Source organism: Calidifontimicrobium sp. SYSU G02091 (genome assembly GCF_022631395.1).
GTDB classification, from domain to species: domain Bacteria; phylum Pseudomonadota; class Gammaproteobacteria; order Burkholderiales; family Burkholderiaceae_C; genus Calidifontimicrobium; species Calidifontimicrobium sediminis.
In genome coordinates this window covers 1-54,237 of record NZ_JALBGB010000024.1, presented here as the reverse complement: position 1 = coordinate 54,237, position 54,237 = coordinate 1, and the positions used below count along the sequence as shown (strand labels likewise).

The following is a 54,237-nucleotide window of genomic DNA, read 5'->3' as shown; positions in this document are numbered from 1 at the left end:
CTGTCGGGCATCACGATCGAGCCCAACGGCATCATCATGGCGCGCTACAGCAACGGCCAGAGCCAGCCGGCGGGCCAGATCGAGCTGGCCTCGTTCCGCAACCCGCAGGGACTGCAGCCGATGGGCAACAACGTCTGGGCGCGCACCTACACGTCGGGCGACCCGATCGTCGGCGTGCCCGGCGAGGGCAACATGGGCGTGCTGCAGGCCGGTGCGCTCGAGGAATCGAACGTCGACCTCACGGCCGAGCTGGTCAAGATGATCACCGCGCAGCGCATGTACCAGGCCAACGCGCAGACCATCAAGACGATGGACCAGGCGATGCAGTCGATCGTCAACCTGCGCTGACGGCCCCGTGCCACGCTGACGCCGACGGGAGCGCACGATGGACCGCATGATCTACCTCGCGATGTCGGGTGCGAAGGCGACGATGCAGCGCCAGGAGGTGCTCGCGCACAACCTGGCCAACGTGTCGACGACGGGCTTTCGCGCCGAGCTCGCGGCGTTCCGCGCCGTGCCGGTGCGCGGCGACGGGGCGTCGACGCGCGTGTACGCGCTCGAATCGACGGTGGGCTACAACCCCGACCCCGGCGCGGTGCAGCCCACCGGGCGGCCGCTCGACATCGCGATGAAGGGCAACGCGTGGCTCGCGGTGCAGGCGCTCGACGGCACCGAGGCCTACACGCGCGCCGGCGCGCTCGACCTCGACGCCGAGGGCAACCTCGTGACCAAGAACGGCCACCCCGTCATCGGCGACGGCGGCCCGATCACGGTGCCGGCGGGCACGCGCGTCGCGATCGCGCCCGACGGCACCGTCAGCGCGAGCCGCGACGACGGCACCAGTGCCGTCGTCGGGCGGCTCAAGCTCGTGACGCCGGAGGCGCCGCTGCAGCGCGGCACCGACGGGCTGTTCCGCGCCGCCGACGGCGAACTGCCGGCCGACGCCAACGCGCGCGTGCAGGACGGCGCGCTCGAGGGCAGCAACGTCAGCGCCGTCGAGACGATGGTCGCGATGATCACCGCGGCGCGCCAGTTCGAGCACCAGATGAAGATGCTGCAGACCGCCGAGCGCCAGGAGCAGCAGGCGATGCGGCTGCTGACGCCCAACGGCATGTGAGCCGCCCGGACTCGCGACGTCGAGGCGCCCCGCGGGGCGCCTTTTTCGTGTCCGGGGCTTGCCGGAAATGGGCGGTTGGCTAAAATATTGACAACTAAAGCAATTCGGTGCGCGTTGCGGCGCGCCGATCGCGCGGGAGACCGGCATGAAGATCGTCTGCATCGGCGGCGGCCCCGCCGGCCTGTACTTCGGGCTGCTGATGAAGCGGCGCCACCCGGCGCACGAGATCGTCGTCGTCGAGCGCAACCGGCCCTACGACACCTTCGGCTGGGGCGTCGTGTTCTCCGATGCGACGATGGAACACATGCGCCGCTGGGACCCCGAGACGGCGCGCGAGATCCAGCAGGCGTTCAACCACTGGGACGACATCGAGCTGCACTTCAAGGGCCGCGTGATCCGCTGCGGCGGCCACGGCTTCGTCGGCATCGGCCGCAAGAAGCTGCTCAACATCCTGCAGGCGCGCTGCGAGCAGCTCGGTGTGGAGCTGCGCTTCGAAAGCGAGGTCGACTCCGACGCCGACTTCCCCGACGCCGACCTGATCGTCGCCAGCGACGGCATCAACTCGAAGATCCGCACGAAGTACGCCGACGTCTTCCGGCCCGACATCGTCACGCGCCCCAACCGCTACATCTGGCTCGGCACGAACCGCCTGTACGACGCGTTCACGTTCCTGTTCGAGAAGACCGAGCACGGCTGGTTCCAGGCGCACATCTACAAGTTCGACGAGGCCACGAGCACTTTCATCGTCGAGTGCCCGGAGGACGTGTGGAAGGCGCACGGCCTGGACCGTGCCGACCCGCAGCAGTCGATCGCCTTCTGCGAGCAGCTGTTCGCCGCCAACCTGCAGGGCCACCGGCTGATGAGCAACGCGCGCCACCTGCGCGGCAGCGCGTGGCTGAACTTCCAGCGCGTCAAGTGCGAGAAATGGTGGCACCACAACGGCCGCCAGCCGGTCGTGCTGATGGGCGACGCGGTGCACACGGCGCACTTCGCGATCGGCTCGGGCACCAAGCTCGCGATCGAGGACGCGATCGAGCTGACGGCACAGTTCGACGCCGCCGGCCACGACGCCGCGCGCATCCCCGAGGTGCTCGAGCGCTATCAGGCACTGCGCGAGGTCGACGTGCTGCGGCTGCAGAACGCGGCGTGGAACGCGATGGAGTGGTTCGAGGTGGTCGGCCGGCGCTACGCCGACACGCTGCCGCCCGAGCAGTTCATGTACTCGATGCTCACGCGCAGCCAGCGCATCAGCCACGAGAACCTGCGCCTGCGCGACGCGCGCTGGCTCGAGGGCTTCGAGCGCTGGTTCGCCCGCAGCGCCGGCGTCGAGGTGCCCGAGGGCACCCGCCCGCCGCCGCCGATGTTCACGCCGTACACGGTGCGCGGCGTCACGCTGAAGAACCGCGTCGTCGTCAGCCCGATGGCGCAGTACTCGGCGGTCGACGGCGTGCCCGGCGACTTCCACCTCGTGCACCTGGGCGCGCGTGCGCTCGGCGGCGCCGGCCTCGTGTTCGCCGAGATGACGTGCGTCAGCCCCGAGGGCCGCATCACGCCCGGCTGCCCAGGGCTGTACACCGCCGAGCAGGTGCGCGCGTGGAAGCGCATCGCCGACTTCATCCACACGCACACCGACGCGAAGTTCGGCATCCAGATCGGCCACAGCGGTGCCAAGGGGTCGACGCGCGTGCCGTGGGACGGCCCCGGGATGGACCACCCGCTGGCGGCGGGCAACTGGGAGATCGTCTCGGCGTCGCCGCAGCAGTACCTCGAAGGCGTCAGCCAGATCAGCCGTGGCATGACGCGCGCCGACATGGACCGTGTCACGGCGCAGTTCGTGCGCGCCGCCGAAGGCGCGGCCGAGGCGGGTGCCGACTGGCTCGAGCTGCACTGCGCGCACGGCTACCTGCTGTCGAGCTTCATCTCGCCGCTGACCAACCACCGCGACGACGAGTACGGCGGCAGCCTCGCCAACCGGCTGCGCTACCCGCTCGAGGTGTTCCGCGCCGTGCGCGCGGTGTGGCCGCAGCACCTGCCGATCTCGGTGCGCATCTCGGCGCACGACTGGGTGCCCGGTGGCATCACGCCCGACGACGCGGTCGAGATCGCGCGGGCGTTCAAGGCCGCCGGCGCCGACATGATCGACTGCTCGAGCGGGCAGGTCAGCGCGAAGCAGAAGCCGGTGTACGGGCGCATGTACCAGACGCCGTTCGCCGACCGCATCCGCAACGAGGCCGGCATCGCGACGATCGCGGTCGGCGCGATCAGCGAGGCCGACCACGTCAACAGCATCGTCGCCGCCGGCCGCGCCGACCTGTGCGCCGTCGCGCGCCCGCACCTGGCCAACCCGGCGTGGACGCTGACCGAAGCCGCCAAGATCGGCTGGACCGGCGTCGCGTGGCCCAAGCCCTACCTCTCCGGCAAGGGGCAGATGGAAAGCCTGTTCGCGCGCGAGAAGGCGCAGGCCGCCGCGCCGGCCTTCAGGGAGCCGGCATGACGAGGCGCACCACCGCGCTGCGCCTGGCCGACGACCGCCTCGGCGCCGAGGCGCGCGCCGCCCACGACGACCACGTCGCGCTGCGGCTGTGGCTGCGGCTGCTCGCGTGCAGCAACGACATCGAGCGCGAGATCCGCCGGCGGCTGCGTGCGCGCTTCGGCATCACGCTGGCGCGCTTCGACTACCTCGCGCAGCTGTACCGCCACCCGCAGGGCCTGCGGATGAACGCGCTGTCGAAGTACCTGATGGTTACCGGCGGCAACGTCACCGGGCTGACCGACGAACTCGAGAAGGACGGCTGGGTGCGGCGCGAGAGCGACCCCGACGACCGCCGCTCGTGGCGTGTCGCGCTGACGCCCGAGGGCGCGCGCTCGTTCGAGGCGATGGCGCGCGAACACGAGGGCTGGGTCGTCGAGCTGCTCGCGCCGCTCGACGACCGCGCCCAGCACCAGTTGCTCGACCTGCTGGGCCGGCTGCGGCTCGGCCTGCACCGCGAGGAGTCCACGCATGACTGACCGCAAGCCGCTCGACCCGGCGCTGGCCGCCGGCAACCGCCGCCCGCTCGGCGACTGGCGCGCGACGCACTTCGAATGGACGGTGGCCGAGCGCGTCGGCACGATCACGCTGAACCGGCCCGAGCGCAAGAACCCGCTGACGTTCGACAGCTACGCCGAGCTGCGCGACCTGTTCGTGCGGCTGCGCCACGCGAACGACGTGCACGCCGTCGTGATCACCGGCGCCGGCGACAACTTCTGCTCCGGCGGCGATGTGCACGAGATCATCGGGCCGCTGATCGGCCTGCCGGCGCCCGAGCTGCTGATGTTCACCCGCATGACCGGCGACGTCGTCAAGGCGATGCGCCACTGCCCGCAGCCGATCGTCGCTGCCGTCGACGGCGTGTGCGCCGGCGCCGGCGCGATCCTCGCGATGGCCGCCGACATCCGCTTCGGCACGCCGCGCAGCAAGACGGCGTTCCTGTTCAACCGCGTCGGGCTGGCCGGCTGCGACATGGGCGCGTGCGCACTGCTGCCGCGCATCGTCGGCCACGGCCGCGCGAGCGAGCTGCTCTACACCGGCCGATCGCTGCCCGGCGACGAGGCCTACCACTGGGGCTTCTTCAACCGCCTGTGCGCGCCGGAAGACCTGCTGCGCGACGCGCACGCGCTGGCGCACGAACTCGCGCACGGCCCCACCTTCGCCAACGGCATCACGAAGACGATGCTGCACCAGGAGTGGGACATGGGCATCGACGCCGCGATCGAGGCCGAGGCGCAGGCGCAGGCGATCTGCATGCTGACCGAGGACTTCGGCCGCGCGTACCGCGCGTTCGCGGCGAAGCAGAAACCCGTCTTCCAGGGCGACTGACGATGAGCCTGCACGACGACCTCGCCTGGCCGTTCTTCGACGAGCGCCACCGCGCGCTCGCGCGCGAGCTCGACGCCTGGTGCGCTGCGCACCTGCACGTCGACCACGGCGCCGACGTCGACGCGACGTGCCGCGCGCTCGTGCGCGCGCTGGGTGAGGCCGGCTGGCTGCGCCACGCGGTGGCGGGCACCGCGCATGGCGGGGCGGGCGAGGCGATCGACACGCGCGCGATCTGCCTGATCCGCGACACGCTGGCGCGCCACGATGGGCTGGCCGATTTCGCGTTCGCGATGCAGGGGCTCGGCTCCGGCGCGATTTCGCTGGCCGGCACGCCCGCGCAGCGCGCCGCCGTGCTGCCGCGGGTGGCGCGCGGGGAGGCGATCGCCGCGTTCGCGCTGTCGGAGCCCGACGCCGGCAGCGACGTCGCGGCGATGCGGTGCGCCGCGCGCGTCGAGGGCGACGTCGCGATCCTCGACGGCGAGAAGACGTGGATCAGCAACGGCGGCATCGCCGACGTCTACGTCGTCTTCGTGCGCACCGGCGAGGCGCCGGGCGCGCGCGGCATCAGCGCGTTCATCGTCGAGGCCGGCACGCCGGGCTTCGAGATCGCCGAGCGCATCGACGTCATCGCGCCGCACCCGCTCGCGCGGCTGCGCTTCGCCGGCTGCCGCGTGCCGCTCGCGAACCGCATCGGTGCAGCGGGCGAGGGCTTCAAGATCGCGATGCGCACGCTCGACGTGTTTCGCACGTCGGTCGCGGCCGCCGCACTCGGCTTCGCGCGCCGCGCGCTCGACGAGGGCCTGCAGCGCGCGACGACGCGCCGGATGTTCGGCCAGACGCTGGCCGACTTCCAGCTCACGCAGGCCAAGCTCGCGCAGATGGCGACGACGATCGACAGCGCGTCGCTGCTGACCTACCGCGCCGCGTGGCAGCGCGACCAGGGCCGCGGCGTCACGAAGGAAGCGGCGATGGCCAAGATGGCCGCCACCGAGGGCGCGCAGCAGGTGATCGACGCGGCGCTGCAGATGTGGGGTGGCCTCGGCGTCACGCGCGGGCAGACGGTCGAGCGGCTGTACCGCGAGATCCGTGCGCTGCGCATCTACGAGGGCGCGACCGAGGTGCAGCAGCTGATCATCGCGCGCGAGCTGTTGAAAGCCCGGGGCACCGCGCCAAAATCGGCCGCATGAGCAAGGCGTTCACGAAGGAAGTCGACGCGCCCGCCGACGAGGACGACGACGTCGGCCTGCCGCCGCTGCCTGCTGGTGGCAAGAACTACATCACGCCGCAGGGCTACGCGGCGCTGCGCGCCGAGCTGCTGCACCTGCTCGACGTCGAGCGGCCCAAGGTCGTCGAGGCTGTGGCCTGGGCGGCGAGCAACGGCGACCGCAGCGAGAACGGCGACTACCTGTACGGCAAGAAGCGGCTGCGCGAGATCGACCGCCGCATCCGCTTCCTGACCAAGCGGCTCGACATCGCCGAAGTCGCCGACCCGTCTCTGCACCACGGCAGCGACCAGATCTTCTTCGGCGCGACGGTGACCTACGCGACCGCGAAGGGCGACGAGCGCACGATCACGATCAAGGGCATCGACGAAGCCGACAGCCTGAAGGGCGAGGTCAGCTGGATCGCGCCGATCGCACGCGCGCTGCTGAAGGCGCGCGAGGGCGATGAGGTGCAGCTCGTCACGCCGCGCGGGGTCGAGACGATCGAGGTGCTGCGCGTCGAGTACCCGCCGCCGGCGCGCTGAGCCGCGCTCAGGGCTTGATGCGCTGCGCGCGCAGCACCGACGGTGCGCGCTTGAGCGCGCGCAGCACGTCGGCCAGGTGCAGGCGGTCGCGCACCGCGAGCAGCAGCTTGAGTTCGACGGTCTCGCCGGCTTTCTCGTCACCCATCGCGATGTGCGTGATGTCGGCCTCGGCGCCGCTGATCGCGGCGGCCACGCGCGCGAGCACGCCCTTGCCGTTCTCGACCAGCACCTGCACGCCGGTCTCGAACGGCCGCGTCGGCTCTTCGGCCCACTCGACGGGCAGCCAGCGTTCGCTGTCGCGCTCCTTCAGGCGGCGCGCGACACCGCACTCGGCGGTGTGCACCGTCAGCCCCTCGCCGCGGCCGAGGTAACCGACGATCGCATCGCCCGGGATCGGCCGGCAGCAGGTGGCCATCTGCACCGACGCGCCCTCGCTGCCGTCGATCGTCACCAGGCCCTGCGTCGGCGCGTTGTCGTCGCTGGCATAGCGGCCCAGCGTCAGCGTCACGGCGTCGGGGCGCGCGCCGCGCTCGGCGAGCAGCTGCGCGACGCGCTTGGCGACGATGGTCGCGATCTTGCGCCCCTGGCCGATGTCGGTCATCAGCTCGGCGCGGTGGCGGTTGCCTGCCCAGCGCGCGACCTGCTGCCACAGCGCGGCGGCGTCCTCGTCGGCGGGGTCGGCCGACGGCATCGGCAGGCCCTCGGCGCGCAGCGCCTGCGCGAGCAGCTTCTCGCCCAGCGCGCGCGCCTCTTCCGCCTCCATCGTCTTCAGGTGGTGGCGGATCTTGCTGCGCGCGCGGCCGGTGCGCACGAAGTTCAGCCACGCCGGATTCGGCTTCGCGTTGGGCGCCGTGACGATCTCGACGACGTCGCCGCTCTTCAGTTCGGTGCGCAGCGCGACCGCCTCGCCATTGACCTTGGCCGCCACCGTGTGGTGGCCGACGTCGGAGTGGATCGCATACGCGAAGTCCACCGGCGTGGCGCCGCGCGGCAGCGCGAGGATCTTGCTCTTGGGCGTGAAGACGTAGACCGCGTCGGGGTAGAGGTCGACCTTGACGTGCTCGAGGAACTCGGCCGCATCGCGCGTCTCGTCCTGGATGTCGAGCAGGCTCTGCAGCCAGATCGTGCCCAGCCGCTGCGCTTCCTTCGGGTCGCGCACGTCCTTGGCCTTGTACATCCAGTGCGCGGCGATGCCGGCCTCGGCCACCGCGTGCATCGCCTCGGTGCGGATCTGGAACTCGATCGCGGTGCCGAGCGGGCTGACCAGCGTCGTGTGCAGCGACTGGTAGCCGTTGGCCTTCGGGATCGCGATGTAGTCCTTGAAGCGGCCCGGCACCGGCTTGTAGAGCTGGTGCAGCACGCCCAGCGCGGTGTAGCACTCGAGCACGTCGCCGACGACGATGCGAAAGCCGAAGATGTCGTTGACCTGCGCGAAGCTGGTGTGCTTCTCGCGCATCTTGCGGTAGATCGAGTAGATCGTCTTCTCGCGTCCGGCGATCTGCACCTTCATGCGCGCGGCGGCGAAGGTACGCTCGACGTCCTTGTGCACGCGCTCGACGAGGTCGCGCCGGTAGCCGCGCGAGCGCTGCACAGCCTTCGACAGCACCGCGTGCCGCCACGGGTGCAGGTGCTCGAACGACAGCTCCTGCAGCTCGCGGTAGGTCTGGTTCAGACCCAGACGGTGCGCGATCGGCGCGTAGATCTCGAGCGTCTCGCGCGCGATGCGCCCGCGCTTGGCCGGCGCCATCGCGGCCATCGTGCGCATGTTGTGCAGCCGGTCGGCGAGCTTGACGAGGATCACGCGCACGTCGCGCGCCATCGCCAGCAGCATCTTGCGGAACGACTCGGCCTGCGACTCCTCGCGCGTGTTGAACTGCAGCTTGTCGAGCTTGGTCAGTCCGTCGACGAGGTCGGCAGTGGCGGCGCCGAAGCGCTCGATCAGCTCGGCCTTGCCGACGCCGCAGTCCTCCATCGCGTCGTGCATCAGCGCGGCCATGATGGCCTGCGCGTCGAGCTTCCAGTCGGCGCACAGCCCGGCCACCGCGAGCGGGTGCGTGATGTAGGGCTCGCCGCTGGCGCGGAACTGCCCCAGGTGCGCCTCGTCGGCGAATTTGTACGCCTCGCGCACCTGCTTCAGCTCGGCTTTCGAGAGGTAGCCGAGCTTGTCGGCCAGCGCGGCGAAGGTCGCCGCGGTCGACGCGGCGGCGGGCTCCTGCGGCTTGCCGAGCGCGAGGCGAGGCAGCCCCGTCAGCGCGGAGGGCAGCAGCTCGGCGGCCAGCGACCGGATCCCCATACCCCAATTTAGCAGGCTGCGGCCGCGCGCGCCTCGCGCGGGTGCCCGGCGGGGCGCACAGCGCCGCGCGAGAACGACGAAGGGCGCCCGCAGGCGCCCTTCGTCGTGGGGTCGGACGCGCGGCGGCTCAGATCGGCACGCGGCGCAGCATCTCGAGGCCGACCTCGCCGGCGGCGATCTCGCGCAGCGCCGTCACGCCGGGCTTGTTCTTCGTCTCGATCTTCGGCGCATGACCCTGGCTGAGCATGCGCGCGCGGTACGTGGCGGCGAGCACCAGCTGGAAGCGGTTCGGGATCTTCTGCAGGCAGTCTTCGACGGTGATGCGGGCCATGGCGGTGCGACGGGGTCAGATCAGGTCGAGTGCGGCGAACACCTGCGACTTGTTGCGCTTCTGTGCCGCGTACTTGAGGCGCTGCGAGTGCACGACCGTCTTGAGGTCGAACAGCGCCGTTTCGAACAAGGCATTGATTATCACATAGTCGAAGTGCCGCGCCTGCGCCACCTCGGTGCGCGCGTTGGCCATGCGCTGCTCGATGACGTCGGGGCCGTCCTCGCCGCGGCGCAGCAGGCGCTGGCGCAGCTCGTCCCAGCTCGGCGGCAGGATGAAGATCAGCACCGCGTGCGCGAACAGCTGCTTGATCTGCAGCGCACCCTGCCAGTCGATCTCGAGGATCACGTCATCGCCGGCCTTCAGCCGCTGCTGCAGCTCGACGCGCGACGTGCCGTACAGGTTGCCGTGCACCTGCGCCCACTCGAAGAACTCGCCGCGCTCGACCATGTCGCGGAACGTCGCCTCGTCGACGAAGTGGTACTCGCGCCCGTCGCGTTCCTGGCCGCGCGGTGCGCGCGTCGTGTGCGACACCGACACCGACAGGTGCGCGTCGAGCTCGAGCAGCGCCTTCACGAGGCTCGACTTGCCGGCGCCGCTGGGTGCGGCGACGACGAACAGGTTGCCCGGGGTCTCGCTCGGGGAGGGGTCCATCGCCGTCACTCCAGGTTCTGCACCTGCTCGCGCATCTGCTCGATCGCGACCTTCATCTCGACCGCGATCGCGGTCAGCTCGAGGGCGGCCGACTTCGAGCCGAGCGTGTTCGCTTCGCGCTGCAGCTCCTGGATCAGGAAGTCCAGCCGCTTGCCGACCTCGCCGCCCTTGGCGAGCAGGCGCTCGATCTCGTCGAGGTGCGCACGCAGCCGCGCGAGCTCCTCGGCGACGTCGATGCGCAGCGCGTACGCCGCCGCCTCGTTGAGCGCGCGCTCGCGCAGGGCCTGCTCGCCGATGCTGGCGGCCGCGCCGGTGGCCTGCAGCGCCTCGTGCCAGCGCTCGACGAAGCGCTGCTGCTGGCGCTGCACGACGGCGGGCACCAGCGGCTCGGCCTGTGCCGCGAGTTCGCGCAGCCGCGCGACGCGTTCGGCGAGCACCGCGGCCAGACGCGCGCCTTCGCGCTCGCGCGCGGCGCGCAGCGACGCGATCGCGCGGTCGGCCGCGTCGAGCACGGCGTCGTCGGCGCGCACGGTGGCGCTGGCGCTGCGGCACCACTGCAGGGCCTCGTGCGTCGACAGCGGCGCGGCCTTCGGCAGCCACGACTGCACCTGCGACTCGAGCTGCGACAGGCGGTGCAGTTGATCGGCGGTGGGCTGCGGCCACGCGTCGGCGTCGTCGCGCGCGCTGCTGAGCCGCAGTTCGATCTTGCCGCGGCGGAACGCGCCGGCCAGGCGCTCGCGCAGCGCCGCCTCGAGCCCGCGCCATTCGTCGGGCAGGCGGAACGAGAGGTCGAGAAAGCGGCTGTTGACCGACCGCAATTCGACCGTCAGCGCCGCCGCCGTGGGCCCAGAATCGGCCCCGGAAACGGCCCTTGTCGCGGCACTGGCGTAGCCGGTCATGCTGTAGACTGACATCGCGCTATCGCCTTGCAAAACTCGATTATGTCAAAGCCCAAACCCGCCCCGTTGCCCGCAGGCACCGTGGTCGGCGGCTACCAGATCGTCAAGAAGCTGGCGGCCGGTGGTTTTGGCGTGGTCTACCTCGCCGAGGACGAGAGCGGCCACCTGGTGGCGATCAAGGAGTACCTGCCCGCGTCGCTGGCCGAACGCGACCCCGGCGAACTGGTGCCGCGCGTCAAGCCCGACAAGCTGCCGCTGTACCGCCTGGGTCTGAAGAGCTTCTTCGAGGAAGGGCGCTCGCTCGCGCAGATCAGCCACCCGAGCGTCGTCTCGGTGCTGAACTTCTTCCGCGAGAACGAGACCGTCTACATGGTGATGAACTACCTGCAGGGCGACACGCTGCAGGACTTCATCGTCACCGCGCGCGACTTGAAGCGCGACAAGGTGTTCCGCGAGAGCACGATCCGCAGCCTGTTCGACGAGATCCTGCGCGGGCTGCGCATCGTGCACCAGCACAAGATGCTGCACCTGGACATCAAGCCGGCGAACATCTTCATCACCAACGACAACAAGGCGGTGATGCTCGACTTCGGCGCCGCGCGCGAGGTGCTGAGCAAGGAGGGCAACTTCATCCGCCCGATGTACACGCCCGGCTTCGCCGCGCCCGAGATGTACAAGCGCGACGGCGCGCTGGGGCCGTGGACCGACATCTACGCGATCGGCGCGTGCATCTACGCGTGCATGCAGGGCTACCCGCCGAACGACGCGCCGCAGCGGCTCGAGAAGGACCGCCTCGCGCTGAGCCTGTCGCGGCTGCGCAATGTCTACTCCGACAACCTGATCGAGGTCACCGAGTGGTGCATGTCGCTCGACTCGCTGTCGCGCCCGCAGAGCGTGTTCGCGCTGCAGAAGGAGCTCGCGCGCGAGACCGAGCGCCGCTACACCAAGCTGAGCTTTTCCGAGCGGCTGAAGCTGCAGCTCGAGAACCTCAAGTCGGGCGCCAAGCCTTGATGCGCGCGGACCTCGCCGCCACCGCCTGACGCCGATGCGCTTCGCCGTCTACCAGGTCAGCCGCAAGGGCGGACGCGAGAAGAACGAAGACCGCATGGGCTACTGCTACACGCGCGAGTCGGGCCTGTTCGCGCTCGCCGACGGCATGGGCGGTCACCCCGAGGGCGAGGTCGCCTCGCAGCTCGCGCTGCAGACGCTGGCCGCGCGCTTCCAGCACGACGCCAAGCCGCGCCTGGCCGACCCGCAGCTGTTCCTGCGCGAAGGCATCCTCGCCGCGCACCGCGAGCTGCTGCGCTACGCGCAGCGGCGCGCGCTGCCCGACACGCCGCGCACGACGGTCGTCGCCTGCGTGCTGCAGGACGGCGCGCTGTGGTGGGCGCACTGCGGCGACTCGAGGCTGTACGTCGTGCGCGACGGCGCGCTCGTGGCGCGCACGCGCGACCACTCCTACGCCGAGCTGCACGAGGCGCTGACGCTGTCGACGACGGTCACGCCGTTCGGGCGCAACGTGCTGTTCACGTGCCTGGGCAGCCCGAGCGAGCCGATGGTCGACGCCGCCGGGCCGCTGCGCCTGCACGGCGGCGACCGCATCCTGCTGTGCTCCGACGGCCTGTGGGGCAATGTCGCCGACGCCGAGATCGCGGCGCAGCTCGGCCGCGGCACGATCTCGCACTCGGTGCCCGACCTCGTCGAGGCCGCACTGCGCGAAGGCGGTGCGAAGTGCGACAACGTCACCGCGATCGCCGTCGAGTGGGAGGGCGGCGACGACGCCGACGCGGTGTCGACGCAGGCGCTCGGCGAGGACCTGTTCGCGTCGAGCATCCAGACCGCGGCGCTCGGCGACGCGGCGGCCGACGATCTCGACGACGCCGAGATCGAGCGTTCGATCCAGGAGATCAACGAGGCGATCCGGCGCTCGGCCGAGAAGCGACACTGAGGCCGGCGGCCTGGGCCGCCGGTGTTCCCGTTCCCGAGAGGTTTTCGATGAGCTTCATGCGCACCCACGGGCGTGCCGCCGACGCGCTGCGTCCGGTCTCGCTGCAGCGGCACTACACGCGCCACGCCGAGGGTTCGGTGCTGGTGTCGTTCGGCGACACCCGGGTGCTGTGCACCGCGTCGGTCGACGAGAAGGTGCCGCCGCACAAGCGCGGCAGCGGCGAGGGCTGGGTCACCGCCGAGTACGGCATGCTGCCGCGCAGCACGCACACGCGCAGCGACCGCGAGGCCGCGCGCGGCAAGCAAAGTGGCCGCACGCAGGAGATCCAGCGCCTGATCGGGCGCTCGCTGCGCGCCGTCTTCGACCTCGCCGCACTCGGCGAGCGCAGCATCATCGTCGACTGCGACGTGATCCAGGCCGACGGCGGCACGCGCACCGCGGCGATCACCGGCGCCTTCGTCGCCGCGCACGACGCCGTCACGTGGCTGCAGCGCGAAGGCCGCATCGAGCGCTCGCCGATCCGCGACCACGTCGCCGCGGTGTCGGTGGGCATCGTCGAGGGCACGCCGCTGCTCGACCTCGAGTACGTCGAGGACGTCGCCTGCGACACCGACATGAACGTCGTGATGACCGGCAGCGGCGGCTTCGTCGAGGTGCAGGGCACCGCCGAGGGCGTGCCGTTCACGCGCGCCGAGATGGACCGCATGCTCGCGCTCGCCGCGCACGGCATTGCCGAGCTGGTCGCGCGGCAGCGCGCCGCGCTGGCCGGCTGACGGGGGCACGATGCGGCTGGTGCTGGCGTCGAACAACGCGAAGAAGCTCGCCGAGCTGCGCGCGCTGTTCGCCGACCTGCCGCTCGAGCTGGTCGCGCAGGGCGCGCTCGGCATCGCCGAGGCCGACGAGCCGCACGCGACCTTCGTCGAGAACGCGCTGGCCAAGGCCAGGCACGCGGCGCGTGCCGCCGGCGGCGCCGCGATCGCCGACGACTCGGGGCTGTGCGTCGACGCGCTCGGCGGTGCGCCGGGCGTCGTCTCGGCGCACTATGCGCCGGTGGCGCTGCCGCCGGGCGACCGCGAGGCGCAGCGCCGCGTGCAGGACGAGGCCAACAACGCGCGCCTGCTGCGCGAGCTCGACGGCGTGCCCGACCGGCGCGCGCGCTTCGTCAGCACGCTGGTCGCGCTACGCCACGCCGACGACCCCGAGCCGCTCGTCGCGTTCGGCCGCTGGGACGGCGTCGTGCTCGACGCACCGCGCGGCGCCGGCGGCTTCGGCTACGACCCGCTGCTGTACATCCCCGAGCTCGGCGCCACGGTGGCCGAACTCGACGCGGCGACGAAGAACCGCGCGAGCCACCGCGCCCGCGCCGCGGCTGCGATGCGCGAGCTGCTGCGCCAGGCCTGGCACCTTGGCTGAGCAGGTCGTTCGGCTGCGCCGCCGCGGCGACGTCGCGCTCGCCGCGCTGCCGCCGCTGACGCTGTACGTGCACCTGCCGTGGTGCCTGAAGAAGTGCCCCTACTGCGACTTCAATTCGCACGAGCTGACCCCCAGGCTCGCTGCGCTCCCTGCCGGGCGCCAGAGTCGCCCGGCCTTCGGGCCGTCCGGGTCCGCGCAGGCGGACCCGGAGCCGCGGCCCTCTGTCCCCCGTGGGGGCTCGCCGCGGACCGGGAAACCCGGATCCGCGTCGGTCTCGCTGGGCGAATCTCTCTTCGATGCGTATGTCGATGCACTCGTCGCCGACCTCGAGGCGTCGCTGCCGCTGGTGTGGGGCCGGCGCGTCGTCAGCGTGTTCGTCGGCGGCGGCACGCCGAGCCTGTTCCCGCCGGGGGCGATCGACCGCCTGCTCGCCGCGGTGCGCGCGCGACTGCCGCTCGAGCCGGGCTGCGAGGTCACGCTCGAGGCCAACCCGGGCACCTTCGAGCGCGAGCGCTTCCGCGCGTACCGAGACGCCGGCGTCACGCGGCTGTCGATCGGGGTGCAGAGCTTCGACGACGCGCTGCTCGCGCGCATCGGCCGCGTGCACGACGCGCGCCAGGCGATCGCCGCCGCCGAGGAGGCGGCGCGCACGTTCGACACCTTCAACCTCGACCTGATGTACGCGCTGCCGGGGCAGACGCCGGCGATGCTCGAGCGCGACCTCGCGCAGGCGCTCGCGTTCGCGCCGCCGCACCTGTCGGTCTACCACCTGACGCTCGAGCCGAACACGCGGTTCGCGACGCGCCCGCCCGAGGGCCTGCCCGACGACGACACGGCCAGCGAGATGCTCGACGCGATCGTCGCGCGCACCACTGCGGCCGGCCTCGAGCGCTACGAGGTGTCGGCCTTCGCGCGGCCCGGCCACCGCTGCGTGCACAACCTCAACTACTGGCGCTTCGGCGACTACCTGGGGCTCGGCGCCGGCGCGCACGGCAAGCTCAGCTTCCCCGACCGCATCGTGCGCCAGGTGCGCTGGCGCGACCCGGCGACGTACCTGCAGCGCGCGCGCGAGGGCCGCGCGGTGTCGAACGAGCACGCCGTCGGCGCCGACGAGCTGCCGTTCGAGTTCGTGCTCAACGCGCTGCGGCTGCGCGAGGGGTTCACGCTCTCGTTGTTCGCCGAGCGCACCGGCCTCGCGCCGTCGGTGATCGACGACGCGCTGCAGGCGGCGGCCGCGCGCGGGCTGCTCGAGCGCGACGGCGACGCGGTGCGCGCGACGCCGCTGGGCTTCGACTTCCTTTCGGACCTGCAGGCGATGTTCCTGCCCGCGGCGTCGGGAGAGCGGCTCAAACCCGGTTGAGCGCCATCCCGGCGGTCGCGCGCAGCCGCTCGATCAGGCGCGGCGCGATCTGCGCGAGCGGCAGCACCTCGTTGGCGGCGCCGGCGGCGATCGCCTCGCGCGGCATGCCGAAGACGACGCAGCTCGCCTCGTCCTGGCAGATGTTCCACGCGCCGGCGTCGCGCATCGCGCGCATCGCCTTCGCGCCGTCGCCACCCATGCCGGTGAGCATCACGCCGAACGCGTTGGGGCCGACGACGCGCGCCGCCGACTCGAACAGCACCTCGACCGACGGCTTGTGGCGGTTGACCGGCTCGCCGTCGCGCACGCGCGCGACGTAGTTCGCACCCGAGCGCTCGACCGACAGGTGCAGCCCGCCGGGGGCGATGTAGGCGTGGCCGGGCAGCACGCGCTCGCCGTCGGTGGCTTCCTTGACGCGGATGCGGCACAACCCGTCCAGACGCGCCGCGTAGCTGCGCGTGAAGCCCGGCGGCATGTGCTGCGTGATGACCACCGCCGGGAAGTCGGGCGGCAGCTGCACCAGCACTTCCTTCGTCGCCTCGGTGCCGCCGGTGGACGCGCCGATGAAGACGATCTTCTCGGTCGACAGCCGCCCCATGGCCTTGACTGGCACCGCGCTGCCCGGCGCGGCAGCGCCGTGCGCAGGACGCTCGGGCGGCGGCGGCGCGCGGCGCACCTGCGCGCGCGCGGCGGTGCGGATCTTGTCGGTGATGTCGTGCGCGAGCTGCTGCAGCCCGTCGGCGATGCCGATCTTCGGCTTGGCGACGAAGTCGATCGCGCCGAGCTCGAGCGCGCGCAGCGTCGTCTCGGCGCCGCGTTCGGTCAGCGTCGAGACCATCACGACCGGCATCGGGCGCAGCCGCATCAGGCGCGCGAGGAAGTCGAGCCCGTCCATGCGCGGCATCTCGACGTCGAGCGTGATCACGTCCGGATTCAGGGTGCGGATCGTCTCGCGTGCGGCCAGCGGGTCGGCGGCCGTGCCGACGCACGTCATGTCGGGTTCGCGGTTGATGATCTCGGCCAGCAGCGAGCGCACCAGTGCCGAGTCGTCGACCACCACCACGCGGATCTTGGCCATCGTCGCGGTCCCTCAGAACAGGTCCACCGAGCCGGCGCCCGAGGCCGGCGGCACGACGCGCTGCGCGGCCAGGCGCTCCTCGCGCACGACGGCGTCGGCGCTGGCCGGCGCCAGGCGCTTGACCATCGCCTTGCCGCTGGCCGGCAGGAAGCACACCTTGCGCGGGTAGACGTCCATCACGTCCTTGCTGACGACGGCGATGCGCTCCGTCTTCAGGTAGTCGAGCACGAACTGCGTGTTGCGCTCGCCGACGTTGAGGCTCGTCATGCCGCTGATCACCGCGCCGCCGCCGAAGACCTTGGCCTCCATCGTCGCGCGCGTGGCGCCGCGCTTGACGAGTTCGTTGATCAGCAGCTCCATCGCGTACGAGCCGTAGCGCCCGCTGGCGTCGCCGCCGCTGCCGACGTCGGGCAGCATGAAGTGGTTCATGCCGCCGATGCGGCGCTCGCGGTCCCACAGGCATGCGGCGATGCACGAGCCCAGCGTCGTCATGATCAGCACGTCGTCGTCGTGGACGAAGAACTCGCCGGGCAGCACCTTGACGGCAGCGTTGCCGAAGAACGCGTCGTGATAGAAGAACGAGGCCTCACCCGGGCGCCGCGGCCGTGCGCGCAGCTGCTCGAGGCGCCGCTGCGCGAGCGTGGGGACCGATCCGGCGGCGGGGGCGGGGCGGGCGATCGCCGTGCTCATCGTGCGCCTCAGACGCGTTCGTAGACCGTCTTGCCGCGCAGCCGGAACAGGTCGCGCGACTCGTTGAAGTTCTCGGAGTGGCCGACGAACAGCAGCCCGCCGGGCCTGATCACGCCGTGCATGCGCTCGAGCACGCGCCGCTGCGTCGGCGCGTCGAAATAGATCATCACGTTGCGGCAGAACACGAGGTCGAACGGCTCGCCGAGCGACCACACCGGCTCCATCAGGTTGAAGCGCCGCCACTGGATCGTGCGCGCGAGCTCGGGCTTGACGCGGATGCGCCCGCTGTTGGGGCCGGTGCCACGCAGGAAGTGGCGCTTCAGGCGTTCGGGCGTGAGGCCGCGCGCACCCTCGTCGTAGACGCCGCGCTGCGCGGTCGCGAGCACGCGCGTGTCGATGTCGCTGGCCAGGATCGTCGCGCGCGCGCCGCCCAGCGTCTCGGCGGCGACCATCGCGATCGAGTACGGCTCCTCGCCGGTGGACGCCGCGCTGCACCAGATCCGCCACGGGTGCTGTGGCCGAGCTCGCAGCTCGTCGGCGAGGACGTCGAAGTGGTACGCCTCGCGGAAGAACGAGGTCAGGTTCGTCGTCAGGCAGTTGATGAACTCCTGCCACTCGGCGTCGCCCGCGGCGCCGGTGTGCTGCTCGAGCCAGCCGAGGTAGCTCGAGAAGCTCGGGTGGCCGGTCTCGCGCAGCCGCCTCGACAGCCGGCTGTAGACCATCGCCTGCTTGCCGGCGTGCAGGCTGATGCCCGCGCGCTGGTGGATCAGGCGCCGCACGCGTTCGAAGTCGTTCGCGCTGAACGCGAATTCGGCGTCGAGGCGGTCGACGAGGGACGGAGTCTGCATCGGGAGCGTGGTCGTCGGTGGCTGCCGGTGGCAGCCCGTGTTGCGGCGGCAGTGTGCCGGCGGCGCGGCGCGGGTGAGCGGGCGAACAGCGCGGCCTTCGCCCGGCTGATCGGGCCGGCGGGCAGTGCGCGCTGGCTACACTGCCGGCTGATCCCACCGCCTGCTGCCTGCACTGCTGCGCTTGGATGCTCCCGACGCCCGCCGCGCCGACGCCGCCCTGAGCGAGGTCACGGCGGCGCTCGACCTGCGCGCAGCGCTGCAGCTGGTCGCGCAGTCGGGGCGCACGCTGCCCGAGCCGCGCGGCGCCGCGCCGTGGCTGCAGGCGCTGATCGACGCCCTGTGCGAGCTGTCGAGCCGCGATCCGCTGACCGGACTCGCGAACCGGCGCCAGTTCGAGCTGGCGCTGGCGCAGGAGCTGGGCCGCGTCGCACGCTCGGGCGACCCGTCGCTGCTGCTGACGCTGGACATCGACCACTTCAAGCGCATCAACGACACGCACGGCCACGCGGCCGGCGACGCCGTGCTGAAGGCGGTCGCGGCGCGGCTGCTCGAGTGCGTGCGGCCGATGGACACCGTCGCGCGTGTGGGCGGCGAGGAGTTCGCGATCGTGCTGCCGCACTGCTCGCCGAGCTTCGGCCCGACGGTGGCCGAGCGCATCCGCCGGCGCATCGAGGCGCAGCGCATCGCGCTGCCCGACGGCCGCGAGATCAGCGTGACCGTCAGCCTCGGCGGCGCGTTCGCGCCGCCGTGGGTGCGCTCGACGCCGGCGCTGTGGCTCGAGCGCGCCGACCAGCAGCTCTACCGCGCGAAGGCCGAAGGGCGCAACCGCGCGTGCTTCGAGCCGGTGACGCAGGTCGAGGTCAGCGCCGAGGAACGGGGGCTGCTGTTCAGCGCCCCGATGCCGTTGCAGGACTTGGAATGACCGACCCGAACGCAGTCGCCCGCCGCGCCGTCGTCACCGCGATCACCAGCGGCAAGGGCGGCGTGGGCAAGACTTTCGTCAGTGCCAACCTCGCCGCGTCGCTCGCGGCCGCCGGCGAGCGCGTGCTGGTGCTCGACGCCGACCTTGGGCTGGCCAACCTCGACGTCGTGCTCAACCTCGCGCCCAGGGTCACGCTGCACGACGTGATCGCCGGGCGCGCGGCGCTCGACGACGCGCTCGTCGACGCGCCGGGCGGCTTCACGGTGCTGCCTGCCGGCTCGGGGCTGGTCGAGTACTCGCGGCTGACCGCCGACGTGCGCGACCGCCTGCGCCAGGTCGTCGACGAACTGCGCCCGCGTTACGACCGCGTGCTGCTCGACACCGGCGCCGGGATCTCCGACGTCGTGCTCTACACGGTGTCGCTGGCCGACGAGGTGCTCGTCGTCGCGACGCCCGAGCCGACGTCGCTGACCGACGCCTACGCGACGATCAAGGTGCTGGCGACGACGCAAGGGCGGCACCACGTGCGGCTCGTCGTCAACCAGGCCACGGGCGCGGGCGACGGGCGGCGCGTGTGCGCGCAGCTGCAGCGCGTCGTCGCGCGCTACGTCGATCCGGCGGTCGGGCAGGCGGTGCACATCGAATTGGTCGGCGAGGTGCCCGACGACGCGTCGGTGCGCGAAGCGGTGCTGCGGCGCGAGCTGCTCGTCGAGGTGTTTCCGGGCTGCGCGGCCGCGCAGGCGCTTGCTGCGGCGGCAGCGAGAATGCGCGCATGACGCTGCCGACCGACGACACCCCGGCCACCGAAGGCGCGACCGCGTTCGACCTCGTCGGCGGCGAGCCGGGCGTGCGCGCGCTCGTCGACCGCTTCTACGACCTGATGGACCTCGAGCCGGCGTATGCCGGCATCCGCAGGCTGCACCCGACGACGCTCGACGACTCGCGCGACAAGCTGTTCTGGTTCCTGTGCGGCTGGCTCGGCGGGCCGAACCACTACGTCGAGCGCTTCGGCCACCCGCGGCTGCGCGCGCGGCACCTGCCGTACCCGATCGGCATCGCCGAGCGCGACCAGTGGCTGGCGTGCATGCAGCAGGCGATGCGCGAGCAGGGTCTGCCCGACGCGCTGTCGCAGCGCCTGACGGCGGCGTTCTTCAACACCGCGGACTGGATGCGCAACCGCGGCGGCTGAGCGCCGCGGGCGCGCGCGCTCAGCCGGCGCTGGATGCGCTGGCGGCGCTCTTGCGCGGCGCCTTGCGCGCCACCGTCTTGGCCGCCGCCGTCTTGCGGGCCGCTTGGGCCGGCGCCTTGGCCGCTGTCTTGCGCACTGCCGGCTTCGCCGCGCCGGCCGCTGGTGCCTTGCGCATCGCGGCGACTTGCGCGCTGAGCGTGTCGATGCGCTTGATCAGCGCGTCGACGTCGCGGCTCGACGGCACGCCGAGCCGGTGCAGCGCCTTCGCGACACGTTCCTCGAAGATCGCCTCGAGCTTGTCCCACTTCTGGCCGGCCTTGGCGGTGACGCCGTCGGCCATCGCCGTCATCTTGCCGGCGACCTCGCTGATGCGCTCCTCGGCCACCGCCTGCGTCTTGCGCTGCAGGCTCAGCCCTTCCTTGACCAGCGTCTCGAAGACCTTGCCGCCTTCGGCCTGCGCCTTCGAGAACGCGCCCATGCCGGCGAGCCAGATCTGCTGCGCCGAGTCCTTGACCGCGGCGGCGAGCTGGCTGTCGAGCAGGCCGGCGGACGAGGCGGCTTTCTGCTTCTGGGCCATCTTCTGGAGCTTTTTGACCATCTGGAGCTTCCTCTCGGGGTGCGTTCGACAGGGGTGGCGGCACACCCCGGCACCGCCTCGGACCGCAAAAGTGTAGGAGGCCGACGTCGAGCGCGCAGCCGAATTCTCTAGGGCCGTGTCTCTACGCGGCACGCGCGGCGTGCGGGCAAACGCGCAGCGAGGCGCCGGCGCGGCCACACCAGAATAGCCTCGCGGCGCCCCACCGATCACTGCGGCGCAGGAGGACCCCCACGATGCATTACTTCGTCACCGGTGCGACCGGTTTCATCGGCAAGCGGCTGGTCAAGACGCTGCTCGCGCGGCGCGGCGCCGTCGTGCACTTCCTGCTGCGGCGCGAGTCGGAAGGCAAGGTCGCCGACCTGCTGGCGTATTGGGGGGTGGGCAAGACGCGGGCGATCCCGGTCTACGGCGACCTGACGGCCAAGCGGCTCGGGGTCGGCGCCGACGACCTGAAGGCGCTCAAGGGCCAGATCGACCACGTGTACCACCTGGCCGCCGTGTACGACCTCGAGGCCGACGCCGACAGCCAGATCGCCGTCAACGTCGAGGGCACGCGCGCGGCGGTCGAGTTCGCGAAGGCGATCGACGCGGGTCACTTCCACCACGTCTCGTCGATCGCCGCCGCCGGGCTGTACGAGGGCGTGTTCCGCGAGGACATGTTCGACGAGGCCGAGAACCTCGACCACCCGTACTTCATGACCAAGCACGAGAGCGAGAAGATCGTGCGCCGCGAGTGCAAGGTGCCGTGGACCGTGTACCGGCCGGCGGCGGTGGTCGGCGACTCCCGGACGGGCGAGATGGACAAGATCGACGGCCCGTACTACTTCTTCAAGCTGATCCAGCGCATGCGGCAGATCCTGCCGCCGTGGTTCCCGTCGGTGGGCCTCGAGGGCGGGCGCATCAACCTCGTGCCGGTGGACTTCGTCGTCGCCGCGCTCGACCACATCAGCCACCAGAAGCGGCCGAGCGGCCAGTGCTTCCACCTCGTCGACCCGCAGGGCTACCGCGTCGGCGACATCCTCGACGTGTTCAGCCGCGCCGCGCACGCGCCGAAGATGAACGTGTTCGTCAACGCCGCGCTGTTCGGCTTCATCCCGAAGAGCGTGCGCAAGGGGCTGATGGCGCTCGCGCCGGTGCGGCGCATCCGCGACGCGGTGATGAAGGACCTCGGCCTGCCCGAGGACGTGCTGATGCTCGTCAACTACCCGACGCGCTTCGACCGCCGCGAGACCGACAAGGCGCTCGCCGGCAGCGGCATCGAGTGCCCGAAGCTGCACGACTACGCGTGGCGGCTGTGGGACTACTGGGAGCGCCATCTCGACCCCGACCTGTTCATCGACCGCTCACTGAAGGGCGCAGTGGGCGGCAAGGTCGTGCTCGTGACCGGCGGCAGCTCGGGCATCGGGCTGGCGGCGGCGAAGAAGTTCGCCGAGGCCGGCGCGTTGACGATCATCGCCGCGCGCGGCGAAGACAAGCTCGCCGAGGCCGTCAAGGAGATCGTCACCCACGCGAAGGACAAGGGCACCGCCGACCCGAAGGTGTTCAGCTACCGCGTCGACATCGCCAACGAGGCCGACTGCAACGCGTTCGTCAAGACGCTCGAGGAGGTGCATGGCGGCGTCGACTTCCTCATCAACAACGCCGGGCGTTCGATCCGCCGCGCGATCGAGTCGAGCTACGACCGCTTCCACGACTTCCAGCGCACGATGGACCTGAACTACTTCGGCTGCCTGCGCGTGACGATGGGGCTGCTGCCGGGGATGGTCAGAAAGCGCAAGGGCCACGTCGTCAACATCAGCTCGATCGGCGTGCTGACCAACGCGCCGCGCTTCAGCGCCTACGTCGCGAGCAAGGCCGCGCTCGACGCGTGGACGCGCTGCGCGGCCAGCGAGTTCGCCGACGTCGGCGTCACGTTCACGACGATCAACATGCCGCTGGTGCGCACGCCGATGATCGCGCCGACGAAGATCTACAACAACGTGCCGACGCTGAGCCCCGAGCAGGCGGCCGAGATGATCGTCCGCGCTTGCATCGAGAAGCCGGTGCGCATCGCGACGCGGCTGGGCATCACCGGCGAGCTGCTGCACGCCGTCGCGCCGCGCATCGCGCAGATCATCATGAACACGACGTTCCGCATGTTCCCCGACAGCGAAGCCGCCGCCGGCGGCAAGGGCGACAAGCCGAAGCTGTCGCCCGAGGCGATCGCGCTGCAGCAGATGATGCAGGGCATCCACTTCTGACGCGGCGGCGGCCGACCGCGCCGCCTTGGGGCGGCGCCGCGACGCGCGCCGGTCGAAGGCGACCCACGCGTCAGTGCGGCCCGCGGCAGCGGTGGACCTCGACCGTGACGTGGGTCAGCCCCGCGATCGCCTCGAGCCGCTGACGGTAGGCGAGCGCGTCGAGCGGGCGGTCGGCGACGACCGAGGCGGCGACGCACCAGGCCCGCGGGCCGACCTGCCACACGTGCAGGTCCGACAGCGTCGCATCCCCGTCGGCCTCGATCGTCGCGCGCACGCGCTGGCGCAGCGCCTCGTCGGCGGTGGCGTCGACGAGCGCGCGCGAGGCCTGCGCGAGCACGCCCGCCGCCCAGCGCGCGATCAGTACGGCCGCGACGAGCGCGACCAGCGGATCCAGCCAGCCGATGCCGAACCACTTGCCGGCGGCCAGCGCGACGATCGCGAGCAGTGACGTGACGGCGTCGGCGACGACGTGCAGGTACGCGGCGCGGAAGTTGAGGTCGTGGTGCCCGTGGGTGTGCCGGTGCCCGTGTGCGTGGGCATGGTCGTGGCCGTGATGGTGGGCGACGGCATCGCCGTCGGCACGGCCGCGCTCGAGCAGCCAGACGCTGGCGACGTTGACGACGAGGCCGATCACGGCGACGACCATCGCCTCGTCGTAGGCGATCGGGCGCGGTGCGCGCAGCACCGCCACCGCGTCGACGAGCAGCCACAGCGACACGGCGACCAGCAGCAGGCCGCTGGTGTAGGCAGCGAGCATCTCGATCTTCCAGCCGCCGAACGCGTAGGCCGCGTTCGACGCCGCGCGGCGCGCGAGCAGCGCGGCCATCGCCGCCCCGCCGAGCGCCGCGGCGTGCGTGCCCATGTGCCAGCCGTCGGCCCACAGCGCGAGCGAGCCGCTCCACCAGCCCGCCGCGATCTCGACCACCATCGTCGCCAGCGTCAGCGCCGTGACCGCCCACAGCGCCCGCCCGCGCGCCGCCGAGCCGGCGTCGACGAAGGCGTGGTCGTGGCGGAACGGGGCCAGGTCGTGGACGTGCATCGCGACGATGTTACGCACTGGACAGCCGGGGACATCGCGGCGTGGCTACAGTGATGGCATGCCTCGCCGGCCCACGATCGCGCTCGACGCCGACGGCGTCCTCGTCGACTTTCACCACGGCTACGCCGAGGCGTGGCGGCGCGCGTTCGGCGCGCGGCCGGCCGAGCGCGACCCGCTCGCGTACTGGCCGATGGACCGCTGGGCCGTCGAGCGCCTCGAGGGCGCGGCGCGCCGGCACTTCTGGCGCTACTTCGACGAGGAGTTCTGGCTGCACCTGCCGGCGCTGCCCGGCGCCGTCGAGGCCTGCCACCGGCTGCACGACGCGGGCTTCGACCTCGTGTGCGTGTCGGCGCTCGACGCCGCGTGGCAGAGCGCGCGGCTGCGCAACCTGCGCGCGCTGGGTTTCCCGATCGAGCGCGTGATCGCCACCGGCCACCACGCCGGCGAGCGCAGCCCGAAGGCCGACGCGATCGCCGAGCTGATGCCCGAGGCCTTCGTCGACGACTACCTGCCGTACCTGCGCGGCGTGCCCGATGCCGTGCACCGCGCGCTGGTGCTGCGTGCGCCCAACGGCAGCCCGAACGAAGGGCCCGAGCTCGTGCTCGCACACACGACGCACGACGACCTCACCGACTTCGTCGACCACTGGCTCGCGCGCGACGCACGGTGAGCTGGCGCCGGGCGGGCGCCGTTCAAGGCGCCTTCGAGATCGCGGTGACGGTGTAGTTGCCGTCGATCTTCGCGGCGTCGAACTTGACCCTGTCGCCGACGGCGACGCGGTCGAGCATCGCCGGGTCCTGCACGCGGAACACCATCGTCATCGGCGGCATCTCGAGGCTCTTGATCTCGCCGTGCTTGAGCGTGATCTTGCCCTGTGCCTTGTCGATCTTGCGCACTTCGCCGTCGGCGCTTTGGGCGACGGCGGCGGTGGCGGCCAGTGCCAGTGCGGCAGCGGCGATGCGGATCTTCGTCATGGTCGTCTCCGTGGCTTCAACGATAGCGGGCCCAGACGCGGCTCGTGCCGTCGCGCAGCACGAGCAGCACGTCGTAGGGGTCGCGGCGGTCACCGTACTCGGGCCCGTCCATGCCCGGCGAGCCCACCGGCATGCCCGGCACTGCGATGCCGATCGCGTCGGGCTTGTCGGCCAGCAGCCGGCGGATGTCGCGCGGCGGCACGTGTCCTTCGACGACGTAGCCGCCGATCAGCGCCGTGTGGCACGAGCCGTACTTCAGCGGCAGCCCCAGGCGCGCGCGCATCGCGGTGTTGCCGATGTCGTGCGCCTGCACGCGAAAGCCCTCGCGCTGCAGGATCGCGATCCAGTCGTTGCAGCAGCCGCAGCTCGGCGACTTCCACACCTGCAGCACCGGCAGCGGCGTGGCCGCCCGGCCGAGCGCGGGCACCGCCGCGGCAGCCAGCGCGGCGGCGGTGCGCAGCCAGCGGCGGCGCGACAAACGGTCCTGGCTCATCGTGTCACTCCTTGACGGTGATCGCCGCGCGCATCCCGGCGTCCCAGTGGCCGGCGACGAGGCAGCCGGCGAGGAACTCGCCCGGCTCGGTGAAGCGCCAGGTCAGGCGCTGCGTCTTGCCCGGCGGCACGTGTGCCATGTAGGGCGCGTCGTGCTCCATGTCGGGATGCTTCTTCATCGCCTCGGCGTGGGCGACGAGCTCGGCCTCGGTGCCGATCACGAACTCGTGCATCACCTTGCCGGCATTGTGGACGACGAAGGTCACCGTGTCGCCGCGCTTGAACTCGAAGCGCGCCGGCTCGAAGCGCATCGTGTCGCGCATCGTCACGCGGATCGTGCGCGTCGCGTGCTTCGGGTCGCCCTGCATGCCCCACGCATGGCGCTCGGTCGAGATCGGCGCATTCGCGGGCTTGGCGGCGTGCGGCTCGTTGCCGTGCGCGAGCGCCGCGAGTGGATGCGCGAAAGGCAGCGCGAGCGCCAGGCTCAGCAGGATCGTCTTCAAGGTCGGTGTCCTCCATGCGGCTTGACGGCGCGCCACGGCGCGCCGCGGTGGTCGTGCACCTCGGAGCCGTCGGTGTTCGACGTCGGCGCGCGGTGCGGGTTCACCGACACGCCGGTCCACTCGTACGCGACGGTACCCGGCGGGTGCCGGTACCAGCCCGGGTCGCGGTAGTCGTCGCGCGCGAGGCCCTCGCGCACCTTGATGACGGTAAACATGCCGCCCATCTCGAGCGGGCCGAACGGCCCGCGGCCGGTCATCATCGGCAGCGTGTTGTCGGGCAGCGGCATCTCCATCTCGCCCATGTCGGCCATGCCGCGCTCGCCCATCACCATGTAGTCGGGCACCAGCTGCTGGATCTTGTGCACGACGTCGCGGTGGTCGACGCCGATCATCGTCGGCACGGCGTGGCCCATCGCGTTCATCGTGTGGTGGCTCTTGTGGCAGTGGAAGGCCCAGTCGCCCGGCTCGGTGGCGACGAACTCGATCGCGCGCATCTGGCCCACCGCGATGTCGGCCGTGACCTCGGGCCAGCGCGATGCCGGGTTGGTCCAGCCGCCGTCGGTGCCGGCGACGACGAACTCGTGGCCGTGCATGTGGATCGGGTGGTTGGTCATCGTCAGGTTGCCGACGCGGATGCGCACGCGGTCGCCCAGCCGCACCGGCAGGCTGTCGATCCCGGGGAACACGCGCGAGTTCCAGCACCACAGGTTGAAGTCGAGCATCGTCATGACTTTCGGCGTCGCGCTGCCCGGCTCGATGTCGAACGCGTTGAGCAGGAAGCAAAAGTCGCGGTCGACCTCGGTGTAGCCGGGGGTGCGCTTCGGGTCTGTCGGGTGCGTGACCCACAAGCCCATCATGCCCATCGCCATCTGCACCATCTCGTCGGCGTGCGGGTGGTACATGAAGGTGCCGCTGCGCCGCGCCTCGAACTCGTAGACGAAGGTCTTGCCCGGCGGGATCTGCGGCTGCGTCAGGCCGCCGACGCCATCCATGCCGCTGGGCAGCCGCTGGCCGTGCCAGTGCACCGCGGTGTGCTCGGGCAGGCGGTTGGTCACGAACAGGCGCACCTTGTCGCCCTCGACGACTTCGATCGTCGGCCCGGGCGAGGAGCCGTTGTAGCCCCACAGCTGCGCCGTCATGCTCGGGGCGAGCTCGCGCAGCACCGGCTCGGCGACGAGATGGAATTCCTTCCAGCCGGCGTTCATGCGCCACGGCAGCGTCCAGCCGTTGAGCGTCACCACCGGGCGGTACGGACGCCCGCTCGCGGGCTGCAGCGGCGGCGCCATCGTGTTCGCCGGCGGCGCGACGGGCGCTTCGGGCACGGCGGCCAACGCGGCGCGGCCGACCGCGGCGGCGGCGACGGCGGCGCCGCCGAGGAAGAGTCGGCGCGTCGTCATCAGTGGTCTCCTTTCGCGGCGGCCTTCGCGGCCGCGGGGCCGGCGAGCGCGGCACCGGCCGCCGGCGCGCCGACGATCGCGGCGTCGAGCGCCGTGTGCGCGAGCCAGAAGTCGCGCTGCGCCTCGATCGCGCCGATCACGGCGTGCACCTGCGCGCGCGCATCGGCGAGCAGCTCGAACACGCCGACGAGCATGCCGTTGTACTTCAGCAGCATCTCGTCGGTGACGGTGCGCGCCAGCGGCACGACCTCGTCGCGGTAGTGCCGGGCGAGGTCGTGCGCGGTGCGGTAGGCGACGTAGCGCTCGCGCAGCACCGACGTCGCGTCGGCGCGCGCCTGCTCGAAGCGCGCGCGCGCCGCGAGCACCTGCGCCGAGGCCGCCTCGCGGCGCGCGCGGCCGGTGTCGAACACCGGCAGCGGCAGGTGGATCTCGAAGCCGCGGCCCTTCTCGCCGCCGCCCGCTTCGCGCACCGCGGCCAGCTCGACGTGCCACGGCGCGGCGGCGGCCAGCGGCTGCCCGCGTTCGGCGGCGGCGAGCTCGAGGCGCGCGACGCGCAGGTCGAGTCGGTCCTCCACGGCACGGCGGCTGACGTCGTCGGCCGTGCGCGGCTCGGCGGGCAGGTCGGGCAGCCGCTCGGGCAGCGCGAGGCGCTCGGCCTCGTCGGCGTCGAGGCCGAGCAGGCGCACCAGCGCCTCGCGCTCGGCGGTCGATGCGGCCAGCGCGCGCGCCAGCTGCGCCGTCGCGTCGGCGAGGAAGGCCTGCTCGCGCGCACGCTGCAGGCGGCTGAAGTTGCCCACCGCCTGCATCCGGCGCGCGAGCTCGGCGCTGGCCTCGGCGGCGTCGCGCACCTGGCGGTGGTAGGCCACGAGCTGCTGCGCCGCGACCGCCCGCACCCACTGCTGGCGCACCACGGCCGTGTGCGCGAGCACGTCGCGCGCGAGTTGCCACTGCCGGCCCTGCACCGTGCGCTGGGCGGCATCGCGCCGCGCCGGCAGCGTCAGCAGTTCGGTCAACCCGATGCCCAGCGTGCGCGTCAGGTCGACCTCGCCGCCGGTGACGATGCGTTCGAACGCGAAGAACGGGTTCGGCGCCGCCGCGGCCTGCACTGCCGCGGCCTGCGCCTGCCACGCGTCGGCGAGCAGCGCCTGCATCGCCGGGCTCGCCTCGAGCGCGAGCCGCACGGCGGCGGCTTCGTCGAGCGGCGCCGCGAGCAGGTGCGAGCGCAGCGCGCGACGCCCGTCGTGTGCAGCGTCGGTGGTCGCCAGCACCGGCGCGATGCCGTCGACGCGCAGCGACTGATCGCGCGCGACACCGGTCGCGTCGTCGGCCGGCACGCTCGCGCAGCCGGCGAGCACGCCGGCGGTGGCGAGCAGCAGCGTCAGCGCCGGCCTCATCGCGCGGCCTCCGCGCCGCCCTGGTCGTGACGGTGGGTGGGCGTCGCCACGCCACCGGCCGGCGGCGGCGGGTCCCCGGCGCGCCCGCGCAGGTGGCCGGCGTGGCCGCGCAGCGCGCCGACGAGCGCATTGGCCTGCACCCAGCCGACGGCCTGCGGGTCAGCCGGGTCGGTGGGCGAGGGCGCTGCGCGGAACGCCGAGGTGTAGTGCAGTCGTGGCGGCGGCAGCGTGAGGCCGGCGTCGGCCGCCGGCGCGGCACCGGCCGGCACGGCGGCCAGCGCGGTGGCGAGTCCGCAGGCGGCGGCCGCGGCGCTGGCGGTCGCGCGCCGCAGGGAAGAGCGAAGCAGGATCATCGTCGTCGAGGCTGGATCGATCACCGTCGCGCGGCGACCGGCGCACGCGCGTCGTCGAGGTGCGCGCAGAAGGCGCGCGCACGGGGTGGCGCCCTGCCGCGGCAGGGGCGCGGGGTGTTCAGCCTCGGGGAGGGCGGTACAGCGGCGCGGGGTCGACCTGCGGCGCCGGCGCAGGTGCCGCCGACGGCAGCGACTGTGCAGGGCCCGACCCGGGGTCGAACACGGGCGCCGCGATGACCGCGGCGCTGCCGTGACACAGGTCGCACAGCGTGCAGGCGACCCCGTCGGCGTCGTGCGGCGCATCCGCGAGACGCTCTGCCGCCGCGTCGGCCGGCGTGGTGAGGTCGTCCGCGTGAGCGTGGCACGGCGGCGCGGCATCGGCGTGCGCCGGCACGCCGGCCACGTCCGGCAGGTGCATCACGGCAGCGGCCCACGCGCGCAGCGGCAGCAAGGCGACCAGCAGCCACCACAGCACGACGAACCGGCGAGCCGACCCCGACCTCATGGCCGCCAGCTTAGCGCAAGGCCGACGGCCCCGTGGCGCGCGCCGAGATGCGCCGTGCCGCCGCAGGGGCCGCGCAGGGCCTTTTCTACAATCGCGGGCTCCATGCCCACCCGGCCCGTGCGCCGGCCGCCGCGATGACCATCCCGCACCCCCCCGATGAGCACCGGCTCGACCATGTCTCTGCGCGCGACAAGGCCGAGATCCTCGCGCAGGCGCTGCCGTACATCCGCAAGTTCCACGGCAAGACGATCGTCGTCAAGTACGGCGGCAACGCGATGACCGACCCGGCGCTGCAGCAGGACTTCGCCGAGGACGTCGTGCTGCTCAAGCTCGTCGGGCTGAACCCCGTCGTCGTGCACGGTGGCGGGCCGCAGATCGACGAGGCGCTCGCGCGCGTCGGCAAGAAGGGCACCTTCGTGCAGGGCATGCGCGTGACCGACGCCGAGACGATGGAAGTCGTCGAGTGGGTGCTCGCCGGCCAGGTGCAGCAGGACATCGTCGGCCTGATCAACGCCGCCGGCGGCAAGGCGGTGGGTCTGACCGGGCGCGACGGCGGGCTGATCCGCGCGCGCAAGCTCAAGATGGTCGACCTGAAGGACCCGACGATCGAGCACGACGTCGGCCAGGTCGGCGAGATCGAGTCGATCGACCCGAGCGTCGTCAAGGCGCTGCAGGACGACCAGTTCATCCCGGTGATCTCGCCGCTGGGCTTCGGCAAGGACAACGAGAGCTACAACATCAACGCCGACGTCGTCGCCGGCAAGCTCGCCGAGGTGCTCAAGGCCGAGAAGCTGATCATGCTGACGAACACGCCCGGCGTGCTCGACAAGAACGGCAAGCTGCTGACCAACCTCAGCGCGCGCGAGATCGACGCGCTGTTCGCCGACGGCACGATCTCGGGCGGCATGCTGCCGAAGATCGGCAGCGCCCTCGACGCGGCGCGCAACGGCGTCAACGCGGTGCACATCATCGACGGGCGCGTGCCGCACGCGATGCTGCTCGAGGTGCTGACCGATTCGGCCTACGGCACGATGATCCGCAGCCATTGAGCGGCCCCGTCCCGAAGCACCTTCGGCGCTCCCCGCCCGACGGGGCGCCGCCTGCGGACCGGCGACGCCGCATCCGCCGCATCCGCCGCGTCCGCGCGACCGGCGCAGCGCCTGTTCGGCCTGCGTCGCCCGCGCGCCGGGCGTGCCGAACGCCCGTCTGGCTGTTCGACCTCGACAACACGCTGCACGACGCGACGCACGCCGCGATGCCGGGCATCAACGCCGGCATGACGGACTACATCGTCGAGTTCCTCGGCGTCGACCGCGAGCAGGCCGACGCGCTGCGCCGGCACTACTGGCGCCGCTACGGTGCGACGCTGCTCGGCCTCGTGCGCCACCACGGCGTGCGCGCGTCGCACTTCCTGCACTACACGCACCGCCTGCCGGGGCTCGAGGCGCGCGTGCGCGGCCACGCGCACGACGTCGCCGCGCTGCAGCGGCTGCCGGGGCGCAAGTTCATCCTGACCAATGCGCCGCGCGCCTACGCCGAGCGCGTGCTCGCGGCGCTGGACATCGGGCACTGGTTCGACGGCGTGTTCTCGGTCGAGGACATGCGCATGTTCGGTCAGCTGCGGCCCAAGCCCGACGTGCGCATGCTGCGCCGGCTCGTCGCGTCGCTGGGGGTCGCGCCGTCGCAGTGCGTGCTCGTCGAGGACACGCTCGAGCACCAGAAGGCCGCACGGCGCGTGGGCCTGCGCACGGTGTGGATGCAGCGCTGGCTGCGCCGCGGCGCGCCGGCGCGGCCGGCGGGCCGGCCGGCGTACGTCGACCTGCGCGTGCGTCACCTGCGTGCATTGTGGCGGCTGTGCGCCGGCGGCGGCTGATGCGACTTCGTGCACGCCGCCCGCGGCGGTGGCCGCCGTCGGTGTTTACCTGCCCCGGGGGGCCGCCGGGGCGTGTGCCAGAATCTTTTCGGCTCTGCGAGCCGCCTTCGCACGCGCCCGACGCCGACCCTGCACCATGCCCGACCAGCCTCTGCCGCCTGCCGAGATGACCACCGAGCCGGTGGCCGTACACGAAAGCGCGGGCAGCCATCCGGTGGCCGAGGCGGCGCCGGCGCGCAAGCGCCCGAAACCCGGCGAGCGTCGCGTGCAGATCCTGCAGGCACTGGCCGCGATGCTCGAGCAGCCCGGCGCCGAGCGCATCACGACGGCCGCGCTGGCGGCCAGGCTCGACGTCAGCGAGGCGGCGCTGTACCGCCACTTCGCGAGCAAGGCGCAGATGTTCGAGGGACTGATCGAGTTCATCGAGTCGAGCGTGTTCGGGCTGGTCAACCAGATCGTCGAGCGCGAGCCGTCGGGCGTTGCGCAGGCGCAGAAGATGCTCGCCGTGCTGCTGCAGTTCGGCGAGAAGAACCCGGGCATGACGCGCGTGATGGTCGGCGACGCGCTGGTGTTCGAGCACGAGCGCCTGATGGCGCGCATGAACCAGTTCTTCGACAAGCTCGAGGCGCAGCTGCGCCAGAGCCTGCGGCTGGGCGCCGAGGCCGCCGGCTCGCCGACGCCCACCGTCGACGCGCAGGTGCGCGCCGGCGTGCTCACCGCGTTCGCCGTCGGCCGCCTGCAGCGCTACGCCCGCTCGGGCTTCAAGCGCAGCCCGACCGAGCACCTCGACGCCGCGCTCGCGCTGCTGACGCACTGAGGCGCGCGGTGGCGGCGACGGCCACCGTCGACGTCGGCGGCGAGACGCTCGTGCTGCTGCCCGAGCGCGCGGCGCTGCTGCCGCGGCACGCGACGCTGCTCGTCGCCGACGCGCACGTCGGCAAGGCGGTGAGCTTCCGGCGCCTGGGCGTGCCGGTGCCGCGCGGCACGACGACGCAGACGCTGGACGCCCTGTCGCAGCTCGTCGAGCGGCACGCGGTCGCGCGCGTCGTGTTCCTCGGCGACTTGCTGCACTCGCCGCGCGCACACGCGGCGTCGACGCTCGGCGCGCTCGCGCGCTGGCGGCAGCGGCACGCGGCGCTGGCGCTGACGCTGGTGCGTGGCAACCACGACGACCGTGCCGGCGACCCGCCGCCGGTGCTTCGCATCGACGTCGTCGACGAGCCGTGGCGGCTCGGCGGCCTCGCGCTGGCGCACCACCCGCGGCCGGTGCCCGGCGCCTACGTGCTCGCCGGCCACCTGCACCCTTGCGTGCACCTCGGCCGCGGTGTCGAGCGGCTGCGGCTGCCGTGCTTCGTGTTTGGCGACGATGTCGGCGTGCTGCCGGCTTTCGGCGCCTTCACCGGCATGCACGCGGTCGACCGGCGCGCGGCGCGCCGGCTGTTCGTCGTCGGCGACGGCGAGGTGCTGCCGATCGAGCCGGACGGCGGGCTTTCGCGTCGACGCCAGTCGGCTGCGCGATGATGCCGCCAACGTGGAAGGGGAGCCGACGATGACATGGCTGCGCCGTGGGCTGGGGGCGATCGTCGCCTGGATCGGGCTGGCGATGCTGGCGGGCTGCACCGGCGTCGTGCCGCCGGCCGATGCGCTGGTGGTGACCGGTTCGCTGAGCTACCGCGCGCGCATCGCGCTGCCGCCCGACGCGCAGGCGGTGGTCGAGCTGCGCGACGTCACCGCGCCGGGCGACGGGCGCGTCGTCGCCGAGCGCCGCTGGGCGACGCAGGGGCGGCAGGTGCCGCTGCCGTTCGAGCTCGCCGTCGACCGGCGCGCGCTCGTCGACGGCCGGCGCTACGCGCTGCGTGCCGCGGTGCTCTTCGACGGCCGCCCGGCGTGGGTCTCCGACACGGTGACGGTCGACGTGCGCGTCGCGGGGCCGGTCGCACTCGGCACGCTGTGGCTCGCGTCGGCGCCGGACCTCGCGTTCGCGAGCGCGTGGCAGTGCGGCGACGTCGAGGTCCGGCTCGGCATCGGCCGCGGCGAGCGCGTGACGATGACGGTCGGCGCGCGCCGCCACGAGATGCGCCAGGTGCCCACCGCGTCGGGGGCGCGCTACGAGGCGGTCGACGACCCGACGACGTGGCTGTGGACCCGCGGCGACCGCGCGACGCTGTCGCTGCGTGGCCGTGCGCAGCCCGAATGCGTCGCGCAGACGCCGCCCGCCGGTGGTACGACGCCGCCGACGGCGTGGACCGCGCGCGGTCACGAGCCGAGCTGGCGCCTCGACGTCGATGCGCGCCGGCTCGTGCTCGAACTCGACGTCGGTCGCCGGCGCATCGAGGTGCCGGCGCCGCCGGCGCAGCCGCTGCGCGACGGCTGGCGGCAGGTCACGACGACGCGCGACGGGCCGCTGGCGGTCACGGTGCGCGAGCGCGTCTGCGCCGACGTGGCCACCGGCATGCCGCACCCGCTGCAGGTCAGCGTCAGCCTGGGGGCGCGCACCTACAGCGGCTGCGGCGGCGACCCGCGCGAGCTGCTCGTCGGCGACGAGTGGCGCGTCGAGCGGCTCGACGGGCGCGCGCCCGTCGACCGCTCGCGCATCACGCTGCGCTTCGGCAACGACGGGCGGCTGACCGGCTCGGCGTCGTGCAACCGGTTCAGCGCGCCGTGGCAGCTGCACGGCGAGGGGCTGCGCATCGGGCCCGCCGTGGCCACGCGCATGGCCTGCCCGCCGCCGCTGATGGACCAGGAAGATCGCTTCCTGCGCCTGCTCGAGCGCGTCACGCGCTTCGAGATCGCCGCCGACGGCGCGCTGGTGCTCGTGGCCGGCGACGGGGACCGGCTGGTCGCACGTCGCTGAGGCGGCGCGGGGCGCGCCGTCGCAGCGCCACCGATACACTGCCGCCCTTCGCGACCCACCGCCCGCCCGGCATGACCCTGCCCGCCGATGCCCTGCTCGCGCTCGTCGAGCGCGCCGAGCGCCTGCTCGACCGCCTCGACGCGGTGCTGCCGCACCCGCCGCAGGCGCCCGACTGGGGCGCGTCGATCGCGTTTCGCTACCGCAAGCGCGGCGGCAGCGGGCGGCTCGAGCCGGTGCGCCACGTCGCGACGATCCGGCTGGCCGACCTGAAGGAGGTCGAGCCACAGAAGGAGCGCCTGGTGCGCAACACGGCGCAGTTCGTCGCCGGGCGCGCGGCCAACAACGTGCTGCTGACCGGCGCGCGCGGCACCGGCAAGAGCTCGCTGATCAAGGCCTGCCTGAACGAGTTCGCGCCGCAGGGGCTGAGGCTGATCGAAGTCGACAAGGCCGACCTCGTCGACCTGCCGGACCTCGTCGACCTCGTCGCGGGCCGGCCCGAGCGCTTCGTGGTCTTCTGCGACGACCTGAGCTTCGACGAGGGCGAACCGGGCTACAAGGCGCTGAAGTCGATCCTCGACGGCTCGGTGGCACAAGCGAGCGACAACGTGCTGATCTACGCGACCAGCAACCGGCGCCACCTGCTGCCCGAGTACATGCGCGAGAACCTGACCTATACCCACACCGACGACGGCGAGGTGCACCCGGGCGAGGTCGTCGAGGAGAAGATCTCGCTGTCGGAGCGCTTCGGGCTGTGGATCAGCTTCTACCCGTTCAGCCAGCAGGAGTACCTCGCGATCGTCGCGCAGTGGCTGCGGCACTTCGGTGTCGACGAGGCGCGCATCGACGCCGCGCGCTCCGAGGCGCTCGTGTGGGCGCTCGAACGCGGCTCGCGCTCGGGGCGCGTCGCGTACCAGTTCGCGCGCGACTTCGCCGGGCGCGGCGAGGGCTGAGGGCCGACCGGTGGACATCGAGCCGCGACCGCCGCGCCGCCAGGGGGACGTCGGGCCGCCGCCGACGCGGCGTCCCGTCGACGTCGCGGTGGGCGTGCTGATCGACACCGACGGCCGCTTCCTGCTGACGTCGCGCCCCGCGGGCAAGGTCTACGCCGGCTACTGGGAGTTCCCGGGCGGCAAGCTCGAGCCGGGCGAGTCGGTCGAGCAGGCGCTGCGGCGCGAGCTGCACGAGGAGCTGGGTATCACGATCGGCGCCGTGCAGCCGTGGCGCCAGGAACTCGTCGACTACCCGCACGCGCTCGTGCGGCTGCACTTCTGCAAGGTGTTCGCGTGGACCGGCACGTTCGAGATGCGCGAGGGCCAGCGCATGGCGTGGCAGACGCTGCCCGTCGAGGTGCGCCCGGTGCTGCCGGGCACGGTGCCGGTGCTGCGCTGGTTCGCCGCCGAGCGCGGCCACACCGGCGCGACGCACGCCGAGTGACTACACTGCCCGCATGGACTGGCTCGACGAGGTCAACTGGGACGAGCGCGGCCTCGTGCCGGCGATCGCGCAGGAGGCGGCCAGCGGCGACGTGCTGATGGTCGCGTGGATGAACCGCGAGGCGCTGGCGGCCACCGTCGCGCGTGGCGAGGCCGTGTACTGGAGCCGCTCGCGCGGCCGCCTGTGGCACAAGGGCGAGGAATCGGGCCACGTGCAGCAGGTGCACGAGGTGCGCCTCGACTGCGACGGCGACGTCGTGCTGCTGAAGGTCACGCAGCGCGGCCACGAGCCCGGCATCGCGTGCCACACCGGGCGTCACAGCTGTTTCTTCCGCCGCTACGACAATGGGCGCTGGCTTCCCGTCGATCCGGTCCTGAAGGACCCCGAGCTCATCTACCGCTAGACGCATGGACGGCAACGACACCCTCGCGCGGCTGGCGGCCGTGATCGAGTCGCGCAAGGGGGCGAGCCCCGAGCGCAGCTACGTCGCGCGCCTGTTCGACAAGGGCACCGACGCGATCCTGAAGAAGGTCGGCGAAGAGGCGACCGAGGTCGTGATGGCGGCCAAGGACGGCGACCGCGCGAAGATCGTCGCCGAGACGGCCGACCTGTGGTTCCACTCGCTGGTCGCGCTCGCGCACTTCGGCCTGACGCCGGCGCAGGTGCTCGCCGAGCTCGAGCGCCGCGAGGGCCTGTCGGGACTCGAGGAGTTCGCGCTGCGCAAGGCGCGCGAGCGCGAGCAGGCCGACGGCGGCGACGACGATCGCCGGCGTGCGGCCGCGCAGGCGCAGCAGCAGTGAGCGACATCGTGAGCGCGACCCCGGACGCCGACGCGCGGCGCGACCAGTCGCTGCGCAACGTCGGGCACGTCAGCTATGCGCTGCACGCGGTGGTGGCGATCGGCGCCGTCGTGCCGGCGTTCCAGCCGAGCATCGTGCTGCTGATCGCCGCCTTCGTGATCGACCTCGTCAAGAGGGCCGACGCCGCCGGCACCTGGCACGAATCGCACTTCCGCTGGCGCATCCGCAGCGTCGTGTGGGCGGCGCTGCTGTACGTGCTGACGCTGCCGCTGTGGTTCTTCTTCGTGCTGCCCGGCTGGATCGCCTGGGGGCTGATCTCGCTGTGGTTCCTGTACCGGGTCGCGCGCGGCTGGCTCAGCCTGAACGACCGCAAGCCGATGCCGGTCTGAGTCCTTCGTTCCACCGTCCCATCCGGCCCGACCATGAACTCCGCCGACCCCCACTGCATCTTCTGCAAGATCGTCGCCGGCCAGATCCCGGCGAAGAAGGTTCACGAGGATGACGCCATTGTTGCGTTCCACGACATCAATCCGTGGGCGCCAGTGCACATTCTGCTGGTGCCCAAGCAGCACATCGTGTCGATGGCCGACGTGAAGCCCGAGCACCAGGACGTGCTCGGGCGCATGATGGTGCTGGTGCCGCAACTGATGCGCGATCTCGGGGTCACAGACGGGTTCCGGCAGGTCATCAACACCGGACGCGACGGCGGGCAGGAGGTGATGCACCTGCACATGCACGCGTTCGGCGGCCCGCGGCCGTGGAAGCGGGGCTGAGGCCCGTGGCCGGCGCAGCGAAGGGGGCTCCCCTAGAATTGAAAATTCACCCTTAGGAGATCGACATGGGATCGTTCAGCATCTGGCATTGGCTGATCGTGCTGCTGGTGGTGGTGCTGATCTTCGGCACCAAGAAGCTGAAGAACCTCGGCTCGGACCTCGGTCAGGCGGTCAAGGGCTTCAAGGACGGCGTCAAGGGTGGCATGGACACGCCCGAGGAGTCCGCCGGCAAGCCGCAGCAGGTGACGAACGCGCAGAAGCAGGCCGACCCGAATACGGTCGACGTCGAGGCGCGCACCAAGTCCTGAGTGCCGGCCGGGCCGCGGCGGCGCTTGCCGTCGCGTCCGGTGGCCCCCGACCCGCATGATCGAGTTCGGCTTCGACAAGCTCGCGCTGATCGGCGCCGTCGCGTTGATCGTGATCGGCCCCGAGAAGCTGCCGCGCGTCGCGCGCACGGTGGGGCATTTCATCGGCAAGGCGCAGCGCTACGTCGCCGACGTCAAGGCCGAGGTGAACCGCTCGATCGAGCTCGAAGAGCTCAAGAAGATGAAGACGCAGTTCGAGCAGGCGGCGCGCGACGTCGAGACCAGCGTGCAGCACGAGATCCGCGAAGCGCAGGCCGACTTCGACAAGACCTGGAGCGAGGCCACCGCGGGGCTCGACGGGTCGTCGGGCGCGTCGGCGCCGCTGTCGACGCCGGTGCCCGAGTACCGGCACCCGAAGAAAAACTGGCGTCTGAAGCGCGGTGCGACTCCGCAGTGGTACAAGCAGCGCCACGGCATCCGCACGCGGGCGCTGTCGGGCGCCGCGCGGGTGGCGCGCTTCCGCCCGCCGCGCCTGCGGGGATGACGGCCGCGGCATGAGCGCGCCCAAGGGTCCGCACGACGAAGACGAACTGGCCGGCACCGAGCAGCCGTTCGTCTCGCACCTGATCGAGCTGCGCGACCGGCTGATCCGCTCGCTGATCGCGGTGGGCGTCGCGTTCGGCGCGCTGTCGCTGTGGCCCGGTCCCGGCGCGCTGTACGACCTGCTCGCACTGCCGCTGGTGTCGCACCTGCCCGAGGGGGCGACGATGATCGCCACCAGCGTGATCTCGCCGTTCCTCGTGCCGCTGAAGATCACGCTGCTGGCGGCGTTCATGCTCGCGCTGCCGGTGGTGCTGTACCAGGTCTGGGCCTTCGTCGCGCCGGGCCTGTACAGCCACGAGAAGCGGCTCGTGCTGCCGCTGGTGATCTCGAGCACGATCCTGTTCTTCGCCGGTGTCGCGTTCTGCTACTTCTTCGTCTTCGGCGGCGTGTTCAAGTTCATCCAGAGCTTCGCGCCGAAGAGCATCACGGCCGCGCCCGACATCGAGGCCTACCTGGGCTTCGTGATGAACATGTTCATCGCCTTCGGCCTCGCGTTCGAGGTGCCGGTGGCGGTGATGGTGCTGGTGCGTCTGGGGGTGGTCAGCGTCGACAAGCTGCGCCAGTTCCGCGGCTACTTCATCGTGCTGGCGTTCATCATCGCGGCCATCATCACGCCGCCCGACGTCGTGTCGCAGCTCGCGCTGGCGATCCCGATGTGCCTGCTGTACGAGGCGGGCATCTGGGCCGCGCAGCTGTTCGGCAAGAAGGCCGACGTCGCCGAGGAGGCGAAGCAGGGCGGCGACGCCTGACGGCGAGCCGTCGCAGCGCTCAAGGCTGGCGCGGCGGCTGCGCGGGGCGTTGCGCGACGCGCACGGTCAGGTCGAGGCGCTCGCCGCGCCGCTGCACGCCGATCGTGACCTCGCTGCCGGGACGCAGCGCGGCGACGGTGTCGAGCAGCTGGCGCGTGTCGGCCACCTCGCGGTCGCCGACGCGCACGACGACGTCACCCGGCTGCATGCCGGCCGCACCGGCCGGCCCGTTTTGCAGCACGCCGGTGATCAGCACGCCCTTGCGCACCGGCAGGCCGAAGTGCTCGGCGAATTCGGGGGTCAGGTCGCGCGGCTCGACGCCGATCCAGCCGCGCGTGACGCGCCCGTCGCGGATCAGCGCGACGAGCACGTCGCGCGCGACGTCGCCCGGAATCGCGAAGCCGATGCCCAGGCTGCCGCCGCTGCGCGAGTAGATCGCGGTGTTGATGCCCACCAGCTGTCCGTCGACGTCGACGAGCGCGCCGCCCGAGTTGCCGGGGTTGATCGCGGCGTCGGTCTGGATGAAGTTCTCGAACGTGTTGATGCCCAGCCGGTTGCGGCCCAGCGCGCTGACGATGCCCGAGGTCACGGTTTGGCCGACGTTGAACGGGTTGCCGATCGCGAGCACGACGTCGCCGACCTGCAGGCTGCCGGGGTCGCCGAACACGACGGTGGGCAAGTCGGGCAGGTCGATCTTCAGCACGGCCAGATCCGACTCGGGGTCGGTGCCGACCAGCCGCGCCCGCGCGGTGCGGCCGTCGGCAAGCTGCACCTCGATGTCGTCGGCGCCGTCGATCACGTGGTGGTTCGTCAGCACGTAGCCCTCGGGCGAGACGATCACGCCCGACCCGAGGCCGACCTGCGGCTGCATCTGGCGCTGGCGGTCGCCGAAGAAGAAGCGGAACCACGGGTCGTCGATGTGCGGGTTGCCGGCCGGTGCGCGGCTCGCGGCGATGCTGACGACCGCCGGCGCGGCGCGCTGCGCCGCGAGCCGGTAGCCGTGCGCGACGGCGGTGGTCGCGGCATCGGTGGCGGGCGGCGGCGCCGTCTGCAGCGTCACGATCTCGGGCAGCACGCGCGCCGGGTTGCGCGCCAGCCACTCGGGCTTGAGCGTCGCGACGACGAACAGCACGGCCACGGCGACCGTGACCGCCTGCGAGAAAATGAGCCAGGTTCTGCGCATGAGGGAGTGGCCGTGTCGAACGACGTCCGCGCGAGCGAGTTGCAGACGTATCTGGACCGCTTGCTGGCCGTGGGCGAGTTCAAGGATTATGGGCCGAACGGGTTGCAGGTCGAGGGCACGGCCGTCGTGCGCCGGCTCGCCAGCGCCGTCACGGCGAGCCGCGCCGCGATCGATGCGGCGATCGAAGCCGGCGCCGACGCGCTGATCGTGCACCACGGCCTGTTCTGGCGCGGGCAAGACGGCCGGCTGACCGGCTGGCTGGCCGAGCGCGTGCGCCGGCTGATGGCGCACGGCATCCACCTGTTCGCGTACCACCTGCCGCTCGACGCGCACGCCGAGTTCGGCAACAACGCGCAGCTCGGGCTGCGGCTGGGCTGGCGCGCCGACGCCCGCTTCGGCGAGCAGGACCTCGGCTTCATCGGCGATGCCGGTGCGATCGGCGACGCCGCCGCGGTGGCGCGCCACGTCGCGCAGGCGCTCGGCCGCGAGCCGCTGCTGCTGCCCGGCGACGGGCGGGCGGTGCGCCGCGTCGCGTGGTGCAGCGGCGGCGCGCAGGGCTACTTCGAGGCCGCGATCGCCGCCGGCGCCGACCTGTTCCTCACCGGCGAGGTGTCGGAGCCGCAGGCGCACCTGGCGCGCGAGACGGGCGTGGCCTTCCTCGCCTGCGGCCACCACGCGACCGAACGCTACGGCGCCCCGGCGCTGGCGGCGCACGTGGCCGAGCGCTTCGGGCTCGAGCACCGCTTCATCGACATCGACAACCCGGCATGAGCACGGTGCCGCGAAGGCCCAGCGTTCTTGCTGCCGGCGCGGCGTCGCGGGCCGGCCGCCGGGGCGCGCCGTGAGCCGGGCGCCGCTGCTCGTCACGATGGGCGATCCCTGCGGCATCGGCCCGGAGATCGTGCTGCGCGCGTTGGCGGCCGAGGCCCGCGTCGACGCGCCGCCGCAGGCCCTCGTCGTCGGCGACGTGGCCGTGATGCGGCGCGCCCTCGCGCTGCTCGCCGAGACCGAGCGCGTGCCGCTGGCCGTCGTCGAGTCGCCGGCCGACGCCGCCGCGTGCCCGCCGGGCTGCATCGCGGTGTGGCAGCCGCCGGGGCTGCCCGGCGGGCTCGCGCAGCTGCCGTGGGGCCACGTCGACGCGCGCGCCGGTGCGGCGGCCGCGCGCTGCATCGACGCCGCGGTGGCGGCGCTGCAGCGCGGCGACGGTGCGGCGCTCGTCACAGCGCCGGTGCACAAGGAGGCGCTGGCGGCCGCCGGCGTGCCGTACCCGGGGCACACCGAGATGCTGCAGGCGCTGGCCGGCGCGGGCGGCACGCCGCCGCCGGTGCGCATGATGCTCGCCAACGACGAGATCAAGGTCGTGCTGGTGACGATCCACATGGCGCTGCGTGCTGCGATCGACGCGGTGACCTTCGACGCCGTGCTGCAGACGATCCGCATCGCGCACACGGCCTCGGCGCGCTGGGGCCAGCCGCGTCCGCGCATCGCGGTGGCGGGCCTGAACCCGCACGCCGGCGAGGGCGGCCTGTTCGGCGACGAGGAGATCCGCGTCATCGCGCCCGCGGTGGCTGCCGCGCGCGCCGAGGGCATCGACGCGCAGGGCCCGTTCGCACCCGACACCGTGTTCATGCGCGCGCGCCGCGGCGCGTTCGACCTCGTCGTCGCGATGACGCACGACCACGGCCTGATCCCGGTGAAGTACCTCGGCGTCGAGCACGGCGTCAACGTGACGCTGGGCCTGCCGTTCGTGCGCACCAGCCCCGACCACGGCACCGCGTTCGACATCGCCGGCCGCGGCGTGGCCGACGCGTCCAGCCTGCGCGCGGCGCTGCGCATGGCGCGCCAGCTGGCCGGCGCGTAGCGCGCAGCCGCCGCGGCGTCAGTGCGCGCTGCGGCTGCCGCCCTGGCCGAGCGCCGCGAGCTGCCTGCGCGCGCGGGCGGTCGCGCGCTCGAGCAGGTGCGCGTTCTCGAACGCGCGCAGGCGGCCGGCTTCGCACATCTTCGTCAGCATGCGCGAGGTCATCGAGATCGTGCGCTGGTGCTTGCGCCCGCGGGTGAACGCGAAGAACGTGCGGTTCGGGCTGACGTAGGTCAGCCGCACCTTGTGCCACTCGCCGTCGAGGTGCATGCGGTAGACGACGCCGACTTGCACGTGCTGCGCGAGCGCGGCGCCGCTGACGGGCTCGATCGCCTCGGGCGCGGGCAGGCCCTCGAGCCGCACGTCGTCGGCGGTCAGCACGGGTTCCTCGGCGCTCAGGTCGATGTCGACCTTCTGCGTCCAGTCGACGGCGTTCTCCGACACCAGCCCCACACGCTGTGCCTCGTCCGCGCTGAACACGGGCTCGGCGACGACGTCGTCGAGCACCGGCAGCGCGACACCGGGCACGCGATCGCCCGGCCGCGGCAGCGGTGCGCCGAAGATCGCGTCGAGCCGCCTGGCCAGCAGGTTGTAGTCGAGCTGGCTGATCGAGCCGCTCTTGAGCGACTCGGCGTGCGCCGGCAGCAGCTGCGAGAAGAAGACCTTCTTCGCGTCCTCGGGCCAGCCGATCTGCGCCAGACCTTCGTTGAGGTCCTTCATCAGCGGTGGCAGCGCGAGCACGAAGGCCTTGCGCTCGGCCGGCGTGCCCTTGGGCAGCACGCTGAGCAGCAGTTCGCGCGCGACCTGGCGCGCGCGCCGGGCGCGGTCGCTGTCCTCGCCGTGGCGCAGCGAGAGGTGGACGATGGCCTGACTCCAGACCTGCGCGACGAAGGTGCGCAGGAACTCCGGCAGCGCGACCGCGGCCAGGTCGGCCTCCAGCCGCTTGACGTAGCGCTGCTGCAGCAGCAGCGCCTGCTCCTTGTCCTCGAACAGCTGCGGCGCGTCGGCGGCCGCGGCCTGCAGGTCCTGCCGGGCCTGCGCGGCGCTGAAGGCCTCGAGCTCCGAAAGCTTGCGCTCGTACAGCGCCATCTGGTCGAAGTCGCCCTCGACGATCTGCTGCACGAGGTCGCGCACCAGGCGCAGGAACTCCTTGCCCGGCCCGTCGCTGAAGTCGTCGAACGCGCAGGTCAGCGACGCGATGCGGTTGACGAAGCGGCGCACGGGGTGCCGGCGCGACGAGAAGAACGTGGTGTCGCCCAGCGCGACGCGCAGCACCGGCAGCTGCAGGCGCGCGATCTGGCGCGCCATCTGCGGCGGCACCTTCGGGTCGGACAGGATGTGCTCGAACAGCGTGCCGACCACGTCGATGACCATGTGGTCGAGCGCGCCGCTCGACGCCTGGCGCAGTTCTTCGCGGTGCGCATAGATCAGGTTCGGTGCCACCGCGGCGCCGCTGCCGTGGGACGACGCCGGCAGCGCGGCGCTGTCGCCACCGTGCTCGCCGGCGCCGGTATCGGGCATCGAGGCGCCCAGGTGCGCGAGCCGGCGGATGACCGACACCAGCTGGGCGTCGACGTGGCCGATCGTCGAGCCGCCCGTCGCCGCCGCGGCACGTGGCGCATCGCCGCCGTGCGTGGCGACGCGCGTGCCGGCACCCGGCGCGGCGGCCGCGGGCGCGGCGTGTGCGCCGCCCGTGCCGGCGGCCGCCGGCGTGCGCGTGCCGGCGGCGAACTCGCCGAGGCTCGAGCTGCGCGCGCCCGTGTCGCGGCCGAGCTCGCCGCGTTGCGTCGTGCGCCGCGCCAGGCTCAACGGCTGCAGGCCGCTGTCGCGCAGCTCGGCAATGATTTCGCGGTACACGCCGGGCATCATCGACGCCAGCCCGCGTCCGATCTCGTTGACGGCGACCTGCCGCACGTGGGGCTGGTCGGACACGCTCTCGACGGCGGCGACCAGCGCCTTGCCGATGATTTCCGGACGCAGCGGGTTACGCTGGTGGTCGGGATGCTCGAGGTGCAGCAGCGAGCCGAGGTAGCCGTCGAGCTCGCGCAGCTCCCACTCGCAGGCGTGCTGGATCGCCAGCCCCATGCGGTCGGCGCTGACCTGCGCCTCGACCTCGGCGTCGTCGACGAGCCGCAGCGCCGTCCAGTCGGTGACCTCGAGCGAGCGCCCGGACGGCTGGTACGGGTCGAGCGCGCGCTCGACCTGTTCCTGCAGCCGCTTGCCGAACGCGAGCTCGAACGCCGACAGGTTGCGGTTGAGCTCGAACTGGGCGGCGAGCAGGCCGTCGCGCTCGCGCGCGCTCATCGTCGTCAGCGCCGTCAGGCCGAGGCTTTCGACGCAGCGCTGGGCGGCCTGCTGCGCCGTGTCGTGCAGCCGTCGCACGGCAGATTGCAGCGCGGCTTGGGGGCGGGGCAGGGGCGCGTTCATCGAAGACGTCGGGTCGGCCGCGGGCGGCGCGCGGCACGATGGGCCCGCCGCCCTGTGCGACCAATATCGACGGTGGCCGCGCCGACTTCAGCGCGCCGCGCGCGCCGAAGTGCAAGCGTCTGTTACCCGTCGTTACTTGCGCAGCGCGTCGCGGATCTCGCGCAGCAGCTGGATGTCCTCCGGCGGCTCGGCCGGCGCCGGCGGCGGGGGCGGGGCCTCGCGCTTGAGGCGGTTGATCTGCTTGACCATCACGAAGATGATGAACGCGAGGATGAGGAAGTTCAGCGCGACGGTGATGAAGTTGCCGTAGGCGAACAGCGGCACCCCCGCCTTGGTCAGCGCTTCGTACGTCATCGGCCCGCTGTAGCCGGCCGGCGGGTCGGCCAGCATCACGAAGTAGTTCGAGAAGTCGAGCCCGCCGACGACGCGCCCGACGATCGGCATGATCAGGTCCTTGACGACGGAGTCGACGATCTTGCCGAACGCGGCACCGATGATGACGCCGACGGCGAGGTCGACGACGTTGCCCTTGACGGCGAACTCCTTGAATTCCGAGACGAGACTCACGTTGGTTCCTCCTGTTTCGTGATGGCGTCGGCACGCGGTGGCGCGCGGCCCACTGTACCGCTTCCGATTGCGGCGGGCGCGGCCGCGCGGCGGGGGTGGCGCGCTCCGCTAAAATGTTTTGTTGATCTTGCTTCTTCGGGTCGCTGAAGGCGCGATACGCCGGCGTCGAAGCCGTGGTCGGCAGCCCGCCGCGGCGGGCGGCGACGGTGCGGAAGAAGCGCGACGTCAATCCGAGGACCTTCATGAACCAGCCCGAAGTCGACAAGGATCGCCGCACCTGGGTGGCGATCGCCTGTGGCGCCGGCGCGGTGGGCGGCGTCGCCGCGGCCGTGCCGTTCGTCGCGTCTTTCACGCCGTCGGAGCGCGCGCGCGCGGCCGGCGCTGCCGTCGAAGTCGACATCTCGGGTCTGCGTCCGGGCGAGAAGCTCACCGTCGAGTGGCGCGGCAAGCCGGTGTGGATCGTGCGTCGCACGCCCGAGCAGCTCGAGTCGCTCAAGCACACCGAGTCGCAGGTCGCCGACCCGCGCTCCGAACGCAAGGCCTACCCGACGCCCGAATACGCGAAGAACCAGCACCGCTCGATCAAGCCCGAGGTGCTGGTGGCGGTGGGCATCTGCTCGCACTTGGGCTGCTCGCCGACCGACAAGTTCGCCCCCGGCGCGCAGCCGTCGCTGCCCGACGACTGGGCGGGCGGCTTCCTGTGCCCGTGCCACGGCTCGACGTTCGACATGGCCGGCCGCGTGTTCAAGAACAAGCCCGCGCCCGACAACCTCGAGGTGCCGCCGCACATGTACCTGTCGGACACCAAGATCCTCATCGGTGAGGACAAGGCCTGATTTCCAGGCAGTCTCAGGAGATCGCGATGGCTGAATTCAAGGAAGTCCCCGCCGACGCGCCGCTGGGCGTCAAGTTCATGAACTGGGTCGACAACCGTCTCCCGGCGTCCAAGCTGTGGAACGACCACATGGCCCAGTACTACGCGCCGAAGAACCTGAACTTCTGGTACTTCTTCGGTTCGCTGTCGCTGCTGGTGCTGGTGATCCAGATCGTCACCGGCATCTTCCTCGTGATGCACTACAAGCCCGACGCCGAGCTCGCGTTCGCGTCGGTCGAGTACATCATGCGCGACGTGCCCGGCGGCTGGATCATCCGCTACATGCACTCGACGGGCGCGAGCGCGTTCTTCATCGTCGTGTACCTGCACATGTTCCGCGGGCTGCTGTACGGCTCGTACCGCAAGCCGCGCGAGCTGATCTGGATCTTCGGCTGCGCGATCTTCCTGTGCCTGATGGCCGAGGCCTTCTTCGGCTACCTGCTGCCGTGGGGCCAGATGAGCTACTGGGGCGCGCAGGTCATCGTCAACCTGTTCGCCGCCGTGCCCTTCGTCGGCGAGGACCTCGCGCTGCTGATCCGCGGCGACTACGTCGTCAGCGACGCGACGCTGAACCGCTTCTTCAGCTTCCACGTCATCGCGATCCCGCTCGTGCTGCTCGGGCTGGTGGTGGCGCACATCATTGCGCTGCACGAGGTCGGCTCGAACAACCCCGACGGCATCGAGATCAAGGCCAAGAAGGACGCCAGCGGCAAGCCGCTCGACGGCATTCCGTTCCACCCGTACTACACCGTGCACGACATCGTCGGCGTTTCGGTGTTCCTGATGATCTTCACCGCGATCATCTTCTTCGCACCGGAGATGGGCGGGTACTTCCTCGAGTTCAACAACTTCATCCCTGCCGACCCGCTGAAGACGCCGGCGCACATCGCCCCGGTGTGGTACTTCACGCCGTTCTACTCGATGCTGCGCGCGACGACCGACGTGTTCGTCAACGTCCTCGTCGTCGTGATCGCGATCGCCGCCGTGCTCGCGGTGCTGGTCGGCGGCCTGTCGGGCAGGGGCAAGCTCGCGACGATCGTCGGTGCCGTCGTCGGCATCGCGCTGCTGAAGACGTTCGACGCGAAGTTCTGGGGCGTCGTCGTGATGGGCGGCGCCGTGATCATCCTGTTCTTCCTGCCCTGGCTCGACCGCAGCCCGGCGCGCTCGATCCGCTACCGGCCCACCTGGCACAAGTACCTGTATGCCGCGTTCGTCGTGTTCTTCGTCGTGCTCGGCTACCTCGGCATCAAGCCGCCGTCGGACGTCGGCACCCTCGTGTCGCAGATCGGCACGCTGTTCTACTTCGCCTTCTTCCTCCTGATGCCGTGGTGGACCCGCATCGGCGAGTTCAAGCCGGTGCCGGACCGCGTGGTCTTCAAGGCGCACTGACACGGACGACGGAGAAATCGAAATGAAGAAGCTGATCGTGTCGCTGCTGGCCGCGCTGGCCTTTGCCGGCGCCGCGCACGCCGCCGGTGGCGGCATCGCCTGGGACCGCTTCCCGACCCAGAAGGCCAACGACCTGGCGGCGCTGCAAAACGGCGCCAAGCTGTTCGTCAACTACTGCCTGAACTGCCACGCCGCGGCGTTCATGCGCTACAACCGCATGCGCGACATCGGCCTGACCGACGAGCAGATCAAGAGCAACCTGATGTTCACCACCGACAAGGTGGGCGACCTGATGAAGGTGTCGCTGAATCCGCGCGACGCCAAGGAGTGGTTTGGCGCCGTGCCGCCCGACCTCACCGTGATCGCGCGCTCGCGATCGGCCGCCGGCATGGGCAGCGGTGCCGACTACCTCTACACTTACCTGCGCACCTACTACCGCGACGACACGAAGGCCACCGGCTGGAACAACCTCGCGTTTCCGAGCGTGGGCATGCCGCACGTGCTGTGGGAGCTGCAGGGCGAGCGCCGGCCGGTGTTCGACAAGCGCGTCGAGCACGGCCACGAGGTCGAGGTCTTCACCGGTCGCTGGGAGCAGGTCAAGCCCGGCACGATGACCCCGCAGCAGTACGACGAGGCCGTCGGCGACCTCGTCGCGTTCCTGCACTGGATGGGCGAGCCGATGCGTGCGGACCGCATCCGCATCGGTGTGGTCGTGCTGATCTTCCTTGCCGTGTTCACCGTGATCGCGTGGCGACTGAACGCCGCGTTCTGGAAGGACGTCAAGTAAACCCGAGCGCCGCCGCGCGAGCGGTGGCCCCCGCGCAGCACGGCGCACGCGCCTGCTGCGCATCTTGCTTTGCGGCGGCGCGCGAAGCGCGCCACCCCCGATGAGAAGGATCGTCTCGCCATGATGGTGCTGTATTCAGGAACCACCTGCCCCTACTCGCACCGCTGCCGCTTCGTGCTGTTCGAGAAGGGCATGGACTTCGAGATCCGCGACGTCGACCTCTTCGCGAAGCCGGAAGACATCGCCTTGATGAACCCGTACAACGAGGTGCCGATCCTCGTCGAGCGCGACCTCATCCTGTACGAGTCGAACATCATCAACGAGTACATCGACGAGCGCTTCCCCCACCCGCAGCTGATGCCCGGCGACCCCGTCGCGCGCGCGCGCGTGCGCCTGTTCCTGTTCAACTTCGAGAAGGAACTGTTCACGCACGTCAACATCCTCGAGTCGCGCGGCGTGAAGCCGACCGAGAAGCAGATCGAGAAGGCGCGTGCGCAGATCCGCGATCGCCTGACACAGCTCGCGCCGATCTTCGTCAAGAACAAGTACATGCTCGGCGACGACTTCTCGATGCTCGACGTCGCGATCGCCCCGCTGCTGTGGCGCCTGGACTACTACGGCATCGACCTGAGCAAGAACGCGCTGCCGCTGCTGAAGTACGCCGAGCGCATCTTCTCGCGCCCGGCGTACATCGAGGCGCTGACGCCGTCCGAGAAGGTGATGCGCAAGTGACGCTGCACCCGCCGCGATGACCTCGCCCCCCACGGCCTCCGAGTCGCAGGGCACCTCGACCCGGCCCTACCTGATCCGCGCGCTGCACGACTGGTGCACCGACAACGGCTTCACGCCGTACATCGCGGTGTTCGTCGACGACAGCGTCCAGGTGCCGCGCGAGTACGTCAAGAACAACGAGATCGTGCTCAACGTCGGCTTCGAGGCCACGTCGGGGCTCAAGCTCGGCAACGACGTGATCGAGTTCAAGGCGCGCTTCGGCGGCGCTGCGCGCGAGATCGTCGTCCCCGTCGACCACGTCGTCGCGATCTACGCGCGCGAAAACGGTCAGGGCATGGCGTTCCCGCTGCCCACCGCTGGCGCGCCGGCCGAGCCCGCCGCCGGCGTGGCCGCACCGGCCCCGCGTGTGGCCCCGGCCCCGCGCGGGCTGCGGCTGGCCAGCGTCGAGGGTGCGGCCGAGACGTCGGCGGCCGACGGTGGTGACGAACCACCGCCCGACGACCACCCGCCATCGCGTCCATCGCTCAAGCGCGTCAAGTGACCGGCCGCGGCTGCTGCGCCCGCACCGTCGCGAGCCGGCCCGGCGTGGTGGGGCGCCTCCTACAATCCTTCGCGAAGGTCCGGCCGGCTTAGCTCAGCTGGTAGAGCACCCGCCTTGTAAGCGGAAGGTCGTCAGTTCGACTCTGACAGCCGGCACCACGCCCGTTCGCGACCCGCCGGGCCGCGCCGCTACGCGCGACGAACGCGCACGCGGATCTCCAGCGGCGGCCAGCCGGCATCGAGCAGCGCCCGCTCGATGCTCGGCAGACACTGACGCAGCTTCGCGGCCACCGCCGCGCTGGACGCCAGCAGCACCCACTGCCGCTCGTCGATCGGCCCGGCGTGCACGTGGGCGCGCAGCGCGGCCGGCAGCACGCCGACGATGCTCGCGTGCCGAGCCTGCGACTGCCGCAGGCGCTCGCCCAGGCGCGCCAGCGCCGCGCTGCCGGCGATCGCGCGCTCCAGCGGCAGCGCCATCGGTGGCATCACGGCGTCGCCGCGCGGAGGAAAAGGGGAGCGGCCCATGCGGGCAGTGTAGCCCTCGTCGCGCGCGGTGCCGCGCCCAAGGCGCCCGTGCGGCCCGCGTCGCCGGACCCGGGTGCTACACTGACCGCCTTTCCCACGGGTGCCCGCAGTGGGATGGCGCTGCCGCCCGCCCACGGCCTGCGCGCCGCTTCGGTCGCCACCGGCGCCGGCGGACGCCCCGCGCGCGGCGTCGCGCACCGTCGATGCCTGCCTCCCGCCGCCCGCCCGTACGACGACCCTGCCCATGCTCAACGTTCTGACCGCCCTGTTCGGCTCGCGCAACGACCGCCTGCTCAAGCAGTACCGCCGCACGGTCGAGCGCATCAACGCGCTCGAGCCGCAGTTCGAGAAGCTCGACGACGCCGCGCTGCGTGCCAAGACCGACGAGTTCCGTGCCCGCATCGCCAAGGGCGAGTCGCTCGACGCGCTGCTGCCCGAGGCCTTTGCCGTCGTGCGCGAGGCCAGCAAGCGCGTGCTGAAGATGCGCCACTTCGACGTGCAGCTGATCGGCGGCATCGCGCTGCACGAGGGCAAGATCGCCGAGATGCGCACCGGCGAAGGCAAGACGCTGACCGCGACGCTGCCGGTGTACCTGAACGCGCTGCCCGGCAAGGGCGTGCACGTCGTCACCGTCAACGACTACCTCGCGCGGCGTGACGCCGAGTGGATGGGGCGGCTGTACGGCTTCCTCGGACTGACGGTGGGCGTCAACGTGCCGGGCATGCAGCGCGAGGAGAAGCAGGCCGCGTTCGCTGCCGACGTCACGTACGGCACGAACAACGAGTTCGGCTTCGACTACCTGCGCGACAACATGGTCTACGAGGTGAGCGACCGCGTCGCGCGCGGGCTCAACTACGCGATCGTCGACGAGGTCGACTCGATCCTGATCGACGAGGCGCGCACGCCGCTGATCATCAGCGGCCAGGCCGAGGACCACACCGAGCTGTACGTGCGCGTCAACGCCATCGTGCCGGCGCTGAAGCGGCAGATCGGCGAGGCCGACCCGCGCACCGGGCAGGGCGTCATCGAGCCGGGCGACTTCACCGTCGACGAGAAGAGCCACCAGGTCTACCTGACCGAGCAGGGGCACGAGCGCGCCGAGGCGCTGCTCACGCAGGCGGGGCTGCTCGCCGAGGGCGCGAGCCTGTACGACCCGGCCAACATCACGCTGATGCACCACGTCTACGCGGCGTTGCGTGCGCACCACCTGTACCACCGCGACCAGCACTACGTCGTGCAGGCCGGCGAGCGCGGGCCCGAGGTCATCATCGTCGACGAGTTCACCGGCCGGCTGATGACGGGGCGGCGCTGGAGCGACGGCCTGCACCAGGCCGTCGAGGCCAAGGAAGGCGTGCCGATCCAGAGCGAGAACCAGACGCTCGCGTCGATCACGTTCCAGAACTACTTCCGCATGTACGCCAAGCTCGCGGGCATGACGGGCACGGCTGACACCGAGGCCTACGAGTTCAAGGAGATCTACGGCCTCGAGACCGTGATCATCCCGCCGAACAAGCCGATGATCCGCAAGGACGAGCTCGACCTCGTCTACAAGACGGCCAAGGAGAAGTACGACGCCGTCATCGCCGACATTCGCAGCTGCTACGAGCGCGGGCAGCCGGTGCTCGTGGGCACGACGTCGATCGAGAACTCCGAGCTCGTCTCGGCGATGCTGAAGAAGCAGGGCCTGCCGCACCAGGTGCTCAACGCCAAGCAGCACGCGAAGGAGGCCGAGATCGTCGCGCAGGCTGGCCGGCCGAAGATGATCACGATCGCGACCAACATGGCCGGCCGCGGCACCGACATCGTGCTCGGCGGCAACGTCGACAAGCAGATCCAGCTGCTCGAGGCCGACCCGAACCTGTCGGAAGACGAAAAGAAGGCGCGTGCGCAGAAGCTGCGCGACGAGTGGCAGGCGCTGCACGACCAGGTCGTCGCGCTCGGCGGCTTGCGCATCATCGCCACCGAGCGCCACGAGAGCCGGCGCATCGACAACCAGCTGCGCGGCCGCGCCGGCCGCCAGGGCGACCCGGGCTCGTCGCGCTTCTACCTCTCGCTCGAAGACCCGCTGATGCGCATCTTCGCCGGCGACCGCGTGCGCGCGATCATGGACCGGCTGAAGATGCCCGAGGGCGAGGCGATCGAGGCCGGCATCGTCAGCCGCAGCATCGAGAGCGCGCAGCGCAAGGTCGAGGCGCGCAACTTCGACATCCGCAAGCAGCTGCTCGAGTACGACGACGTCGCCAACGACCAGCGCAAGGTCATCTACCAGCAGCGCAACGAGATCCTCGAGGCGAAGAACCTCGACGACCAGATCGCCAACCTGCGCCGCTCGGCGATGACCGACGTCGTGCGCACGTACGTGCCGGCCGACAGCCTCGAGGAGCAGTGGGACCTCGACGCGCTGCAGAAGGTGCTCGCCGACGAGTGGCACCTCGACGTCGACCTGAAGTCGCTCGTCGAGGGCAGCGAGCAGATCACCGACGAGGACATCGTCGAGAAGGTCGTCGCCGCGGCGGACCAGGCGTTCACGGCCAAGGTCGCGCTCGTCGGCGCCGAGCAGTTCACGCCGTTCATGCGCATGGTGCTGCTGCAGTCGCTCGACACGCACTGGCGCGAGCACCTCGCCGCGCTCGACTACCTGCGCCAGGGCATCCACCTGCGCGGTTACGCGCAGAAGAACCCGAAGCAGGAGTACAAGCGCGAGGCCTTCGAGCTGTTCGAGCAGCTGCTCGACGTCGTCAAGATGGAAGTCACGCGCGTGCTGATGACGGTGCGCGTGCAGACGCAGGAGCAGGCCGCGCAGGCCGCCGAGACGCTCGAGGAGCGCGCCAGCCACGTCGCCAACGTGACCTACACGCACCCCAACGAGGACGGCAGCGTCAGTCAGGAGCGCGACGCCGCCACCGCGGTGGCCACCGTGCCCAAGGTCGGCCGCAACGACCCGTGCCCGTGCGGCAGCGGCAAGAAGTACAAGCACTGCCACGGCAAGCTCACCTGAGCGCCGCGGCGGCGCCGCCTAGAAGCGCTCGTGGTCGGCCAGGTAGCGCCACTGCCCGGGCGGCAGCTTGCCGAGCACGATGCGCCCGATGCGCACGCGCTTGAGTGCGACGACCTTCAGCCCGACGAGCTCGCACATGCGGCGGATCTGCCGCTTGCGCCCCTCGCGCAGCACGAAGCGCAGGCGGTCCTCGTTGGCCCAGCTCACGCGCGCGGGCTTCAGCGGCCGGCCGTCGAGCTCGAGGCCGTGTCGCAGCCGCTCGAGCACGTCGGGCGCCAGCGGCCCCGGGCGCATCGGCTCGACGCGCACCAGGTACTCCTTCTCGATGGCCGAGTCGTCGCCGATCAGCTGCTTGGCCACGCGCCCGTCCTGCGTCAGCACGAGCAGGCCCGTCGAATCGATGTCGAGCCGGCCCGCGGGCGCGAGCCCGCGCGCGTGCGCGGGGTGGAACGGCCGGCGTGTCGGGTCGTCGCGCCAGTGGTTGGCCGCGGTCACGAGTGACGCGGCGGCTTCGTGGCCGTCCTCGGGCTGGCCGCTGACGTAGCCCAGCGGCTTGTGCAGCAGGATCGTCACGCGCCGCGCCTGCTGCTGCCGCGCTGCCGGGTCGACCTCGATGCGCTGCGCCGGCGTCACGCGCTGGCCCAGCCGCGCCGGCACGCCGTCGACACGCACCCAGCCGGCCTCGATCCACTCGTCGGCCTCGCGACGCGACGCCAGGCCCTGCGCGGTCAGCCACTTCGACAGGCGCACGCCCTGGCTTGCGGGCTGCTCGCCGTGCGGCCGGGGCGCGGGGGGCGGCGCTGCCTGGGAACTCGCCGTCGGCCGAGTGGCCTTCGGCCCGCGCGCGGGCGCCGGCGGCTGCGGCCGGGGCGTCGGGCGCGCGTCGCGTCGCGGTGCGGCGTCGCGCCGTGGCGTCGCGGGGCGCTCGTCGATGCGCCGCGGCGATGGCGCGCGCCGTTCGCGCTCGCCAGGCGAGGCCACACCGGGACCGCGTTCGCCGGCGCGGGTCGCGCGGGGGCGCGGGGCAGCACCCGTCGTCGGGCGCGATGGGCTGTGCTCGGCGGGGCCAGCCGGTGACGAGGGTGGCGCGGCGCGCCGGTCGCGCGCCGGCGTCGCGTTCGCGCGC

The 54,237-nt window shown here is 71.9% G+C and carries 60 protein-coding genes and 1 tRNA gene (1 of these 61 only partly in view); 40 read left to right on the top strand and 21 right to left on the bottom strand.

Annotated elements, in window-relative coordinates; translation table 11 throughout:
- From flgE to greB, 7 genes are all read left to right on the top strand, one after another.
- Positions 1-348: the 3' portion of a flagellar hook protein FlgE gene (gene flgE, locus MOJ79_RS14270; protein WP_241924748.1), read on the top strand. It extends 984 nt beyond the left edge of the window; 348 of the gene's 1,332 nt are visible here — the last part of the coding sequence; its start codon lies off the left edge, out of view; its stop codon occupies positions 346-348.
- A 37-nt stretch (positions 349-385) separates the two neighbouring features.
- Complete coding sequence (gene flgF, locus MOJ79_RS14265) at positions 386-1,117, top strand: flagellar basal-body rod protein FlgF (RefSeq protein ID WP_119291725.1); 732 nt, start codon at positions 386-388, stop codon at positions 1,115-1,117.
- Positions 1,118-1,262: 145 nt separating this feature from the next.
- On the top strand, positions 1,263-3,611 hold the full coding sequence (locus tag MOJ79_RS14260; protein ID WP_241924747.1) for a bifunctional salicylyl-CoA 5-hydroxylase/oxidoreductase: 2,349 nt from the start codon (positions 1,263-1,265) through the stop codon (positions 3,609-3,611).
- Entirely contained in the window at positions 3,608-4,126 is a 519-nt protein-coding gene (locus MOJ79_RS14255; protein WP_241924746.1) for a MarR family transcriptional regulator, read from the top strand. Before MOJ79_RS14260 ends, MOJ79_RS14255 begins: the two co-directional genes overlap by 4 nt.
- A complete protein-coding gene (locus MOJ79_RS14250; protein ID WP_241924745.1) occupies positions 4,119-4,976 on the top strand; it encodes an enoyl-CoA hydratase family protein in 858 nt (285 codons plus the stop codon). Before MOJ79_RS14255 ends, MOJ79_RS14250 begins: the two co-directional genes overlap by 8 nt.
- Before the next feature lie 2 nt (positions 4,977-4,978).
- Positions 4,979-6,163, top strand: a complete 1,185-nt coding sequence (locus tag MOJ79_RS14245; protein WP_241924744.1) for an acyl-CoA dehydrogenase family protein — start codon at positions 4,979-4,981, stop codon at positions 6,161-6,163.
- Positions 6,160-6,723 carry a transcription elongation factor GreB gene (gene greB, locus MOJ79_RS14240; RefSeq protein WP_241924743.1) on the top strand — a complete coding sequence of 188 codons (564 nt, stop codon included), beginning with the start codon at positions 6,160-6,162 and terminating at the stop codon, positions 6,721-6,723. Before MOJ79_RS14245 ends, greB begins: the two co-directional genes overlap by 4 nt.
- 7 nt (positions 6,724-6,730) lie before the next feature.
- On the opposite strand, the gene MOJ79_RS14235 is transcribed toward greB, so the two are convergent.
- From MOJ79_RS14235 to MOJ79_RS14220, 4 genes are all read right to left on the bottom strand, one after another.
- On the bottom strand, positions 6,731-9,016 hold the full coding sequence (locus MOJ79_RS14235) for a RelA/SpoT family protein (protein ID WP_241924742.1): 2,286 nt from the start codon (positions 9,014-9,016) through the stop codon (positions 6,731-6,733).
- 127 nt (positions 9,017-9,143) lie between these two features.
- The gene (rpoZ, locus tag MOJ79_RS14230) at positions 9,144-9,347 is read right to left on the bottom strand and encodes a DNA-directed RNA polymerase subunit omega (protein ID WP_119353755.1); all 204 of its coding nucleotides are present in this window, start codon (positions 9,345-9,347) and stop codon (positions 9,144-9,146) included.
- Positions 9,348-9,362: 15 nt separating this feature from the next.
- The gene (gmk, locus tag MOJ79_RS14225) at positions 9,363-9,998 is read right to left on the bottom strand and encodes a guanylate kinase (protein WP_241924741.1); all 636 of its coding nucleotides are present in this window, start codon (positions 9,996-9,998) and stop codon (positions 9,363-9,365) included.
- A 5-nt stretch (positions 9,999-10,003) separates the two neighbouring features.
- A complete protein-coding gene (locus MOJ79_RS14220; protein WP_241924740.1) occupies positions 10,004-10,912 on the bottom strand; it encodes a YicC/YloC family endoribonuclease in 909 nt (302 codons plus the stop codon).
- Positions 10,913-10,939: 27 nt separating this feature from the next.
- Here MOJ79_RS14220 and MOJ79_RS14215 point away from each other — a divergent pair, with 27 nt between their 5' ends.
- Genes MOJ79_RS14215 through hemW form a run of 5 tightly spaced genes read left to right on the top strand, consistent with a single transcriptional unit; the run spans position 10,940 to position 15,618 of the window.
- Positions 10,940-11,908 (top strand): serine/threonine protein kinase, encoded by a 969-nt coding sequence (locus MOJ79_RS14215; protein ID WP_241924739.1) that lies wholly within the window; start codon positions 10,940-10,942, stop codon positions 11,906-11,908.
- A 34-nt stretch (positions 11,909-11,942) separates the two neighbouring features.
- Complete coding sequence (locus tag MOJ79_RS14210; RefSeq protein ID WP_241924738.1) at positions 11,943-12,845, top strand: PP2C family protein-serine/threonine phosphatase; 903 nt, start codon at positions 11,943-11,945, stop codon at positions 12,843-12,845.
- Between the two features lie 47 nt (positions 12,846-12,892).
- Positions 12,893-13,618 carry a ribonuclease PH gene (gene rph, locus MOJ79_RS14205; protein ID WP_272885391.1) on the top strand — a complete coding sequence of 242 codons (726 nt, stop codon included), beginning with the start codon at positions 12,893-12,895 and terminating at the stop codon, positions 13,616-13,618.
- Between the two features lie 10 nt (positions 13,619-13,628).
- Positions 13,629-14,258, top strand: a complete 630-nt coding sequence (gene rdgB, locus MOJ79_RS14200) for an RdgB/HAM1 family non-canonical purine NTP pyrophosphatase (RefSeq protein WP_241924737.1) — start codon at positions 13,629-13,631, stop codon at positions 14,256-14,258.
- Complete coding sequence (hemW, locus tag MOJ79_RS14195) at positions 14,251-15,618, top strand: radical SAM family heme chaperone HemW (protein WP_241924736.1); 1,368 nt, start codon at positions 14,251-14,253, stop codon at positions 15,616-15,618. Before rdgB ends, hemW begins: the two co-directional genes overlap by 8 nt.
- Here hemW and MOJ79_RS14190 read toward each other — a convergent pair.
- Genes MOJ79_RS14190 through MOJ79_RS14180 form a run of 3 tightly spaced genes read right to left on the bottom strand, consistent with a single transcriptional unit; the run spans position 15,605 to position 18,234 of the window.
- Positions 15,605-16,696, bottom strand: coding sequence for a protein-glutamate methylesterase/protein-glutamine glutaminase (locus MOJ79_RS14190; RefSeq protein ID WP_241924735.1), 1,092 nt, complete (start codon positions 16,694-16,696; stop codon positions 15,605-15,607). The genes hemW and MOJ79_RS14190 overlap by 14 nt on opposite strands.
- 12 nt (positions 16,697-16,708) lie before the next feature.
- Positions 16,709-17,386, bottom strand: coding sequence for a chemoreceptor glutamine deamidase CheD (cheD, locus tag MOJ79_RS14185; protein ID WP_241924734.1), 678 nt, complete (start codon positions 17,384-17,386; stop codon positions 16,709-16,711).
- An 8-nt stretch (positions 17,387-17,394) separates the two neighbouring features.
- Positions 17,395-18,234 carry a CheR family methyltransferase gene (locus MOJ79_RS14180; protein WP_241924733.1) on the bottom strand — a complete coding sequence of 280 codons (840 nt, stop codon included), beginning with the start codon at positions 18,232-18,234 and terminating at the stop codon, positions 17,395-17,397.
- A gap of 181 nt (positions 18,235-18,415) precedes the next feature.
- Here MOJ79_RS14180 and MOJ79_RS14175 point away from each other — a divergent pair, with 181 nt between their 5' ends.
- Genes MOJ79_RS14175 through MOJ79_RS14165 form a run of 3 tightly spaced genes read left to right on the top strand, consistent with a single transcriptional unit; the run spans position 18,416 to position 20,345 of the window.
- On the top strand, positions 18,416-19,156 hold the full coding sequence (locus tag MOJ79_RS14175) for a GGDEF domain-containing protein (protein WP_442863128.1): 741 nt from the start codon (positions 18,416-18,418) through the stop codon (positions 19,154-19,156).
- Positions 19,153-19,932, top strand: a complete 780-nt coding sequence (locus MOJ79_RS14170) for a MinD/ParA family protein (protein ID WP_241924732.1) — start codon at positions 19,153-19,155, stop codon at positions 19,930-19,932. The genes MOJ79_RS14175 and MOJ79_RS14170 overlap by 4 nt, the downstream gene beginning before the upstream one ends.
- Positions 19,929-20,345, top strand: a complete 417-nt coding sequence (locus MOJ79_RS14165; protein WP_241924731.1) for a group II truncated hemoglobin — start codon at positions 19,929-19,931, stop codon at positions 20,343-20,345. The genes MOJ79_RS14170 and MOJ79_RS14165 overlap by 4 nt, the downstream gene beginning before the upstream one ends.
- A gap of 19 nt (positions 20,346-20,364) precedes the next feature.
- Here MOJ79_RS14165 and MOJ79_RS14160 read toward each other — a convergent pair whose 3' ends face one another.
- Complete coding sequence (locus MOJ79_RS14160; protein ID WP_241924730.1) at positions 20,365-20,943, bottom strand: phasin family protein; 579 nt, start codon at positions 20,941-20,943, stop codon at positions 20,365-20,367.
- 233 nt (positions 20,944-21,176) lie between these two features.
- Between MOJ79_RS14160 and MOJ79_RS14155 the strand changes: the two genes are divergently transcribed.
- Positions 21,177-23,183, top strand: coding sequence for an SDR family oxidoreductase (locus MOJ79_RS14155; protein ID WP_241924729.1), 2,007 nt, complete (start codon positions 21,177-21,179; stop codon positions 23,181-23,183).
- A gap of 70 nt (positions 23,184-23,253) precedes the next feature.
- On the opposite strand, the gene dmeF is transcribed toward MOJ79_RS14155, so the two are convergent.
- Positions 23,254-24,222, bottom strand: a complete 969-nt coding sequence (dmeF, locus tag MOJ79_RS14150; RefSeq protein ID WP_241924728.1) for a CDF family Co(II)/Ni(II) efflux transporter DmeF — start codon at positions 24,220-24,222, stop codon at positions 23,254-23,256.
- 58 nt (positions 24,223-24,280) lie between these two features.
- Here dmeF and MOJ79_RS14145 point away from each other — a divergent pair, with 58 nt between their 5' ends.
- A complete protein-coding gene (locus MOJ79_RS14145; protein WP_241924727.1) occupies positions 24,281-24,892 on the top strand; it encodes an HAD family hydrolase in 612 nt (203 codons plus the stop codon).
- 22 nt (positions 24,893-24,914) lie between these two features.
- Here the strand turns inward: MOJ79_RS14145 and MOJ79_RS14140 are convergent, their stop codons facing one another.
- The 7 genes from MOJ79_RS14140 to MOJ79_RS14110 form a co-directional block, all read right to left on the bottom strand.
- On the bottom strand, positions 24,915-25,196 hold the full coding sequence (locus MOJ79_RS14140; protein ID WP_241924726.1) for a copper-binding protein: 282 nt from the start codon (positions 25,194-25,196) through the stop codon (positions 24,915-24,917).
- Between the two features lie 16 nt (positions 25,197-25,212).
- The gene (locus tag MOJ79_RS14135; RefSeq protein WP_241924725.1) at positions 25,213-25,689 is read right to left on the bottom strand and encodes a DUF411 domain-containing protein; all 477 of its coding nucleotides are present in this window, start codon (positions 25,687-25,689) and stop codon (positions 25,213-25,215) included.
- 4 nt (positions 25,690-25,693) lie between these two features.
- A complete protein-coding gene (locus MOJ79_RS14130) occupies positions 25,694-26,191 on the bottom strand; it encodes a cupredoxin domain-containing protein (protein WP_241924724.1) in 498 nt (165 codons plus the stop codon).
- Positions 26,188-27,588 (bottom strand): multicopper oxidase family protein, encoded by a 1,401-nt coding sequence (locus MOJ79_RS14125; protein ID WP_241924723.1) that lies wholly within the window; start codon positions 27,586-27,588, stop codon positions 26,188-26,190. Before MOJ79_RS14125 ends, MOJ79_RS14130 begins: the two co-directional genes overlap by 4 nt.
- Complete coding sequence (locus MOJ79_RS14120) at positions 27,588-28,982, bottom strand: TolC family protein (protein ID WP_241924722.1); 1,395 nt, start codon at positions 28,980-28,982, stop codon at positions 27,588-27,590. Before MOJ79_RS14120 ends, MOJ79_RS14125 begins: the two co-directional genes overlap by 1 nt.
- Entirely contained in the window at positions 28,979-29,335 is a 357-nt protein-coding gene (locus MOJ79_RS14115; protein ID WP_241924721.1) for a hypothetical protein, read from the bottom strand. Before MOJ79_RS14115 ends, MOJ79_RS14120 begins: the two co-directional genes overlap by 4 nt.
- Before the next feature lie 118 nt (positions 29,336-29,453).
- Entirely contained in the window at positions 29,454-29,840 is a 387-nt protein-coding gene (locus tag MOJ79_RS14110) for a hypothetical protein (protein WP_241924720.1), read from the bottom strand.
- A 134-nt stretch (positions 29,841-29,974) separates the two neighbouring features.
- On the opposite strand from MOJ79_RS14110, the gene argB reads away from it, so the two are divergent.
- From argB to tatC, 14 genes are all read left to right on the top strand, one after another.
- A complete protein-coding gene (gene argB / locus MOJ79_RS14105) occupies positions 29,975-30,889 on the top strand; it encodes an acetylglutamate kinase (RefSeq protein WP_119291785.1) in 915 nt (304 codons plus the stop codon).
- 206 nt (positions 30,890-31,095) lie between these two features.
- A complete protein-coding gene (locus tag MOJ79_RS14100; RefSeq protein ID WP_241924719.1) occupies positions 31,096-31,713 on the top strand; it encodes an HAD-IA family hydrolase in 618 nt (205 codons plus the stop codon).
- Between the two features lie 166 nt (positions 31,714-31,879).
- The gene (gene slmA / locus MOJ79_RS14095) at positions 31,880-32,530 is read left to right on the top strand and encodes a nucleoid occlusion factor SlmA (RefSeq protein ID WP_119355015.1); all 651 of its coding nucleotides are present in this window, start codon (positions 31,880-31,882) and stop codon (positions 32,528-32,530) included.
- An 8-nt stretch (positions 32,531-32,538) separates the two neighbouring features.
- The gene (pdeM, locus tag MOJ79_RS14090) at positions 32,539-33,234 is read left to right on the top strand and encodes a ligase-associated DNA damage response endonuclease PdeM (protein ID WP_241924718.1); all 696 of its coding nucleotides are present in this window, start codon (positions 32,539-32,541) and stop codon (positions 33,232-33,234) included.
- Between the two features lie 28 nt (positions 33,235-33,262).
- Positions 33,263-34,567, top strand: coding sequence for an META domain-containing protein (locus MOJ79_RS14085; RefSeq protein ID WP_241924717.1), 1,305 nt, complete (start codon positions 33,263-33,265; stop codon positions 34,565-34,567).
- A gap of 71 nt (positions 34,568-34,638) precedes the next feature.
- On the top strand, positions 34,639-35,517 hold the full coding sequence (locus MOJ79_RS14080) for an ATP-binding protein (RefSeq protein WP_241924716.1): 879 nt from the start codon (positions 34,639-34,641) through the stop codon (positions 35,515-35,517).
- Positions 35,518-35,527: 10 nt separating this feature from the next.
- The gene (locus tag MOJ79_RS14075) at positions 35,528-36,001 is read left to right on the top strand and encodes an NUDIX domain-containing protein (protein ID WP_442863127.1); all 474 of its coding nucleotides are present in this window, start codon (positions 35,528-35,530) and stop codon (positions 35,999-36,001) included.
- A gap of 13 nt (positions 36,002-36,014) precedes the next feature.
- Positions 36,015-36,404 (top strand): phosphoribosyl-AMP cyclohydrolase, encoded by a 390-nt coding sequence (gene hisI / locus MOJ79_RS14070; protein ID WP_241924715.1) that lies wholly within the window; start codon positions 36,015-36,017, stop codon positions 36,402-36,404.
- A 4-nt stretch (positions 36,405-36,408) separates the two neighbouring features.
- Positions 36,409-36,801: a phosphoribosyl-ATP diphosphatase gene (locus MOJ79_RS14065; RefSeq protein ID WP_119292514.1), complete on the top strand. Its 393-nt coding sequence runs from the start codon at positions 36,409-36,411 to the stop codon at positions 36,799-36,801.
- A gap of 8 nt (positions 36,802-36,809) precedes the next feature.
- Positions 36,810-37,190 (top strand): hypothetical protein, encoded by a 381-nt coding sequence (locus tag MOJ79_RS14060; RefSeq protein WP_241924714.1) that lies wholly within the window; start codon positions 36,810-36,812, stop codon positions 37,188-37,190.
- A 33-nt stretch (positions 37,191-37,223) separates the two neighbouring features.
- Positions 37,224-37,574 carry a histidine triad nucleotide-binding protein gene (locus MOJ79_RS14055; RefSeq protein ID WP_241924713.1) on the top strand — a complete coding sequence of 117 codons (351 nt, stop codon included), beginning with the start codon at positions 37,224-37,226 and terminating at the stop codon, positions 37,572-37,574.
- A gap of 65 nt (positions 37,575-37,639) precedes the next feature.
- Positions 37,640-37,882 carry a Sec-independent protein translocase subunit TatA gene (tatA, locus tag MOJ79_RS14050; RefSeq protein ID WP_119355024.1) on the top strand — a complete coding sequence of 81 codons (243 nt, stop codon included), beginning with the start codon at positions 37,640-37,642 and terminating at the stop codon, positions 37,880-37,882.
- Between the two features lie 55 nt (positions 37,883-37,937).
- The gene (tatB, locus tag MOJ79_RS14045; protein ID WP_119292505.1) at positions 37,938-38,423 is read left to right on the top strand and encodes a Sec-independent protein translocase protein TatB; all 486 of its coding nucleotides are present in this window, start codon (positions 37,938-37,940) and stop codon (positions 38,421-38,423) included.
- A gap of 10 nt (positions 38,424-38,433) precedes the next feature.
- On the top strand, positions 38,434-39,231 hold the full coding sequence (tatC, locus tag MOJ79_RS14040; RefSeq protein WP_119292502.1) for a twin-arginine translocase subunit TatC: 798 nt from the start codon (positions 38,434-38,436) through the stop codon (positions 39,229-39,231).
- Positions 39,232-39,250: 19 nt separating this feature from the next.
- Here the strand turns inward: tatC and MOJ79_RS14035 are convergent, their stop codons facing one another.
- Complete coding sequence (locus tag MOJ79_RS14035; protein WP_241924712.1) at positions 39,251-40,414, bottom strand: trypsin-like peptidase domain-containing protein; 1,164 nt, start codon at positions 40,412-40,414, stop codon at positions 39,251-39,253.
- Positions 40,415-40,426: 12 nt separating this feature from the next.
- On the opposite strand from MOJ79_RS14035, the gene MOJ79_RS14030 reads away from it, so the two are divergent.
- The gene (locus MOJ79_RS14030) at positions 40,427-41,185 is read left to right on the top strand and encodes a Nif3-like dinuclear metal center hexameric protein (protein ID WP_442863126.1); all 759 of its coding nucleotides are present in this window, start codon (positions 40,427-40,429) and stop codon (positions 41,183-41,185) included.
- A gap of 97 nt (positions 41,186-41,282) precedes the next feature.
- Entirely contained in the window at positions 41,283-42,275 is a 993-nt protein-coding gene (gene pdxA, locus MOJ79_RS14025) for a 4-hydroxythreonine-4-phosphate dehydrogenase PdxA (RefSeq protein ID WP_241924759.1), read from the top strand.
- 18 nt (positions 42,276-42,293) lie between these two features.
- On the opposite strand, the gene MOJ79_RS14020 is transcribed toward pdxA, so the two are convergent.
- Together MOJ79_RS14020 and mscL are read right to left on the bottom strand one after the other, a co-directional pair.
- Positions 42,294-44,699, bottom strand: coding sequence for a DUF1631 family protein (locus tag MOJ79_RS14020; protein ID WP_241924711.1), 2,406 nt, complete (start codon positions 44,697-44,699; stop codon positions 42,294-42,296).
- Positions 44,700-44,831: 132 nt separating this feature from the next.
- Complete coding sequence (gene mscL, locus MOJ79_RS14015) at positions 44,832-45,266, bottom strand: large conductance mechanosensitive channel protein MscL (RefSeq protein WP_241924710.1); 435 nt, start codon at positions 45,264-45,266, stop codon at positions 44,832-44,834.
- A 242-nt stretch (positions 45,267-45,508) separates the two neighbouring features.
- Here mscL and petA point away from each other — a divergent pair, with 242 nt between their 5' ends.
- The 6 genes from petA to MOJ79_RS13985 all read left to right on the top strand — a co-directional run bounded on the left by petA (position 45,509) and on the right by MOJ79_RS13985 (position 49,747).
- Entirely contained in the window at positions 45,509-46,102 is a 594-nt protein-coding gene (gene petA, locus MOJ79_RS14010; RefSeq protein ID WP_119292494.1) for a ubiquinol-cytochrome c reductase iron-sulfur subunit, read from the top strand.
- A 26-nt stretch (positions 46,103-46,128) separates the two neighbouring features.
- Positions 46,129-47,529: a cytochrome b gene (locus MOJ79_RS14005; protein ID WP_241924709.1), complete on the top strand. Its 1,401-nt coding sequence runs from the start codon at positions 46,129-46,131 to the stop codon at positions 47,527-47,529.
- Between the two features lie 22 nt (positions 47,530-47,551).
- A complete protein-coding gene (locus MOJ79_RS14000; RefSeq protein WP_241924708.1) occupies positions 47,552-48,316 on the top strand; it encodes a cytochrome c1 in 765 nt (254 codons plus the stop codon).
- Positions 48,317-48,436: 120 nt separating this feature from the next.
- Complete coding sequence (locus tag MOJ79_RS13995) at positions 48,437-49,048, top strand: glutathione S-transferase N-terminal domain-containing protein (protein WP_119292488.1); 612 nt, start codon at positions 48,437-48,439, stop codon at positions 49,046-49,048.
- A 16-nt stretch (positions 49,049-49,064) separates the two neighbouring features.
- Complete coding sequence (locus MOJ79_RS13990) at positions 49,065-49,589, top strand: ClpXP protease specificity-enhancing factor (protein ID WP_241924707.1); 525 nt, start codon at positions 49,065-49,067, stop codon at positions 49,587-49,589.
- 82 nt (positions 49,590-49,671) lie between these two features.
- Positions 49,672-49,747: transfer RNA gene (locus MOJ79_RS13985), tRNA-Thr, on the top strand.
- A 30-nt stretch (positions 49,748-49,777) separates the two neighbouring features.
- Here the strand turns inward: MOJ79_RS13985 and MOJ79_RS13980 are convergent.
- A complete protein-coding gene (locus MOJ79_RS13980) occupies positions 49,778-50,113 on the bottom strand; it encodes a hypothetical protein (RefSeq protein WP_235823425.1) in 336 nt (111 codons plus the stop codon).
- Positions 50,114-50,357: 244 nt separating this feature from the next.
- Here MOJ79_RS13980 and secA point away from each other — a divergent pair, with 244 nt between their 5' ends.
- The gene (secA, locus tag MOJ79_RS13975) at positions 50,358-53,111 is read left to right on the top strand and encodes a preprotein translocase subunit SecA (protein WP_241924706.1); all 2,754 of its coding nucleotides are present in this window, start codon (positions 50,358-50,360) and stop codon (positions 53,109-53,111) included.
- Between the two features lie 18 nt (positions 53,112-53,129).
- Here the strand turns inward: secA and MOJ79_RS13970 are convergent.
- On the bottom strand, positions 53,130-54,237 hold a 1,108-nt coding region (locus MOJ79_RS13970), incomplete at its 5' end, for a pseudouridine synthase (protein WP_442863125.1).

Coding starts and splice junctions, on each gene's coding strand:
- flgF (WP_119291725.1), top strand. CDS start 386: ATGGACCGCATGATCTACCTCGCGATGTCGGGTGCGAAGGCGACGATG.
- MOJ79_RS14260 (WP_241924747.1), top strand. CDS start 1,263: ATGAAGATCGTCTGCATCGGCGGCGGCCCCGCCGGCCTGTACTTCGGG.
- MOJ79_RS14255 (WP_241924746.1), top strand. CDS start 3,608: ATGACGAGGCGCACCACCGCGCTGCGCCTGGCCGACGACCGCCTCGGC.
- MOJ79_RS14250 (WP_241924745.1), top strand. CDS start 4,119: ATGACTGACCGCAAGCCGCTCGACCCGGCGCTGGCCGCCGGCAACCGC.
- MOJ79_RS14245 (WP_241924744.1), top strand. CDS start 4,979: ATGAGCCTGCACGACGACCTCGCCTGGCCGTTCTTCGACGAGCGCCAC.
- greB (WP_241924743.1), top strand. CDS start 6,160: ATGAGCAAGGCGTTCACGAAGGAAGTCGACGCGCCCGCCGACGAGGAC.
- MOJ79_RS14235 (WP_241924742.1), bottom strand. CDS start 9,016: ATGGGGATCCGGTCGCTGGCCGCCGAGCTGCTGCCCTCCGCGCTGACG.
- rpoZ (WP_119353755.1), bottom strand. CDS start 9,347: ATGGCCCGCATCACCGTCGAAGACTGCCTGCAGAAGATCCCGAACCGC.
- gmk (WP_241924741.1), bottom strand. CDS start 9,998: ATGGACCCCTCCCCGAGCGAGACCCCGGGCAACCTGTTCGTCGTCGCC.
- MOJ79_RS14220 (WP_241924740.1), bottom strand. CDS start 10,912: ATGTCAGTCTACAGCATGACCGGCTACGCCAGTGCCGCGACAAGGGCC.
- MOJ79_RS14215 (WP_241924739.1), top strand. CDS start 10,940: ATGTCAAAGCCCAAACCCGCCCCGTTGCCCGCAGGCACCGTGGTCGGC.
- MOJ79_RS14210 (WP_241924738.1), top strand. CDS start 11,943: ATGCGCTTCGCCGTCTACCAGGTCAGCCGCAAGGGCGGACGCGAGAAG.
- rph (WP_272885391.1), top strand. CDS start 12,893: ATGAGCTTCATGCGCACCCACGGGCGTGCCGCCGACGCGCTGCGTCCG.
- rdgB (WP_241924737.1), top strand. CDS start 13,629: ATGCGGCTGGTGCTGGCGTCGAACAACGCGAAGAAGCTCGCCGAGCTG.
- MOJ79_RS14190 (WP_241924735.1), bottom strand. CDS start 16,696: ATGGCCAAGATCCGCGTGGTGGTGGTCGACGACTCGGCACTGGTGCGC.
- cheD (WP_241924734.1), bottom strand. CDS start 17,386: ATGAGCACGGCGATCGCCCGCCCCGCCCCCGCCGCCGGATCGGTCCCC.
- MOJ79_RS14180 (WP_241924733.1), bottom strand. CDS start 18,234: ATGCAGACTCCGTCCCTCGTCGACCGCCTCGACGCCGAATTCGCGTTC.
- MOJ79_RS14170 (WP_241924732.1), top strand. CDS start 19,153: ATGACCGACCCGAACGCAGTCGCCCGCCGCGCCGTCGTCACCGCGATC.
- MOJ79_RS14165 (WP_241924731.1), top strand. CDS start 19,929: ATGACGCTGCCGACCGACGACACCCCGGCCACCGAAGGCGCGACCGCG.
- MOJ79_RS14160 (WP_241924730.1), bottom strand. CDS start 20,943: ATGGTCAAAAAGCTCCAGAAGATGGCCCAGAAGCAGAAAGCCGCCTCG.
- MOJ79_RS14155 (WP_241924729.1), top strand. CDS start 21,177: ATGCATTACTTCGTCACCGGTGCGACCGGTTTCATCGGCAAGCGGCTG.
- dmeF (WP_241924728.1), bottom strand. CDS start 24,222: ATGCACGTCCACGACCTGGCCCCGTTCCGCCACGACCACGCCTTCGTC.
- MOJ79_RS14145 (WP_241924727.1), top strand. CDS start 24,281: ATGCCTCGCCGGCCCACGATCGCGCTCGACGCCGACGGCGTCCTCGTC.
- MOJ79_RS14140 (WP_241924726.1), bottom strand. CDS start 25,196: ATGACGAAGATCCGCATCGCCGCTGCCGCACTGGCACTGGCCGCCACC.
- MOJ79_RS14135 (WP_241924725.1), bottom strand. CDS start 25,689: ATGAGCCAGGACCGTTTGTCGCGCCGCCGCTGGCTGCGCACCGCCGCC.
- MOJ79_RS14125 (WP_241924723.1), bottom strand. CDS start 27,588: ATGACGACGCGCCGACTCTTCCTCGGCGGCGCCGCCGTCGCCGCCGCC.
- MOJ79_RS14120 (WP_241924722.1), bottom strand. CDS start 28,982: ATGAGGCCGGCGCTGACGCTGCTGCTCGCCACCGCCGGCGTGCTCGCC.
- MOJ79_RS14115 (WP_241924721.1), bottom strand. CDS start 29,335: ATGATCCTGCTTCGCTCTTCCCTGCGGCGCGCGACCGCCAGCGCCGCG.
- MOJ79_RS14110 (WP_241924720.1), bottom strand. CDS start 29,840: ATGAGGTCGGGGTCGGCTCGCCGGTTCGTCGTGCTGTGGTGGCTGCTG.
- argB (WP_119291785.1), top strand. CDS start 29,975: ATGACCATCCCGCACCCCCCCGATGAGCACCGGCTCGACCATGTCTCT.
- MOJ79_RS14100 (WP_241924719.1), top strand. CDS start 31,096: ATGCCGGGCATCAACGCCGGCATGACGGACTACATCGTCGAGTTCCTC.
- slmA (WP_119355015.1), top strand. CDS start 31,880: ATGACCACCGAGCCGGTGGCCGTACACGAAAGCGCGGGCAGCCATCCG.
- MOJ79_RS14085 (WP_241924717.1), top strand. CDS start 33,263: ATGACATGGCTGCGCCGTGGGCTGGGGGCGATCGTCGCCTGGATCGGG.
- MOJ79_RS14080 (WP_241924716.1), top strand. CDS start 34,639: ATGACCCTGCCCGCCGATGCCCTGCTCGCGCTCGTCGAGCGCGCCGAG.
- hisI (WP_241924715.1), top strand. CDS start 36,015: ATGGACTGGCTCGACGAGGTCAACTGGGACGAGCGCGGCCTCGTGCCG.
- MOJ79_RS14065 (WP_119292514.1), top strand. CDS start 36,409: ATGGACGGCAACGACACCCTCGCGCGGCTGGCGGCCGTGATCGAGTCG.
- MOJ79_RS14055 (WP_241924713.1), top strand. CDS start 37,224: ATGAACTCCGCCGACCCCCACTGCATCTTCTGCAAGATCGTCGCCGGC.
- tatA (WP_119355024.1), top strand. CDS start 37,640: ATGGGATCGTTCAGCATCTGGCATTGGCTGATCGTGCTGCTGGTGGTG.
- tatB (WP_119292505.1), top strand. CDS start 37,938: ATGATCGAGTTCGGCTTCGACAAGCTCGCGCTGATCGGCGCCGTCGCG.
- tatC (WP_119292502.1), top strand. CDS start 38,434: ATGAGCGCGCCCAAGGGTCCGCACGACGAAGACGAACTGGCCGGCACC.
- MOJ79_RS14035 (WP_241924712.1), bottom strand. CDS start 40,414: ATGCGCAGAACCTGGCTCATTTTCTCGCAGGCGGTCACGGTCGCCGTG.
- pdxA (WP_241924759.1), top strand. CDS start 41,283: ATGGGCGATCCCTGCGGCATCGGCCCGGAGATCGTGCTGCGCGCGTTG.
- MOJ79_RS14020 (WP_241924711.1), bottom strand. CDS start 44,699: ATGAACGCGCCCCTGCCCCGCCCCCAAGCCGCGCTGCAATCTGCCGTG.
- petA (WP_119292494.1), top strand. CDS start 45,509: ATGAACCAGCCCGAAGTCGACAAGGATCGCCGCACCTGGGTGGCGATC.
- MOJ79_RS14005 (WP_241924709.1), top strand. CDS start 46,129: ATGGCTGAATTCAAGGAAGTCCCCGCCGACGCGCCGCTGGGCGTCAAG.
- MOJ79_RS14000 (WP_241924708.1), top strand. CDS start 47,552: ATGAAGAAGCTGATCGTGTCGCTGCTGGCCGCGCTGGCCTTTGCCGGC.
- MOJ79_RS13995 (WP_119292488.1), top strand. CDS start 48,437: ATGATGGTGCTGTATTCAGGAACCACCTGCCCCTACTCGCACCGCTGC.
- MOJ79_RS13990 (WP_241924707.1), top strand. CDS start 49,065: ATGACCTCGCCCCCCACGGCCTCCGAGTCGCAGGGCACCTCGACCCGG.
- MOJ79_RS13980 (WP_235823425.1), bottom strand. CDS start 50,113: ATGGGCCGCTCCCCTTTTCCTCCGCGCGGCGACGCCGTGATGCCACCG.
- secA (WP_241924706.1), top strand. CDS start 50,358: ATGCTCAACGTTCTGACCGCCCTGTTCGGCTCGCGCAACGACCGCCTG.